36 protein-coding genes, 1 pseudogene and 1 other annotated feature are annotated in these 43,242 nt (G+C 53.8%); of the genes and pseudogenes, 33 read left to right on the top strand and 4 right to left on the bottom strand.

All coding sequences use genetic code 11. The features are described 5' to 3' along the window. From SBI19_RS25585 to SBI19_RS25500, 18 genes are all read left to right on the top strand, one after another. On the top strand, positions 1–1,208 hold a 1,208-nt coding region (locus SBI19_RS25585), incomplete at its 5' end, for a DUF2515 domain-containing protein (RefSeq protein WP_317972360.1). 38 nt (positions 1,209–1,246) lie between these two features. Next, positions 1,247–1,475, top strand: a binding site (T-box leader). 257 nt (positions 1,476–1,732) lie between these two features. Beyond that, a complete protein-coding gene (tyrS, locus tag SBI19_RS25580) occupies positions 1,733–3,022 on the top strand; it encodes a tyrosine--tRNA ligase (RefSeq protein WP_317972359.1) in 1,290 nt (429 codons plus the stop codon). Positions 3,023–3,650: 628 nt separating this feature from the next. Beyond that, positions 3,651–4,916, top strand: coding sequence for a DNA polymerase IV (locus tag SBI19_RS25575; RefSeq protein ID WP_317972358.1), 1,266 nt, complete (start codon positions 3,651–3,653; stop codon positions 4,914–4,916). Continuing rightward, positions 4,913–5,251, top strand: coding sequence for a YolD-like family protein (locus tag SBI19_RS25570; protein WP_317972357.1), 339 nt, complete (start codon positions 4,913–4,915; stop codon positions 5,249–5,251). Before SBI19_RS25575 ends, SBI19_RS25570 begins: the two co-directional genes overlap by 4 nt. Positions 5,252–5,518: 267 nt before the next feature. Continuing rightward, positions 5,519–7,084, top strand: a complete 1,566-nt coding sequence (locus SBI19_RS25565; RefSeq protein ID WP_317972356.1) for a spore germination protein — start codon at positions 5,519–5,521, stop codon at positions 7,082–7,084. 33 nt (positions 7,085–7,117) lie between these two features. Beyond that, positions 7,118–8,350: a Ger(x)C family spore germination protein gene (locus SBI19_RS25560; RefSeq protein ID WP_317972355.1), complete on the top strand. Its 1,233-nt coding sequence runs from the start codon at positions 7,118–7,120 to the stop codon at positions 8,348–8,350. Between the two features lie 75 nt (positions 8,351–8,425). Continuing rightward, positions 8,426–9,544 (top strand): GerAB/ArcD/ProY family transporter, encoded by a 1,119-nt coding sequence (locus SBI19_RS25555; RefSeq protein ID WP_317972354.1) that lies wholly within the window; start codon positions 8,426–8,428, stop codon positions 9,542–9,544. A 2-nt stretch (positions 9,545–9,546) separates the two neighbouring features. Beyond that, the gene (locus tag SBI19_RS25550; protein WP_317972353.1) at positions 9,547–10,650 is read left to right on the top strand and encodes a GerAB/ArcD/ProY family transporter; all 1,104 of its coding nucleotides are present in this window, start codon (positions 9,547–9,549) and stop codon (positions 10,648–10,650) included. Positions 10,651–10,735: 85 nt separating this feature from the next. Further along, the gene (locus SBI19_RS25545) at positions 10,736–11,161 is read left to right on the top strand and encodes a hypothetical protein (RefSeq protein ID WP_317972352.1); all 426 of its coding nucleotides are present in this window, start codon (positions 10,736–10,738) and stop codon (positions 11,159–11,161) included. Between the two features lie 146 nt (positions 11,162–11,307). Next, a complete protein-coding gene (locus tag SBI19_RS25540; RefSeq protein WP_317972351.1) occupies positions 11,308–12,480 on the top strand; it encodes a glycosyltransferase in 1,173 nt (390 codons plus the stop codon). Next, on the top strand, positions 12,474–14,798 hold the full coding sequence (locus SBI19_RS25535; RefSeq protein ID WP_317972350.1) for a methyltransferase domain-containing protein: 2,325 nt from the start codon (positions 12,474–12,476) through the stop codon (positions 14,796–14,798). Before SBI19_RS25540 ends, SBI19_RS25535 begins: the two co-directional genes overlap by 7 nt. Further along, positions 14,795–15,580 (top strand): glucose-1-phosphate cytidylyltransferase, encoded by a 786-nt coding sequence (rfbF, locus tag SBI19_RS25530; protein WP_317972349.1) that lies wholly within the window; start codon positions 14,795–14,797, stop codon positions 15,578–15,580. Before SBI19_RS25535 ends, rfbF begins: the two co-directional genes overlap by 4 nt. A 57-nt stretch (positions 15,581–15,637) precedes the next feature. Continuing rightward, positions 15,638–16,750 carry a CDP-glucose 4,6-dehydratase gene (rfbG, locus tag SBI19_RS25525; RefSeq protein WP_317972348.1) on the top strand — a complete coding sequence of 371 codons (1,113 nt, stop codon included), beginning with the start codon at positions 15,638–15,640 and terminating at the stop codon, positions 16,748–16,750. Continuing rightward, positions 16,740–18,038 carry a class I SAM-dependent methyltransferase gene (locus SBI19_RS25520; RefSeq protein ID WP_317972347.1) on the top strand — a complete coding sequence of 433 codons (1,299 nt, stop codon included), beginning with the start codon at positions 16,740–16,742 and terminating at the stop codon, positions 18,036–18,038. The genes rfbG and SBI19_RS25520 overlap by 11 nt, the downstream gene beginning before the upstream one ends. Before the next feature lie 10 nt (positions 18,039–18,048). Next, positions 18,049–19,998, top strand: a complete 1,950-nt coding sequence (locus tag SBI19_RS25515; RefSeq protein ID WP_317972346.1) for an NAD-dependent epimerase/dehydratase family protein — start codon at positions 18,049–18,051, stop codon at positions 19,996–19,998. Further along, positions 19,995–20,921 carry a transketolase family protein gene (locus SBI19_RS25510; RefSeq protein ID WP_317972345.1) on the top strand — a complete coding sequence of 309 codons (927 nt, stop codon included), beginning with the start codon at positions 19,995–19,997 and terminating at the stop codon, positions 20,919–20,921. The genes SBI19_RS25515 and SBI19_RS25510 overlap by 4 nt, the downstream gene beginning before the upstream one ends. Then, positions 20,918–21,679, top strand: a complete 762-nt coding sequence (locus SBI19_RS25505; RefSeq protein ID WP_317972344.1) for a TylF/MycF/NovP-related O-methyltransferase — start codon at positions 20,918–20,920, stop codon at positions 21,677–21,679. Before SBI19_RS25510 ends, SBI19_RS25505 begins: the two co-directional genes overlap by 4 nt. Positions 21,680–21,697: 18 nt before the next feature. Then, the gene (locus SBI19_RS25500; protein ID WP_317972343.1) at positions 21,698–23,272 is read left to right on the top strand and encodes a glycosyltransferase; all 1,575 of its coding nucleotides are present in this window, start codon (positions 21,698–21,700) and stop codon (positions 23,270–23,272) included. A gap of 12 nt (positions 23,273–23,284) precedes the next feature. Here SBI19_RS25500 and SBI19_RS25495 read toward each other — a convergent pair whose 3' ends face one another. The 4 genes from SBI19_RS25495 to SBI19_RS25480 all read right to left on the bottom strand — a co-directional run bounded on the left by SBI19_RS25495 (position 23,285) and on the right by SBI19_RS25480 (position 27,459). After that, on the bottom strand, positions 23,285–24,328 hold the full coding sequence (locus tag SBI19_RS25495; protein ID WP_317972342.1) for a bifunctional glycosyltransferase family 2/GtrA family protein: 1,044 nt from the start codon (positions 24,326–24,328) through the stop codon (positions 23,285–23,287). A 74-nt stretch (positions 24,329–24,402) separates the two neighbouring features. After that, complete coding sequence (locus tag SBI19_RS25490) at positions 24,403–25,323, bottom strand: phosphodiester glycosidase family protein (RefSeq protein ID WP_317972341.1); 921 nt, start codon at positions 25,321–25,323, stop codon at positions 24,403–24,405. A 263-nt stretch (positions 25,324–25,586) separates the two neighbouring features. Next, entirely contained in the window at positions 25,587–26,819 is a 1,233-nt protein-coding gene (locus SBI19_RS25485; protein ID WP_317972340.1) for an aminopeptidase, read from the bottom strand. A gap of 76 nt (positions 26,820–26,895) precedes the next feature. After that, a complete protein-coding gene (locus tag SBI19_RS25480; RefSeq protein WP_317972339.1) occupies positions 26,896–27,459 on the bottom strand; it encodes a ribonuclease FAU-1 family protein in 564 nt (187 codons plus the stop codon). A 544-nt stretch (positions 27,460–28,003) separates the two neighbouring features. Here SBI19_RS25480 and SBI19_RS25475 point away from each other — a divergent pair. The 15 genes and pseudogenes from SBI19_RS25475 to SBI19_RS25405 form a co-directional block, all read left to right on the top strand. Beyond that, positions 28,004–28,885 (top strand): annotated as a pseudogene (locus SBI19_RS25475) (serine/threonine protein kinase); the annotation flags it as partial. 252 nt (positions 28,886–29,137) lie between these two features. After that, entirely contained in the window at positions 29,138–29,812 is a 675-nt protein-coding gene (locus SBI19_RS25470; protein WP_317972361.1) for a vWA domain-containing protein, read from the top strand. Between the two features lie 5 nt (positions 29,813–29,817). Continuing rightward, positions 29,818–30,696: a hypothetical protein gene (locus SBI19_RS25465; RefSeq protein WP_317972338.1), complete on the top strand. Its 879-nt coding sequence runs from the start codon at positions 29,818–29,820 to the stop codon at positions 30,694–30,696. 14 nt (positions 30,697–30,710) lie between these two features. Then, entirely contained in the window at positions 30,711–32,585 is a 1,875-nt protein-coding gene (locus SBI19_RS25460) for a hypothetical protein (RefSeq protein WP_317972337.1), read from the top strand. A 35-nt stretch (positions 32,586–32,620) separates the two neighbouring features. Beyond that, positions 32,621–33,388 (top strand): hypothetical protein, encoded by a 768-nt coding sequence (locus SBI19_RS25455; protein ID WP_317972336.1) that lies wholly within the window; start codon positions 32,621–32,623, stop codon positions 33,386–33,388. 14 nt (positions 33,389–33,402) lie between these two features. Beyond that, positions 33,403–37,998, top strand: coding sequence for a type VII secretion protein EssC (gene essC, locus SBI19_RS25450; RefSeq protein ID WP_317972335.1), 4,596 nt, complete (start codon positions 33,403–33,405; stop codon positions 37,996–37,998). Beyond that, complete coding sequence (locus tag SBI19_RS25445; RefSeq protein WP_317972334.1) at positions 37,988–38,242, top strand: EsaB/YukD family protein; 255 nt, start codon at positions 37,988–37,990, stop codon at positions 38,240–38,242. Before essC ends, SBI19_RS25445 begins: the two co-directional genes overlap by 11 nt. Before the next feature lie 32 nt (positions 38,243–38,274). Continuing rightward, entirely contained in the window at positions 38,275–38,577 is a 303-nt protein-coding gene (locus tag SBI19_RS25440) for a WXG100 family type VII secretion target (protein WP_317972333.1), read from the top strand. Positions 38,578–38,599: 22 nt separating this feature from the next. Further along, positions 38,600–38,905 carry a WXG100 family type VII secretion target gene (locus tag SBI19_RS25435; RefSeq protein WP_317972332.1) on the top strand — a complete coding sequence of 102 codons (306 nt, stop codon included), beginning with the start codon at positions 38,600–38,602 and terminating at the stop codon, positions 38,903–38,905. A gap of 147 nt (positions 38,906–39,052) precedes the next feature. Next, positions 39,053–39,763: a hypothetical protein gene (locus SBI19_RS25430; RefSeq protein WP_317972331.1), complete on the top strand. Its 711-nt coding sequence runs from the start codon at positions 39,053–39,055 to the stop codon at positions 39,761–39,763. 3 nt (positions 39,764–39,766) lie between these two features. Next, positions 39,767–41,446, top strand: coding sequence for an Mbeg1-like protein (locus SBI19_RS25425; protein WP_317972330.1), 1,680 nt, complete (start codon positions 39,767–39,769; stop codon positions 41,444–41,446). Positions 41,447–41,471: 25 nt separating this feature from the next. Next, entirely contained in the window at positions 41,472–41,699 is a 228-nt protein-coding gene (locus SBI19_RS25420; RefSeq protein ID WP_317972329.1) for a hypothetical protein, read from the top strand. A 19-nt stretch (positions 41,700–41,718) separates the two neighbouring features. Then, on the top strand, positions 41,719–42,024 hold the full coding sequence (locus SBI19_RS25415) for a hypothetical protein (protein ID WP_317972328.1): 306 nt from the start codon (positions 41,719–41,721) through the stop codon (positions 42,022–42,024). A gap of 11 nt (positions 42,025–42,035) precedes the next feature. After that, entirely contained in the window at positions 42,036–42,341 is a 306-nt protein-coding gene (locus SBI19_RS25410; protein ID WP_317972327.1) for a WXG100 family type VII secretion target, read from the top strand. Between the two features lie 150 nt (positions 42,342–42,491). Continuing rightward, the gene (locus SBI19_RS25405) at positions 42,492–43,088 is read left to right on the top strand and encodes a beta-class carbonic anhydrase (RefSeq protein WP_317972326.1); all 597 of its coding nucleotides are present in this window, start codon (positions 42,492–42,494) and stop codon (positions 43,086–43,088) included. Positions 43,089–43,242 lie beyond the last annotated feature (154 nt).

Here is a 43,242-nt window from a genome sequence, read left to right as displayed (position 1 = left end):
GACCATATGCGCGAGCAGCGCCGCTGCCGCTGGATCGGACATTGGCTGCTTCGCTGGCGGCGTCTTGGCGTAAGCTGGAGCGAGAGAAGCCGATCGCTGCCGAAGGCGGGCTGAGCGTCGCGGAGCGCGCGCTGCTCGCACATATCCGCGGGGAGACGGCTAGGCTCAATCGGAACAATGTAACGCGCACGATGGCTTACTTGGCCGTCTACGATCGGCTTCCCGAGCTGCACTGGGCGCTGCTCGCGCATATGGTCTCTCGCAATGGCGGATGGAATATGACCGACCTGCACGGGGAATGGCTGCCCCGGCTGCTCAGCGCTCGAAGGCGACAAGATATCTTTCGCTTCTTGGAGAGGGCGAATTTGCTTATTTTCGGCGATGCCTATCCTCAGCTGCTGCTGTATGAACATAGTGTGCGCGCGGGTCATCCGTTATTCCATCTGCTCCCGATGCTTGGAGTCTCACGGTTTATGCAGCCGGTGTGGGAGCAGTTCTGGACTTCGCGAAACAGCGCCGTGCTTACTGTCGCTCTGATCGTCAATGAACAGCATTACATCGAGCGCCGCGTTGTGCAGCATCCATACTATCGCAAACGTGTAGTGGATACCCTGTTCTTCGGCGTGCAATCGCTGCTGCAGCTCAATGCCGTGCTGTTTCCTTACGCACATGGCACGGAGCCGGATCAGATGCGGCTGGCCGGTCTCATTATCGAGCGCTTCGGCGATGTGAAGGAACGGATCGAATTCGGCAAGCGGCTGTACGCGCTTCTATTCGCTGTGCCTCGCATTGGAGAAGGGGCGCTGGATTTCGCTAGGCGGGTGCGCCATACCGGCACGCGTGCCGACTATGCGCCGCACCTGTTCGAGCGGGTTAGGCAGCAACCTCCTCAGACTCCTTATCAAGAGCGGCTGCTTGGCGGCAAGCTGAAGCCTGGAGCGGAACGTCCGTTCAGTCCAACGCTTGCGGATGCTTGGCCGGATCAAATGATGGAACCGGCCGAGGCTGGGGATTGGTTCACGCAAGCGGGAGACGTGACCCCGTATTTCGAGCGGCTGCCGCTGCCGAATACGTTCGAGATGACCAATGAGTACGGCTTTCTGCTTGATAAGCTGGAGCTTGCGGCTGCGGCGTCCTTCCGCCCGGAAGCGGAAGTGGAGGAGGATGCTGATCGTGCTGCTCCCGTATTCCCGCAGCCGACTGATTGACAGAGTGGCGTAATCAATGGTATAAAAGGGACTAATACGAACAAGCAACGAAGGGAATTCAGTAGCTTAAGCTGTCGATGCAGCAGAGAGCCGGCGGGTGGTGCGAGCCGGTGCATGCGCTTAATGCGAATTACGTCCTGGAGCTTCTTCTGTCCGAACCCGCGTGATGCGGAAGGTCAAGACGGTCGTCGACCGTTATCCGACAAGAGTGGAATATGCCCCGCGCATGTTCAACATAGGGTGGTACCGCGATGACTCGTCCCTGTCTATTCGACAGGACGGGTCTTTTTTGTGCGCTATACGCCAATATTTAGTTCGTGTTCAAAAAGTACGGTTTTCAGCACCGAGAAGGTTGGATCAAGCGGGGAATGAGGATCGGAGCGTAGTGGTTTGCTACGTGAGAACCGGAAGTCACAGCTTCATCCAAGATTCGATGCCGGATATACATCTTGTGATGCTTCGTGATCAAAAGCGTGCTTTTTGAACTACCTCTATTAAGATGAAATGAAGGAGAGATTATGACCATGACTCAACCGACAGTTACAGGTATTGCAGCTGACTTCCTAGAGGAACTCGAATACCGCGGCCTCATTCACCAGACGACGAACCGCGAAGCATTGCTGGAGAAAATGACGAATGACCGCGTCGTCTTATACTGCGGCTTTGACCCAACGGCAGACAGCCTGCATATCGGCAGCCTGCTCCCGATTCTGATGCTTCGCCGCTTCCAGCAAGCGGGCCATAACCCGATCGCGCTGGTCGGCGGCGGTACGGGTCTGATCGGCGACCCAAGCGGCCGTTCGACGGAGCGCTCGCTCAATTCCGACGATACGGTAGCGCAGTGGACGGACAGCCTGAAGCGTCAGCTGTCCCGCTTCCTTGATTTCAATGCGCAGGACAACCCTGCGAAGCTCGTGAGCAACTACGACTGGCTCGCGCCGCTCGACATCATTACGTTCCTGCGTGACATCGGCAAGAACTTCACCGTTAACTACATGCTGGCGAAGGATTCGGTTGATTCGCGTCTGGCGAACGGCATTTCGTTCACGGAATTCAGCTACATGATTCTGCAGGCTTACGACTTCTATCGTCTGCGGACGGAGCACAACTGCGCGCTTCAAATCGGCGGCAGCGACCAATGGGGCAACATTACGGCTGGTCTTGATCTGATCGGCAAAATGGGCGGCGGCGACGCATACGGCATTACGATGCCGCTCGTCACGAAGAGCGACGGCAAGAAATTCGGCAAATCCGAATCCGGCGCCGTATGGCTCGATTCGACCAAAACATCCGTGTACACGTTCTATCAGTTCTGGATCAACACGGATGACAGCGACGTCATTAAGTTCTTGAAATATTTCACGTTCTTGGATCGTGCGCAGATCGCAGCGCTTGAGACGGAGCTTAACGAACGTCCAGAGAAGCGCGCGGCGCAGCGCGAGCTCGCTCGCGAAGTGACGCGTCTCGTGCATGGCGACGCGGCAGTGGAAAGCGCAGAGCGCATTACGGAGGCGCTGTTCTCCGGCGACGTAACGAAGCTGAATGAGGCTGAGCTTGTCGAAGCGCTGGCTGGCATGCCAACGGCTGAGCATGCAGCTGGCGAAGAGCCGCTGCTGATCGACCTGCTCATCGCTGCGAAGGCGGCTCCGTCGAAGCGCCAAGCGCGCCAAGACATCGAGAGCGGCGCTGTGTACGTCAACGGCGAGAAGACGACGAGCATCGAAGCTGTCGTCAGCGCATCGCAGCGTCTGCACGGTCAATACGTCGTGCTGCGCCGCGGCAAGAAGAACTACTACCTGGTGCGTTTCGTTTAATCGCTTGTTTAAGCGTCGGGGGCGGATAGGGAACAATTAGTATCCAATCTTCGCTCGAACGCTGGTATGAGGCGGATAGGGAACAATTAAGTATCCAATCTTCGCTCGAACGCTGGTATGGGGCGGATAGGGAACAATTAAGTATCCAATCTTTGCTCGAACGCTGGTATGGGGCGCATAGGGAACAATGAAGTATCCTATCTTCGCTCGAGGACTGGTGTGGGGCGCATAGGGAACAATTAAGTATCCTATCTTCGCTCAAGGCTGGCGTAGGGGTGGATTGGGTACATTTAAGTATCCCATTTGCCTCCCTAAGCGCTCTGCCATTCGAGCAAGCTCGAGCAAGCGAAAGCTCTGCCATATCCTTCGAGGCTGCGCGCTGTATTTAGCGCATCAGCCTGCCCAAGCCGCCTGTAAAGGCGGCTTTTTTGCTGTGTCTGCCCGTGTTCTTGTCAGATTTTGTGAGAAAAAATAGGCTGGTATAGGAACGTTTGTTCTGTATATAATAAAGAGCGATAGGAGAACATACGTTTCTATTCAGGAGGGGTTGGAATGCCGGTTGCACAGGAAGTGGCCGATGGCGGTGCGCCCTGCGTCCTTGGGAGGACGTTCTGTCCGGTGAAACGCGATGGCTGTTAAACGTACGGTAATGCTCGCGGACTGTCAGTCATTCTATGCCAGCGTCGAGAAATCGCAAAATCCCGATTACGCAGGCAAGCCTATCGTCGTGGCTGGCGACCCGGAGCGTCGCTCGGGCATTGTGCTTGCCGCCTGCCCGCTGGCTAAGGAGAAAGGTGTGACGACGGCCGAGCGGGTAGGGGAAGCGGTGGCGAAGTGTCCGGACCTCATCATTGTGCGCCCTCGGATGGCGGAATATATTCGAGTGTCGCTGCAAATTTCGGACATTTACCGCTCCTACACGGATCTGGTAGAGCCCTACAGCATCGATGAGCAGTTTATCGACGCAACAGGCTCGCTGCATCTATTCGGCGGCAATGTAGAAGAGATGGCGCGGCACATTCAGCAGCAGGTGCTGTCGGAGACGGGCATCTACTGCCGGTTCGGCATCGCCGAGAACAAAATATTAGCGAAAACCGCATGCGACAATTACGCGAAGAAGAATGCGTCGGGTATTTATATTCTGGAGAAGGATCGGCTCTCGGAGTCGCTCTGGAAGCTGCCGATCAGCAAATTGTTCATGGCGGGCAATCGGGTGACGTATCATTTTCATGCGATGGGCATTGAGACGATCGGGGATCTGGCTGCCACGCCGCTGGAACGGCTGAAGCAGCTGATGCGGCGCAAGTTCGGCAAGAACTCGGACATTAACGCCGAGCTGTACTGGCGAATCGCGAACGGTGTGGACGACAGCCCCGTGACGCCGGGCACGCATGAATCGCCGCCGCAGTCGATCGGACATCAGATGACGCTGCCTCGGGATTACGGCACGCTCGAGGAAATTAAGGTCGTCGTGCTGGAGCTGACGGAGCTCGTGTGCCAGCGCTGCCGCAGCAAAGGCTTCATGGGCCAGGTGATCGCGGTCGGCTGTCAGGGAGCGGACTTCGATCGGCCGACGGGCTTCTTCCGTCAGTTCAAGATGGCGGATCCGACGAATGTGACCAATCACGTCTACAAGGAGGCGGTCCGTCTGCTGGAGCGGCATTGGGACGGCAATCCGGTCCGCAAAGTAGGCGTTACGCTCGGGCAGTTCAGCAACAGCGAGCAGTATCAGCTGTCGTTGTTCGATGATCGGGAGCGCTTCATGGCATTGGAGCGGGCAACGGATGCGCTGAAGGAGAAGTATGGGGATACGGTCATTATGCGCGCGGTTTCGATGACTCAGGCAGGTCAGGCGCGGGATCGTTCCGGCAAAATCGGAGGTCATTACAAATGAGCAAAAAACTTCAAGGCAACGGCCTATGGGAATCGAGCCGGATGATGCTGCCCGAGCATAAGCTCGAGCTGATCAACAGCGCCAAGGAATTGAAGCGCCGCGCGCCGATCGAGCTTGATGAACATGAGTGGGAGCAGATCGAGCGGCTGATGACGGAGTCGCACCAGCTGCGGCAGCCGATCGAGCTGCGGATGTACCACCCGTACGAGGAGACGAAGGTGATCGGCACGGTCGACCGGATCGACAGCTATCGCGCGCGGTTTATGGTGGACGGCGAGTGGTTTGAGATGAAAGAAATTGAGGGTGTTGAACGTGGCAGCGAGGAAGCCGAGTAGCTCTCGTGCACGTTTGTATAAATGAGAGGTTGGCCGCCAAGCGGCAACGTAGGTGCAGAAATACACCTACACCGCGCGGTATCGCCGCCGAGCGGAAACGTAGGCGCACAATTGCACCTGCTGCGCCAAGCGCAAGCGCCGCTGCTAAGGAAAGAGGACAGCTGACATCGGCTGTCCTCTTTTTCATTGTAACGTTGTACATAATTGTCGGACGCGCTATCCAAAATAAGAATTAGCTGGAAATCCATTCGATGGGAGGGGTTGCGCTTGTTCGGCTTTAACCGAAATAACCGAAACGGCAAACAATCGCAGCCACAGGCGCAGCAGGGCGGCAGCAAGTCCGAATCGCTCAGTGCGAATCTGACCTTAAATCTACAGACGCTTCGCGCTAAGCTAGGCGACAGCGGGGATCTCATGATTCGGGCACTGCGCAGTGATGCGATGCCTGGGATCGAGATGGCAGTCACCTATATTCGTGCAATCGTCGAAGAGGATACCATTCATCAGAATGTAATTGAACCGATTATGGGATGGTCGGCTCCGCTGGAGAAGCCGACATGGATGGAGACGCTTAGGCAGCGAGTCATCTCGACGGGTACAACCAAACTCATTCAAACGGTTGACGATGCCATATACGCCATGTTGGATGGTCAAAGCCTCGTGCTGACCAACGGCTTCAGTCAGGCGGTGGCCGCCGATACGAGCGGAGGCGAGATGCGGTCAGTCGCCGAGCCGAATACACAGACGGTTATTCGCGGGCCGCAGTATAGCTTCACCGAGAACATCGCGACGAATGTCGGCCTGCTGCGCCGCATTATCCGCTCTGCCGATTTTCGAATGAAAACAGTGATCGTTGGCCGCAAGACGCGGACAACGATTGGCATTGTCTATATGGATCAGATCGCCGATCCGAAGGTCGCAGCCGAGATCGAACGTCGCATTCAAGAGATCGATATCGACGGTGTATTGGAGAGCAATTACATCGAGGAATTTATTTCCGATCAGACCTATACGCCATTTCCTACGATGATGAACAGTGAGCGGCCAGATACGGTAGCTTCGGCAATGCTGGATGGTCAAATCGCGGTGCTCGTCGATGGCACGCCTTTCGCGTTGATTGGACCGGCAACGTTTTTTCATTTCTTTCGTTCCGCGGAGGACAATTATCAGCGGTTTGACATTTCCACCTTTCTGAGGCTGCTTCGATATGTGGCATTTCTCGCCTCTATGCTGCTTCCGTCGCTCTTCATCGCCATTACGACATTTCATCAGGAAATGCTGCCGACACCGCTGCTCATCAGCCTAGCCGCGCAGCGGGAGGGCATCCCGTTCCCGGCTCTGGTCGAGGCGCTGCTCATGGAATTTACATTCGAGATATTGCGCGAAGCGGGCGTCCGAATGCCGAGAGCGATCGGCCCGGCGATATCGATTGTCGGCGCACTCGTACTCGGACAGTCTGCCGTGCAGGCGGGGCTCGTGTCGCCAGCGATGGTCATTGTCGTCTCGTTCACGGCGATCTCGAACTTCGTGACGCCGCAGATTACGATGGCGAGCGCATCGCGTCTCATTCGGTTCACGCTTATGCTGCTGGCGGGCATGCTTGGCATATTCGGCATTATGGCCGGCATGTTGTTCCTCATTATTCATATGACGGGGCTGCGTTCCTTCGGTGTGCCTTATATGGCCCCGTTCGCGCCGGTCTATCCCCAGACTTGGCCGGATATGGTTGTACGTCTGCCGTGGTGGGCGCGTGTCTATCGGCTGATCGCGGTGAGCAAAGTTAACCCGCATCGCCAGCGGGGCGGCAGACCGAGCCATCAGAAGCGGAGATAGCCGAACAATTACATGACGAGGAGGGCGAGCTGTATGTGGAATCGATTGAAACGAACCGTCTGCTGCATACTGCTGCTCAGCCTGCTGTGTATGGTTGTAACCGGCTGCGGGAATCGAACAGAGCTTAATGAGATCAGTATCGTGTCGGCCTCGGGAATTGACTGGAAGGATGGCAAATGGATCGTCACCTATCAGCTCGTGCTGCCGCAAGCGATTGCGAGCCACGGAAGCGGAACATCGTCTGGCGCTGCACCGATCAATGTGTTCTCGACGTCGGGCGATACGATACGCGGAGCCATCAGCAAGGCGAGCTACGAAATGTCGCGGCGGCTTTATTTCTCGCAGAACCAAATTGTTGTCATTAGCGATCAAGCGGCGGAGCATGGACTGACGAGCTTATTCGACGCCTACCTTCGCAATCCTGATTCACGCGAAACGGTGAGCGTGTTCTTAACGAAGCGTCGCAGCGCACGGGAAGTGTTGGAGCATCTGATCCCGCTTGAAGAGATTCCGGGAGCGGCCATCGAGCGAATGAGCCGCAATGAGGAGAAGAATGGCTCTACACTGCCGAATATGTCGATGTATCGCGTACTGCTCGATCTGCTGGGACCGACCAAAGCAACAGGAATAACGAGTATCGACATCTCCGGCAGCGACCCGCTCAATTCGATGCAGAAGATGGGCAAAACCTATTCCAGTTCCAAGATAAAGCTCGGGCAGCTCGGCATTCTGCATGAGGATAAGCTCGCGGGCTGGATTGGCCATACGGATAGCTACGGTGTGATGTGGATGCGCAACCAGATTCGCAACAGTACATTGTGGTTTCCATGCAGCGGCGAGCAGAAGGCAGAGCAGGCCGTGATGCGTGTGAATCGGACGAAGACGAAGCTGAGCGCCAAGAAGGACGGAGACAGCTGGAAGCTGCACGTTCAAATTCATGCCAAAGGAACGCTGATGGAATATCCGTGCGACAGCGATCTAACCAAACCCGCGAACGTGGAGGAGCTGGAGAAGAGAGCGGCGGACAAGCTCACAGAGCTCGTGCAAGACTCCTTCAAGGCGGTGCAAGAAGTGAAGGTAGATATTCTGGGGTTCGGCGAAGCGGTCCGATTGAAGGATCCGAAGGGGTGGAATAAGATGGCTTCGCGGTGGAATGAACAAGTGTTTCCGCAGACGACAGTGGAGCCGGATGTGCACGTGACGATTGAACGGACAGGCATGAGTACAGACTCATTCCGCAAAATGCAAAGCAAAGCCGGCTCGTAAAGCTATCCTGAGCCAATCACCTAGGCGTCTGACCGTTACTATCCAGCATGCCAAGAGACAAGAGGGAGCGCGGGAATGAATCGAATCGGAACCTATCAGCTGTTCGTGATGGTTATCATGTTTCATATCGGCAGCACTCCCCTGTTCCAGCTCGGGAGCAAGGCGAAGCAGGATTCTTGGCTTGCAGTACTGTTGGGAGCTGCTGCAGGACTGCTCGTTATGGCCTTATTCATTACGCTGCAGCAGCGAAAGCCTGACGCGAGTCTAGTCGGACTGCTGCAGCTGGCTGCGGGGCGATGGACGGCGGTCGTATTCGGGCTGCTGTATGCTGTATATTTTGCCTACCAATCGATGCGCAACGTGCGCGATTTCGGGGAATTGACGACGCTGTCGCTGCTTCCGAACAATCCAAAATGGATAATAATGGCTGTTATATTGCTCATTGCCTGGTATACGGTCGTCAATGGGAACGAGTCATTCTTCCGCACCACGCAGTTGTTGTTCATCGTCATGTTCGGCAGCTACAGCCTGCTGGCTGTACTCATCATGAGCAACGGACTCTCGCAGTTCCGGATGCTGCGGCCTGTCATGGAGGATGGCCTGATGCCGGTTGTTCACGCGGCGATGCCGGATATTTTCTCCTTCCCGTTTACGCAAGGCGTCATCTTTCTCGTCTTCTGGAAATATGCAGCCAATTGGAAGGCGGCACGCCGTGCCTCTTACTGGGGGTACATTGGCGGCGCGTTATTCATCGTGTTTATGAATGCGATGAGTATGACGGTGCTGGGTCCGCTCGCGTCGACTTCTTCTTTGCCTTTCTTGGAAGTCGTGCAGCTGGTGCAGATTGCCAATTTCATTGAACGACTGGATGTTGTGGTTACGCTGCTGTTGTTCATAGGGCTGTATGTCAAAATGACGGCGTTTTATCTGGCTGCCGTGCTCGTGCTGCGTGAAATATTCCGCTTACGAGTACAATGGTTAGCGGCCATTATCGGAGTTATTATCTACGTCACATCCTTCATAGAACGCAACAATACGATTCATCTATGGGTGGGACTCGGCATTAGCCTGAAGCTGAGCCTTGTCATGCAGGTTGTCATTCCTTTCATTATTCTGCTGCTTGCCCTGATACGGGTTCATGGAGCGGATACACAGACAGGAGCACCGGCATCGGCGGAAAGGAGCGGTGGCTGATCATGGAGCGTATCGGTTCGCATCAGCTGTATGTTGGCACCATCATGTTTATCCTTGGCAGCACACCGCTCTATGAGCTTGGCGTGGAGGCCAAGCAGAATGCGACGCTTGCCATGCTTGTGGGAGCTATAGCTGGTCTTGTGCTCGCTGGCATGTATTTATACTTGTACCATCGCGTACCGGAGGCGGGACTTACCGAGCTGTACCGCCTTCATTTTGGACTATGGCTGGGCAGTGGCATCGCATTCATTCATGGTTCGGAACTCGCTTTCGAAGCGACTTACCTGCTGCGGGAATATAGCTACTTAACGACACTTACGCTGCTGGATACGGCACCTGGGTGGCTCATGATGCTCGTTTCATGCTTCCTTGCCGGCTACACCGTCATGAAAGGAATAGAAGTGTTGTTTCGCGTAATTGAAATATTGTTCCCGCTCGTGTTAACAAGCTATGTTCTGCTGTCGGTCATGCTCTTCTTGAACAAGCTGCCGGATTGGCATCGGCTGCTGCCCTTCGTCGGCTTCGAGACGATATTTCGGGCAGCCATACCGACCATCATGGTGTTTCCATACGGACAGATCATCGTGTTTCTTGCGATCTGGAAGCATGTTCAAGAGACGAAGGCGGTAACCCGAATGACGCTGGCCGGTTATTTGACCGCGACCATTATGATCATGTACGGGAATGCGATGATTATGGCTGTGATTGGGCCTCAGCTCGCAGCAGGTTCGTCCATTCCGCTGTTGCAGGTCGTTCAGTTGATCAGGCTGGGAGGGTTCATTGAGCGGCTGGATATTATCGTAACGCTGCTGTTGTTCTTCGGGTTGTACGTCAAGCTGGCGATTGGATTTATGGCCGTCGTGCTTATCGTTCAGCCGTTGTTCAAGTGCAGCCATACGATTTGCACGCTGGCGGTCGGCACGATTCTGTTTGGCGTCGCGCTTATTGACCACAACTATACGAAGCATCTGTGGCTTGGACAATATTTTGTAAGAAACTATATGTTAATCTTTCAGTTCGGCATTCCGGCGGTTATGCTGCTGATTGGCCTTCGTCACAAGAAGGGACAGACCCCGTCGCTCGAGTCGGAAGGAATTACAAAATAAACCAATCACCTATGTAAGTTGTCCAATCGCATTCGCTTGTTTCGCCATACTGTATAGTAACTTGAATTACAGGAGGTGAATCGCTATGGGTACTTTTTTGGATATGAGAAGTTCCATGAATGCGAATGCATCTGGCTCAATCGGTGTTAGCTTGACGACTGTTCCTCAGTTGTTCGGTATCATCGGTCTGCAAACGAAAAACGTTGCTAACCCAATCGTTACTCTTGCGGGAACGGTTGGCATTAGCGGCGGCGCGCTTGGCAATACGTTTACGATCGATATTGTTCGCGGCGTAACGGGCGGCACAACGATCTACTCGTTGCAATCGGCTATCGCTCTGAACGTATTGAATGGATCCGACAGCTACAGCTTCAACGTGCAAGACTTGCTTGCACCTGCAGCGGCTGAAACGGTGTATACTGCGTTTATTTCGGGCGGCCCGCTGGCTGTACTGACGGGCGCACGCAACGGCCCAGAAACTTTCTACGGCATCGCTTCGAGCTCCGAGTAAGCGTAAGGCACCTCCACCATCTCTACAAAAATATGCGTCCCTCGGGGCGCATATTTTTTTTTGTGCAATTGGGCACATGCGTCCATACAGATGATAGATGTACCGCATACGATAGGGAACAGTCTAGGTGTGCAAGGAGGTCTCCCGTGATAACGATAAGCTTGTGCATGATCGTGAAGAACGAGGAGGAGGTGCTGGCGAGGTGCCTCGATTCGGTGGCCGATCTAGTGGACGAAATCAACATCATCGACACGGGTTCGACCGACGGAACCAAAGAGATTGCGGCGAGGTATACGAACCGCATCTTCGATTTTGAATGGATTGACGATTTTGCGGCGGCACGCAATTTTGCATTCGAACAGGCTACTTGCTCGCACATGATGTGGCTGGATGCCGACGACATCATTCTGGAGAAGGATCGTGAGGCGTTCAAGAAGCTGATTCCGGAAATGCCTGACGATATAGATTCGATTATTATGGAGTACCACTTGGCTTTTGATAAAGCGGGTAATCCGGCAGCGGGTTCTCGCCGCAATCGAATCGTACGACGCGAGAAAGGCTATCGCTGGCACAATCCCATTCATGAATATTTGGAAGTGACGGAAGGCAAGGTGTACGTGTCTGAAGTAGCGGTTTCCCATGAGCGGATGGGGGATCACTCCGCACGGAACATGGAGATTTTCAAGAAGAAGCTGCTTCAAGATGGCGCGAAGCTTGAGGGCCGCAACCAGCTGTACTATGCGAATGAGCTCGTCGACCAGCAGATGTTTGCAGAAGCAGTGGAGCAGTATGAGCAGTTTGTTCAAGGCGAGAAAGAAACGCCGGAAGACTGCATGTACGCTTACAGCAAGCTGGCGGAATGCTATCACCATCTCGGGCAGAGGAAGCAGAAGATGCAGTCGCTGCTGCTTGCCCTTCAATTCCATGTGCCGAGAGCGGATCACTGCTGTTCCATCGGCTACAGCTTCGAGGAACGAGGGCAGTATGATGCAGCGATCCATTGGTACGAAATGGCGCTGACACTGCCGAAGCCCAAATATCATATGGGTCTGCTTAATCTTGTGTGCTGGACGTGGATGCCGCATGTTCAGCTATGTATATGCTATGCCAAGCTGGGGGAAATCGAGCAAGCATATAAGCACAACGAGAAGGCGCTCGCATACTTGCCTGATGACATTAATCTGCTAGATAACAAGCTTAGGCTGGAACAAGCGCTTGGGATTACGCCATCGTCAACGGAAGATAACAAGCAGGCGCCGATCGAAGAGCCATTGCTTCAGTCCGATGATACGGACGGCGGAACGGAGTCGCCATGCTGACGAGCATCATTCTAGTTACGTACAACAAGCTGGAATATACAAAGCAGTGCATCGAGAGCATTAGGCGGCATACCGAGCAGGGAAGCTACGAGATCATAGTTGTCGATAATGGCTCCAGCGACGGCACGCAGGAATGGCTCGCAGGGCAGGATGACGTGCGATTCATTGCCAACGAAGACAATGCAGGGTTTCCGCGAGCGTGCAATCAGGGACTGGGGCTGGCGAGAGGCGAGCTCCTGCTGCTGCTTAATAATGACACGCTCGTCACCATGCGCTGGCTAGATGGATTGAAGACAGCGCTGCTCAGCGCTCCGGAGATCGGGGCCGTTGGTCCAGTAACGAATGCGGCCTCTTACTTGACGAGTATTCCGGTCCCTTATAAGGATGGGGAAGGAATGGAGTCGTTCGCACAATCGTATAACCATTCCGATCCCGCCAAGTGGGAAGAACGGCTGAAGCTCATTGGTTATTGTCTGCTGATGAAGCGGGAGGCCTATGAGAAGGCCGGCCCGCTGGATGAGCGATTCGGCATTGGCAATTACGAGGATGACGATCTAAGTCTGCGTATTTGGCTTGCCGGCTACAAGCTGCTGCTCTGCCATGATACGTTCATTCATCATTATGGGAGCGTCTCATTCAGCGAGAATATGCAGCAGTTTCAAGAGCTGATGAACGGCAATTCGGAACAGTTTATGAGCAAGTGGGGTTTTCGGCCCGAGCTCTCACTCCATATCCGTGTCGATCTGCTAGGCATGATAGAAGGGGAATTCAAGAAGAAAGAGCCGCTTCGCGTATTGGAGATAGGCTGCGGCTGTGGCGGTACGCTGCTCGCGGTCAAGTACCGGTTTCCAGGCTCAGAGCTGTTCGGCGCAGAGCGGAACGAAGCGGCTGCCCGAATTGCCAGCGCGGTCGGCATTACCGTATTCCACTCGGGGCGGCCGGATGACTGGACGATTCCCGATGGGTCGCTCGACATGGTGTTGATCGGCGATGCCCATGCTTACGCTGCGCTGCCGCAGCTGATGGCAGCTGTTGCACGGAAGCTGCGCCATGGGGGCTGGATGGCAGCGGGCTACGCGAATCGCCGGTTTTACCGATTCAGCAACAAGATAGCAGAAGGGGAGACCATCGACTCTTCGAAGCTGTACACCGTGAAAGACGCAGCGGCTGTCATGGCGACAGCGGGCATCGGCGGCTTGCGGCCTGCGCTTGCGCTTGAGCCGGAAGGTGAACGGGATCAAGATGGGATCTTGCTCGCCAGCCTGCGGGATACCGAAATATCAGACAGCGAGCGCATGGCTTCTTACTTCCTGCTGCTGGGGCGGCGGAACGCTCAGCAGCTGAAGGCAGACGGGGCGGCTACCGTGTCGAAACCTAAGCCGCAGGCTAAGGCGGCGCAGGAGACAGAGAAGCGGGGACAACCGAAGCCTGGACCGAAGCTTGAGCAGAAGTCTGAGCCTATGCCCGAGCCGCAGATGCAACAGACTCCATTGTCCGCTGCATCGATAGAGAATAGCGGGAAAGAGCGCCAAGAGGATGGGACCGCTGCAGCTGTCAGGGAGCAAAATGATATTGCATTTACGGGCGAACGTCTAGTTGTGAACGCAGAAGTGAAATCACAGTTCCGCGATGTGTACGACGAGCATATGGTGCGTTATACAGCTGCGGAGGGGTATGTGCCCGGCCTGCATGTACTGGATGCGGCCTGCGGCGCCGGGTACGGTTCGCGCATGCTGCTCGAAGCTGGCGCTGCTTCCGTTATCGGTGTCGATATCGACGCGGCATCGATTCAGATGGCGCAGCGCGATTATGGCAAGGCGGGCATCGTCTTCATGCAAGGAGACGTGCTGTCGCTTCCGTTCGCAGACGGCACGTTCGATGCGGTCGTATCGTTCGAGACGATCGAGCATGTCAAGGACGGTTATGCATGGGTGCGCGAATCGGCGCGTGTGCTGCGTCCAGGCGGGCTGTTTATCGTCTCGACGCCTAACCGAGAGGTGACGAATGCGTCGAACTACTGGGAAGAACCGCCGTTTAATCCGCATCATCAATTCGAGTACAATATCGGCGAACTGTTAGGCGATTTGCTGCGAGAATATACGGTTGAGGCCCTTTATGGGCAAAATTGGATCGACGATTCGCAGTTCGCCGCCTTTCGCTGGCTGCGGGATACGAACGAGATGACGGTGGATCGGGAGGAGCGGTACCGGATTGCTGCCACTGGCAGCGAGCTGCTGCCATTCCATCAGTTCCGCAGCGGCAAGCCGATGTACATCGTTGCGATATGCCGCAAACGGCAAGGAGGCGAAAGCGGATGAAGGTCGTCATTCTAGCAGGCGGACTCGGTACGCGGATCAGCGAGGAGTCGCATCTTAAGCCGAAACCGATGATCGAGATCGGCGGCAAGCCGATTCTGTGGCATATTATGAAAATTTACGCGCATCAAGGGTTTACGGACTTCGTCATCTGTCTTGGCTATAAAGGTTTCGTCGTGAAAGAGTACTTCGAGCACTACTTCCTGCATGAATCGGATGTCACGTTCGACTTTCGCGGCGGCGAGCGGTCGGTAACGAAGATTCATCGGCATAAGGCTGAGCCATGGCGAGTCACGCTGGTGGATACGGGACTCGATACGATGACAGGCGGGCGGCTGAAGCGAGCGGTGCCCTATCTCGATGACGAGACTTTCATGCTCACCTATGGTGACGGAGTAGCGGATATCGACCTACGCCAGCTGCTTGCGCATCATCGCTCGCACGGCAAGCTGGCGACAGTGACTGCCGTTCAGCCTGTCGGCCGATTCGGCTCGCTTGTGCTTGGTTCCGATCAGTCCGTCTCGACGTTCGCGGAGAAGCCGCGCGGCGATGGCCATTGGGTGAGCGGCGGATTTTTCGTATTCGAGCCTGGTGCACTGGAACGGATAGACGGGGACGAGATAATGCTGGAGAAGGAGCCGCTTGAACGTCTTGCCGGCGAAGGGCAGTTGATGGCTTACCGGCATGCGGGTTATTGGCAGTCGATGGATACGATGCGGGATAAGGCGCTGCTGGAAGAGCAGTGGCGCTCAGGCAGCGCGCCGTGGAGAGTGTGGGGAAATTAGACAGCCTTGAAGGTCATGCAATAAGCAAGCGTTAAGGGAGACTGGGAGGACAGCAAGGTGAGCGGAGAGCAGCAGTTTTGGCAGGGGAAGCGGGTGTTTATAACCGGTCATACCGGTTTCAAGGGAACTTGGCTCGGACTATGGCTGCGTATGCTTGGCGCTGAAGTTGTCGGCTATAGCGATGAGATGCCATCGGCGCCAGCCATGTATCGGCTATGCGGTTTCGAGCATGACATGCCGTGGGTGCGCGGAGACGTACGCGATGGAGGCAGATTGCAGCAAGCTGTGCGCGATGCAAAGCCTGATATTGTGTTTCATCTGGCAGCGCAGCCGCTCGTGCGGCGCTCCTATGCAGAGCCCGCGGCGACTTATGCAATCAACGTGAACGGAACAGCCAACGTCCTTGACAGCGTTAGACTGCAGCCCTCCGTTCGCGCAGCCGTCATCGTCACGTCTGACAAATGTTATGCAGGTACAGCATCGGCAAGCGGTTATGTCGAGACGGATCCGCTCGGCGGTGCCGATCCCTATTCATCCAGCAAGGCATGCGCAGAACTGACGGTGGACGCCTATCGTCGTTCCTACTTCAGCAGCGGCGCAAACGCATCAATCGCTACTGCCCGGGCGGGCAATGTGATCGGCGGGGGAGATTTTGCCGAAGACCGCATCGTGCCGGATATGGTGAGGGCATTGCAATCCGGACAGCCGATCAAGCTGCGTCGGCCGGAAGCGATACGTCCTTGGCAGCATGTGCTGGAGTCGCTGTCCGGCTATATGAGGCTGGCAGAGAAGCTGTATTCGAACGGATCCGCCTATGCGGAGGCGTGGAACTTCGGGCCGTCTGCCGATCAGGAAATGACCGTGCACGAGTTGGCGAAACGGATGGCTGCGAAGCTGGGGGCGCCGCCGCCATGGATTCCGAATGCGGATGCGACGCTTGAAGGTCCCTACGAAGCCGCCGTACTGCGTCTAGACAGTACGAAGGCGCGCATGCGGCTTGATTGGCAGCCCGTTTGGGAAACAGAAGCGGCGATCGATCACACGGCCGCGTGGTATGAGCGATGGTTCAGAGGTGCGCCAATGCGCGAAATCGCCATGCATCAGATTAGGCAATATGAAGCGGCAGCGGCCACAGCTAGGGAAAGCGGGGAACAAGGCGATGGACAGTAAACCAGCGGAAGCGGATCAATCGGGTGAGCAGCAGACGGATGGTCAACCGCTGAAGGCTGCGATTGCAAGGACGGATGCGCACGGAGCGGGCTATAGCTGCCGCGTCTGCGGTGCTGGGCCGCTCACTCGCTGGGTGCATATGCCTGCCATGCCGCTGACGGAAGAGCTTCGTCCGCCGGATTATGCCGGCTTGCCGTTTCTTGCCGACATCGATGTCTACCGCTGCGAAGCCTGCGGCGTATCCCAAACCGCAGGCGAACGCGACCTTTCCCCTTATTATGTCGATTACGGCTACACGGTTGGCCAATCGCCGTTCGCTGCAAGGTTCATGCAGCGGCTTGCGGATACAGTACGGGATCGTTTCGGCTTGCAGGAGGGCTTCAAGGTTATCGAGATCGGTTCTGGTGATGGAGCGCAATTGGCATGCTTCCAGCGTGCCGGCGCCGAAGTGTACGGCATCGAGCCCTCCGCCGTACTGTGCCGCGAGAGCCGTGCCCGCGGCGTGCCGGTGATGGAGTCGTTGTTCATGCCGCAGACGGCAGCGCTTCTGCCGGAGGCATTCCAGCCTGCGGACGTACTGCTCATGACTTACACGTTCGATCATTTGCCTGACCCCTCAGGAACGCTTGAGGCGGCGCGCAGAACGCTGCATCCCGGGCGAGGGCTGCTGGTGCTTGAGGTGCATGATCTAACGCGCATTGTGGAACGTCGGGAATATTGTTTGTTCGAGCATGAGCACTACACGTATTGGACAGCGGAGACGCTGCGGTGTACGTTGGCAAGCTGCGGCTTCAGGCTGCTGACGACAGAACTGCTGCCGGAGAGCGAGAGGCGCGGCAACTCGCTGCTCATTGCAGCAGCCGTAATGGACGCTGCACATTCGCCGGAATCGGAAGTCGTCCTTGCAGAAGAAGCGGCGATTGATTATGACGGCTTCCAGCAAGAGCTGGATCGAGGGATTGCAGCGCTGGATGCTTTCGTCGAGCAAGAGGCCTTGCAAGGACGTAAGATTGCCGGCTACGGCGGCGGCGGAAGAGGCGTCATGACGATGGCGGCCATGTCATCCGCTTCGAGAATTGCCTACGTGTGCGATGCGAATACAGGGCTGCATGGTCTGCTCGCACCGAAATCCCGCGTACCCATCGTTTCGATCGATCGACTGTCGGAAGAGCCGGTCGATACGCTGATCGTGTTCAGCTATGGCTACATGGCAGAAATTCGCGAAGCGGTCGAGAAACTGCCAGGCGCGCCGCAGCGGATCATATCGATGCTTGAGATATTGAAGTGAGGGATCGCGTATGGAACAGCAACAGACGCGAGAGTTGAATGTGAGCTATGAGCGTCGTACTGCGGTGGTGACAGGCGCTGCTGGCTTTATCGGCGCTGCCGTATGTCTTGAACTGCTGCGCAGAGGTTGGCGCGTGTATGCGGTTGTGCGCCCGGGCTCAGCAGCGCTGCGTCTGCCTCGCGGCGCAGAGGCGCTGCAGTTAATGGAAGGCGATTTGCTGCAACCGTCAGAGTGGCAGGGGCGGCTTGAAGCGGCGGCGGCTGCAGGCGAACGATTCGACAGCTGGCTGCAGCTAGGCTGGTCGGGCGTTGCCGGTTCTGCGCGCAATGATGCTTCGCAGGCTGCAAATGTGGAGGCGACGATTGAATCCGTAAGGTTGGCTGCGCGATTAGGCTGCAGCAGCTGGATCGGAGCGGGCTCGCAGGCGGAGTATGGGCAGATGGAAGGACGCGCAGATGAAGGGGCGGCAGAAGCGCCGACGACAGCCTATGGTCGTGCGAAGCTTTCAGCAGGCAGGGGAGCGCTGAAGGAAGCAGCGCATCATGGGCTGAGCGGCTATTGGGTTCGCATCTTCAGCGTGTATGGCCCAGGCGATAATGACAATTGGCTTATTCCTGGATTGATCCGGCAGCTGCTTGCAGGTGAGAGTCCGACGATGACGCTTGGTGAGCAGCGCTGGGACTATTTATACCTGGATGATGCTGCGGCAGCATTCACCGAGCTGGCAGTGCAATCGGCAGCCGCAAGACGCAAACATCTGGCATCGGCTGTATCGGATGGGAAGCAGCTGCAGCTTAGAGATCGCAAGCTTGGACGGAGACTGGACCCGGCGCCAGGTATATATAATCTCGGCTCCGGCGAAAGCAGAGCGATCCGTGATATCGCGGAGCTTGTACGTAAGTCGGTATCGGAGCGATTGCCGCGCAGTCTGCCGCCGTACGAGGAGGAAGCATTGCCTGCGCAAGTCGAGTACACGTCTGATGGCAGACGGGTGCCGATTATCCGGTACGGTGCAGTCCCCTATCGTGAAGATCAAGTCATGATGATGGAAGCGGACACCGCCAAGCTGCAGCGCGAGACGGGGTGGCGCCCTCGAACGGCGCTCGCTGAAGGGATACAGCGGACGGTCGCCTCGTATGCGGATGCCGAGGAACGCAGCCACAGTATCGCGGTCAGGCGTGCCATCGTTACGATGGCCTATCGTTCCGGTTCATCTCATGTCGGTGCCGCGCTATCGGCTGCAGATATGCTGCTTGCTCTATACTTCCATATTGTTCGCGTAGATCCGAATCGGCCCGATGCTCCCGAACGAGATAAGCTGGTGTTCTCCAAAGCGCATGCGAGCACTGCGCTCTATGCCGTTCTTGCAGAACGAGGCTTTTTCCCGCGAAGCGTCCTTGACAGCTATTCAATAGACGGAGGCCAGCTGCCAGGCCACTTGGACCGCCGATCGGCCCCAGGCATTGATGTATCGGCTGGTTCGCTGGGGCACGGACTTTCCATCGGCGCGGGGCTAGCGCTTGCCGATCGGCAGGCTGGACGCAGCGGCCGCACCTATGTCGTACTTGGCGACGGCGAATGCAATGAAGGATCGATCTGGGAGGCGGCGCTGGTTGCTGCATCGCTTAAGCTGGATCATTTGGCAGCGGTGGTCGATTGTAACGGGTGGCAGGGCTTCGATCGGACGGAGCCGTTGTCGCCGTACGACTCTCTTGCGGACAAATGGCGCTCATTCGGCTGGGAAGCGGAAGAGGTTGATGGGCACGATGCGAAGGCGCTGGTGCAAGCGTTGGATCGGCGGGGTCAGGAGGGACGCCCAAGAGTTGTACTCGCACGGACCGTGAAAGGGTACGGCGTTGACTTTATGGCGGATACGCTTGAATGGCATTACAAATCGCCGAACACCGCGCAGTGGCAAGAAGCGGTCGAGCAGCTTGGCAGCGGGGAGGGGCCGGGATGAGAAATGCATTCGTACGCGAGCTGCTGAAGCGGGCAGAGACGGATGAGCGCATATTCGTTATAACACCCGACCTTGGCTTCTCCGTCTGGGAGCCATTCCGCGAGCGATATCCTTCAAGATTTCTCAACGCGGGCATCGCGGAACAAAATGCGGTCGGAATCGCTGCGGGTCTCGCGCTCGCCGGCCATACCGTCTACGTGTACAGCATCATTCCGTTCGTGACGATGCGCGCCTATGAACAGGTTCGTGTGGACGCGGCGTACATGAACACGAACGTCCGCGTCGTGGGTGTCGGTGCCGGCTTCGCTTATGGCGGGCAAGGTCCGACGCATCACGGACTGGAGGATGTCGCGCTCATGCGCGCGCTGCCGAACATGACGGTCTGCTGTCCGGGCGATGACATCGAGGCGCGAGAGCTGACGGCGGCAAGCTTCGATCATCAAGGTCCGATGTACATTCGACTGGGCAAGTCAGGTGAAGCGCGTGTGCATGAGCCGGAAACGCGGATTGCGATTGGCGAACCGATCGAATTAATCGCAGGGTCGCAGATTGCGGTTCTCGCTTCGGGCACCGCACTCGGTCGAGCAAAGGAATGGGTGCTTCGAATGCGTGCGGAAGCGGATCCGGTAGAGGCGGCGCTCGTGAGCGTGCCGACCGTAAAGCCGTTCCCATCCGAAATCATCACCAAATACGCGGGGCAAGGCATCCCGATCGTTACGGTCGAGGAGCATAGCGTGATCGGCGGTCTAGGTTCGGCTGCAGCCGAGGTGCTGGCGGAGCTTGGAGGAGGCGTACCGCTGCGGCGGTTCGGCTTGCCGGATGCATTTTGCCGAGAAGTAGGCAGTCATTCGTATTTGCTTGAGCGGTCGGGGTTTCATTATGAACGATTTCAGGACATCGTGAGAGGAGCATGCGGGCAATGACAGATTCGTTCAAGCCGATGGGAATGATCGGCAAGCATCATCGGCAATCCGATTTCGAGGCCTATCGTTTAACGGAGGAGACATTCGAGGAGTCGCAGCTGTCGGTGTTCAATAAGCTGGAGGCCTTTCCGCGTTTTGCGACGAAACGCAGTCTTGCTAAGTTTCTATGCCGCCACGAAATATTCAAGCATGTGCTCGGCGTAACAGGGAGCATCGTCGAATGCGGCGTGTTCAATGGCGGCGGGCTGTTCACATGGGCGCAGCTGTCCAACATCTATGAGCCGTCCAACCATACGCGCAAAATCATCGGCTTCGACACGTTCGCAGGCTTCCCGTCCGTATCCGAAGAAGATCAAGAGCCGGACGATGAATTCAAAGCCGGCGATTTGAAAGGCGAGACGATTGACCAGCTGCAGCGTTCCATCGAGAAATATACGGCGGAGCGCTACTTGTCGCATATCCCGAATGTGGAGCTCGTGCAAGGTGATTTCATGTTGACAGCCGATGACTACGTGCAGCGGAACAAACACCTGCTCGTGTCTCTGCTGTATCTTGATTTCGATCTGTATGAGCCGACGAAGAAAGCGCTGGAAGTGTTCCTGCCAAGGATGGGCAAAGGATCCGTTGTCTGCTTCGATGAGATCAACTGCGCTTCTTTCCCAGGAGAAACGAGTGCCCTCTTGGAGATGCTGCCGATTCGCGATACGGCGATTCGCCGGTTCCCGACGGACCCATGGGTGTCCTATGTTATTCTGTAAGGAAATGGGGAAGATCGGATGAGCGAGGGGGAACGGGAGGAACAAGCGAAGTCTGGGGCAGAAGAACAGTCAGAAGCAACCGATGCCACCGACGTCACCGATGATACTAACAGTCGCTTCCAAGGATTTTATTATCTCGGCGAGAACACGCTTATCGAGAAAGACTGCGACATGTTCGGCCGCAAGGAAATAGCTATCGGCAGCAGTGTGTTTATACGGACTGGTGCATGGTTCAACATCTGTACGGAAGTCACAGGAGAGCGGCCCAAAATTATTATTGGTGATTACTGTCAGTTCAATAAGAACGTGTACTTGTCAGCTGCGAACCGGATTCGAATCGAGCGGTTCTCCGGAATTGGCCCTATGACCTTCATCATGGATACGCAGCATGAATATCGGAATATCGGAGTTCCGTTTCTGTATCAGGGAATTACGGAGACGAATGGCGAGACGATTATCGGCGAGTCCACATGGGTCGGCGCGAACTGCTTAATAAGCGGTCCGCTTACGATCGGCAGAGGCTCTGTTATCGGCGGGAACAGCGTTGTGACGCGCGATATTCCGGATTACTGCGTCGCAGTGGGATCGCCTGCCCGCGTAGTCAAAATGTTCGATACACACGCAAACGACTGGATATCGGTAAAAACGAAGGATGACGTCGATACGGTCATGCGCAGAAGACGCGAACGTCCGGTGCTGTCGATTTGCATTCCCACCTACAATCGCGCCGCGGATTTGAATCGATGCCTTCAGACGATCGTTCATCAGATCGGGGATTGCTCGTTATTCGAAGTCGTCGTATCGGATAATGCTTCGCCGGACGGGACCCAACAGGTGCTTGCTGCGTTCGCCAAAGCGTATCCGAATTTGAATTTGCGTTACTGGCGCAATGACGATAACATCGGGGCGGAGCGGAACATTATCAAGCTGTTGGACGATGCGCGAGGCGACTATGTGCTGCTGCATGGGGATGATGATTTCTTCAATGATCTGACGATTATGCCGATGCTGCATCTCATTCAGACGAACCGCGATTGCTCGGTATTTTTCTTAAATGTACTGGGCGATGATGGCCTGGTTCACCGGTTGGAAGGGCTTGAGACATTCATTGAGACAGCTTCCCTTCATTCGGGCTTCATTTCCTCGGTTATGCTTCAAAGCGAAGCGTATCGTCAGATTGAGGATAAGACGAAGTTTATCGGCTCCGGCTTTAATCATATTTATTTGCAGCTCGAGGCGCTGCGTTCGAACCCTCGTTTCGCCATCGTGAACAAGGCGCTGTTCGGGTATGCGGGCAATAAGCCGACCGGCTACAACTATGGAAAGTTTTTCATTGAAGGCTATCTGAGCATATTGGAACATTACCGTTCTAATGGACTATCGGATGAGGCGCTGCTGAAGGAGAAACGGTCGATGCTCGCGACAACGGTTCTGCCTTGGTATAAGAGGATTATCGAAGAGCAGCTCGGTATTGACATCAGCGGGTTTGAAGAAATCTATACCGCGCACTACAAAGATGAACCTTATTACGTAGCGATCCTCGAATGGATTCGGAACATTAAACCACCATCCTCCGAAACCGCGAATGAGTAGAAGCCTGCAGACTTAACAGTCGGCAGGCTTCTTGCTTGCTGCATGATGATAGACGAACTTGCGCTGCGACCAATAGCTGAGCAGGAACAATACGCCTTCTGTGAGCAGCTTGGAGATAAGAAGCGGTATGTGCGCGAGCTCGTTCAGACCGTACATCAGTCCATAATTGAGCGTGAGAATGAGCAGAACAAGCGCAAAATATTTGGGCATCGAGCGCCGGACCTCCGACGGTCCATTGTCCGTGAATACGAATTGGCGGTTCATCGCGTAGTTCACGAGCGAGCTGCACGCTCTGGCGCCAACGACTGCGAGCAGCAGGTTGGCCATCAGCATATGGATGAGCAGCAGCAGCCCGTAATCGAGCAGCGCGCAGATCAAGGAGGCGCCGCTGAACTTGATAATAGGGAGATAGACAGCGATCGAATCGGCGAGCGGACGGAAATGCGACGATTTATTTTCCTCGAGATAAACCGTTTCAATCGGAATTTCGGTCAAATGATAACCAGCAGCTCGCGCCTTCAGCAGCATGTTCATCTCGTATTCGAATCGCTCTCCGGGAATCGAGCAGAGCCAATCCAGCATATCGTTCGAAAATCCGCGAAGTCCCGTCTGCGTATCTTGAATGGCGGAGCCGGTTGTGAACTTATAAATCTGGCGTGTCGCCGTATTGCCGAAGCGGCTTCGCAGCGGCACTTCGCCCGTAAATTGGCGGCTGCCCAGCACGATATGTTGAGGCAGCCTGTCCACGGCATCCGCGATACGCATAATGTCCGAGGGCAGATGCTGGCCATCGCTGTCTGCACAGATGACGCCATCTTTGCGGCGCAGCATCTTTATATATTGAAAGCCGGTTTTGAGCGAACGGCCTTTGCCCATATTGCGTTCGTGGGTTAGGATCGTGCAGCCAAGCTGCTCCGCGGCAGTGAAGATCGACTTGTAGTTGTCGCCGCTGCCGTCATCTACGATGACGATGTCACGGGTATTGACGTCAATGAGCTGGCGAACGAGCCCAAGCAGCCGCACGTCCGGCTCATAAGATGGAATAAGTACGGTCATGCTTTCTCCTCCTTATAGATGTTGTTCAAAAAGTCCGTAATTGATCACGAAGGAAGTCAGGAAGCACGCTCGGCTTAGGCGCCTACATAGATAATGTCGCTGACGCCGCGTTCCTGCTGCTTGCCTTGCGGGTTATTGATGACGTTGCCCATGAAATACATCGTGGACGAGCCGCCGCCGTCGAGGTTGTAAGCTTCTGCAGCGCCGAGCTTCTGGAACAACGAAGCGAATTCATCGAGCGTCATCCCGCGGCTGTAGTTGCGGGACCGGCCATCCACAACGACGAGCACATAATGGTTAGGCGCAATAATGCCGATACCGGTGCGGGGATTAGCGCTCTGGATTGATCGGTTGCCGAAGTTTTTGTCGATCGAGACATGTTCGAAGTCGTCCGCAATCTGACCGTCTTTCACCAGAATCGGTCCGAAGGAGAACGTGTTCGCGACGCCCTGTGCGATTAAATCAGCGGAAGAAACAGCGGTTTCGTCATAGCTCTTCATCGTGCCGTCTTGGAATATGGCTAAGCCGTCGCGTGCCGGCTCATCGCGGTAGAGCGTACCGTTGCGAATAATGACGCCGTCGCTGCGGAAGCCGTAATAATCGCCGTTTATAGCAAGCACCGCATTGTTGTTCTCGGCAATGGCGGATGTATTCTCGATAATGTTCGTTCCGAACTTGTTGTCAGCCAGTGCGGTTTGCAAAGTTGCGCCATTCTTCAGCGTGACATCCGCGACGAAATAAGTAATCATGTCGCTGCCGGAGCCTGTCTGCACTTTCTTAATGCTGATCGTCTCGTTATCGCTGCTGTAATTCATGTCATCGTAAGTAGCGTGAGCGGATTCGATCGTCGTGCCTGAGCCTGTCTTCGTGACGACTGCCTCCACATGTTCGATCAAATATCGGTCGGCAAGCTTATAAGCGACGGTACCTATCGTGAGGACGAGCACCAGCGAGGTGCCAACCCATACTTTTCGAGCGCGGCTCCAGTTCTTCAATGTGAGTTCCTTCTTTCATTAGCGAATTGTAAAGGCTGATTAAGGTACCGCTATTGTCGCATCGTCTTCTGAATTGGTTATGAGCCTAGGCTGAACATGCGCTGAAAGAAAACAGGGGAGAAAATGAAAAAAGCTCATCTGACTAATGGAGGCATTCTCCAATTAGCAGAAGAGCTTTGTTTGTTATCGATCATCGCTTTGAAAAGTTGTGCCGGTCTGCACCAGCGAATCCGTATGGCGGTTCGTCAGGCGTCGATTCTAGATTAAAAAGCCCAGTTGCCGTTCAACAAAATCGGCTCTCGGGTTCCGTCATTCGCAACGCCGTAGATGTTCAGCTCCGCCGATCCGACCATGAAGTCGGTATGCGCCATGCTTCGGTTCAGACCGCGCTCGAGCAGTTGCTCTTGCGATAGATCTGCACCGCCCTTGACGCAGGAGGCGTAGGCGCTGCCAACCGCTAGATGGCAGGATGCGTTCTCGTCGAACAACGTTTTGTAGAACAAAATATTCGACTCCGATATCGGCGAACGATGCGGAACGAGCGCCACTTCGCCGAGGTACTTGGCGCCTTCATCGGTATCCAACAGCCCTTGCAGCGCTTCTTCGCCTTGCTCGGCAGCTGCCCTTACGACCCGTCCGTTCTCGAATGTGAACGAGAATCGGTCGATAATGTTGCCGTTGTAGCTGAGCGGCTTCGTGCTGGAGACCGTGCCGTTAACGCCGGTGCGGAGCGGGGCGGAGTAGACCTCCTCCGTCGGCAGGTTCGGCACGAACCATACGCCTTGGCCGTTCGCTTTGCTGCCGCCGAGCCACACATGATCCGCAGGCAACTCGATCGTTAGATCAGTGCCTGGCGCTGTGTAGTGAAGCAGTTTATATTGCTTCTCGGTTAAGTATTTGGCTTTCGAGCGCAGCTGCTGAATGTGCGCTTCCCAAGCGGCGAGCGGATCAGGCTGATCCGCGCGCACCATTTTGAATATAGCGTCCCATAATGCTGGCACCTGCTTATCCTCAGGCAGGTTCGGGAACACTTTGGCTGCCCATGCAGCGGATGGCACCGTAGCCAGCGACCAGCTGAACTTGAACGCCTGCGACAGCTGGCGGTATTTCTCGTTGGCCTGACGAAGCACGCGGTCAGCGGTGCGAATGCGCTCCTGCGGCACGCCTTTGAGCAGATCAGGGTCGGCGGAGCTGATCGTGACGGCTGCGGCTCCCTTTTCCGCCATCTCAAGCTTCTCGCCAGCCGACCAAGTCGGCACTTCCAAGAACGACTGCTCGGGAGCCAGCTCATACCGGATTCGCGATACGACGTCATCCATCCATACAACCTTCACTTGATAGGCGCCTGCTTCATAAGCCTTCTTCACCACAAGCCGCGCCAGCTCGGGCGATTCAATACTCGCGTTCAGCATGAGCGATTGCCCTCGCTGAATGTTCGCACCGATTTGGACAATGATGTCTGCATAGTTGTTAAGCTTCTGTTCGAATGTCAGCATTGGAATCATCCTTTCTTGCTGTGCGGATTGGTATTGGATCTGTACAGATCTATTGTAGGGATTCGGCTGATGAGATTCAAATATCGGGCCACGGCCGGAGTTTCTTTATTAGAAAATCCTTATGCTCATCTGCAAGCGCCAACAGGTCGAAGCTGTCGGCTTCAATAAGGGAAGTAAGCTTAGCTGACTCTTGCTTAGCGAGATCATAGAGCCGCTCGTCGATTGACCCATTGTTCAAAGCTTCATCAAGTTCATCCAAATCTTTATGAATGAGCTCCCCAGACGGTAACACGACAATGTCCAAGAACAAATCATCCACCCAGGGTACGCCGTTCTCGCCCACGCCATTGAGATAAATGATGTCGATATACCGTTGTACAATGCGGCCCTTGTCATCATACATAGTGGTTACGGCATAATGCTCGTTAGACGGGATTTGTTGGAGCCATAAGTAGCCTTCGTCGGCAATGCAAATTTTGTTCTCGCCATAAGTGGCGTGCAAAGGTTCTCTTACTTTATTGATTTTCAGTAGACATATGCAGCCTTGAAAAGCATCCGTTTCCAAATAGAACTGTGCATATTCACGTTCTAGCACGCGCTGCCAATCGGCGCGATCTCCGGTTCTTCTTTTTAACTTCAAACTATGCAACTCCTTAGTTGTATTCAGATAGGTTAGGATCATCTCTTATATATAAACTATGCTCGGATTAGTAAAAACAGGAAGAAGGGAGAGGGCGAATCTTCAAACGAAGTCATGCTTTTGCAGGACTCTCGGATCAGGGTCTAGTCTGCATTGCATGTGCCTATAGTCTTTCTGTCATGCGGCAAACCGTTCGTTGCATTAGTAATTGAGACCTGATTTCCTGAAGCGAGACCTAATTAACATCGTTGCCCCCTAATAATTTCCTCATACACGCGAAGGTTATGTTTGGCGGAATTCTCATGATAAAAGGGATAATAAGAACTATTTACCAGTCGGAATTCATCATCTATGTTTAGGTAAAAGAGTGCGATATTTCTGTTTTGTATCGTTATGATTATCAATAGAATGATGCTTGAGTTAGCGGTTATTTCTTGATAATGATATATGCATGTTTATTTTTAAACATATGCAAATTTATTAACATTAATTGGTATACATAATAGATTATTATATACTCAAGGTGCAATAGGGAGAGAGATCAATGCTGGATGTGAATGACGCCAAGCGAAAGACGTTATGGGGGAACTGGGAGCTCGGTGACATGATAGGCAAAGGCTCTTATGGCAATGTATACAAAGCGTATAAAAATGTGTTTGGCACGACCTATGTTTCAGCTGTGAAGCATTTGACTTTTCCAACAAGCGAGCAAATACGAACCTATCAAATGTCGACCGGCGGAAGCGAGCAGGACGTCTCTGAGCTCGCGGAAGATCTGCTGCGGACCTTTCAGAAGGAGATCGATATTCTCTATTCGATGAAGGGCAATTCGAATATTGTCAGCCACGAGGATCACGAGATTGAGAAGCGGTCCGATAACGCGGGTTACGACATTTACATTCGAATGGAATATTTGACGTCCTTCCGTCAGTGGCAGCTGGAGAATGACCTGCTGCTCGAGGATATCGTTGCGCTCGGGATTGATATATGCGCGGCATTGGAGCTTAGTCATGCTCGAGGGATACTGCATCGCGACATCAAAGAAGAGAACATCTTCATCACGCGTGATAAACGTTTCAAGCTGGGTGATTTCGGGGTTGCGACGATGCTTGGGGAAGGGCAGCATGCCTCGACGCGCGTAGGCACGCCAATGTTAATGGCGCCGGAGGTATACGCGGGTAAAGCGTACGGCGAAGCGTCGGACATCTATTTAATTGGCTTCGTCATGTACAGGCTGCTTAATGAAGGCCGGCTGCCGTTTCTGCCGCCGATTCCGATCAAGGTGCGGATGAGCGATGTAGAGAAGGCGCAGGCACGAAGACATGCAGGAGAAGAGCTGCCTCCGCCGCGCTATGCGCAAGACCGGCTTGGCGCGGTCGTGCTGAAGGCATGCGCCTTCGAGCCGCAGTCGCGTTATGAAACGGTATCTCTAATGAAGCGTGAGCTCGAACAGTATTTGGCGCAGCTATCGCCAGAGGACGCCAGTCGGAAAGTGATGAGCAGCGGACAACAGAAGCCATTGTTAGACGCTGCAGAAGAGGCAACCTTGAAGCTGTATGGCGCATCCTCTGGGTCGACCGACTTGCCGAGTGCCAATGATCATCGGCATTCGTATACGGTGCAGGCGACGAAGGCGAAACCAGCAACCATCATCTATTTGTTAGATACAAGCTATTCAATGACGCTGCCGCTTGGAGAGAAGCAGCGTATAGAGGTCGTAACGGCTGCATTAACTGCAGCGATCCGGCAGATGGTTTTCCGTTCGACCAAAGGAAGCAGGCTATCGCCTCGCTATCGCATTGGCATCATCGCCTATAACGATGAAGTAACCGATTTGCTCGGCGGCGTTATTGGCATCGACGAACTGGCACAGCGAGGCATTCCAGAGCTAACGCCGGCCGGATTCTCGGACGCAGCCAAGGCATTCGCTTATGTGGAGGAGCTGCTGAAGGCGGAGCTGCCGAATATGGAGGGGTGTCCGGCTCCGCTCATTTGTCATATGACGGATGGCGCATCGACAGATGACCCGGAGCCGATCGTTCGCCGCATTATGGAGATGGGGGTGCCGGACGGGCAAGTGCTTATTGAGAATATTTTTATATCCGACTCATTGGTAGATGGAACGCTATCGGACTCGAAACAGTGGAAGGGGATTACCGCTTCGTCTGTGATGCTTGACCCTTATGCTCGGAAGCTTCAGCGCATGTCCTCTCCACTTCCGTTCAGCTATCGGGCGATGATGAATGAAGCTGCCTATTCAATCGTTCCTGATGCGCTTATGATGCTGCCGGGCCACAGCTCTGAGCTTGTATCGCTTGGCTTCCAGATGTCAGCGTCGACACCGATCAGATGAGCAGAATGGCGGGGAAGCGGATACAGATCGATCAGCGTGTGGAGACGTTCGACAGCATGCAATGCGGAATGTTCCATGTTCAATACGCTTATGCGCGATCTGCGGAATCGAGAGCGGCAGACGAGAGTGGACAAGACTATGTTGCCTTTATCGAGCGGGGGGATTCCCTCAGCTTCTGTATCTGCGATGGAGTGGGACAGTCTTACTACGGAGATCTGGCAGCAAGGCTGGCTGGTGACGAGCTTGCACGTTGGCTGTCCCAACTGAAGACCAGTGATGAGCTGGTTAGTTCAGAGCTTAGCAGACGGTTGATGACATTCATGTCGGAGCTGTGCGCTCCTGCCTCCAAAGCGGTCGAGCAGCATGCGATACCCGTACAGGCGCCGGCTCTGCTGCGAGATGTGCTGACGGAGAAGCGGATACGAGGCAGCGAGACGATGTTTATCGGAGGCCGATTCGATGCACCCAGCAGGGAGCTGCCGCATGGCCGAATGCTGCTCGCATGGATGGGTGATATGCGCTTGCGGCTTTGGAGAGACGATGAGGAGTGTACCTCCGAGCTTGGGCATCAACTGTCAATGGATGAGCGCTGGTCGACCAAACGCGGCTTGCTCGGGGGTGAGCCGCATGTGTTTGTCAGCGGATTGGCTGGCAAACCGTATACCCGAATAACGGCGTATTCCGATGGTCTGGCTGTCATCGATGATTGCAAGGTTCCTCCGAGCGCCATAGAAGTGCAGAATGCGATCAACCGTTCAGCGGCACAGCCGACCAGCGATGATGTGGCGTATTTCGATGTGTGCTGGGATGCGGCGGTTTTATATTCGGGAGAGCAGTCGAGTGAACGCGGATTGCTGAGCCGGCTGTTTCGCAAGAAAGGGTAAGGGAGGATCGCTTCATGCCATTTGAACCCAAAGTTCAAGATGAGATTGTTATCAAAGGCAAGGTGTACCGCTTCGCGGCGCATCCTTCCTTCGCTGCCATGCCCTACGGACAAGAGGGAAGGCAAGGAATCGTCTATAAGATCGTTGCGATACAGGATGGGTATGCCAAAGGGTTAAAGGTGTTCAGACCGATGTTCCATCATCCGGACTCGGTTTATCAATCGGAGCAGCTGTCCGCGCTGTCGCAAATAACGGGTCTTGCGGTTTGCGATCGCAGCATTCTCACGCCTCATGACGATATCGAGCTGCTATCGCAGCATAATGAGCTGCTCTATGCCGCCGTTATGCCATGGGTGGAGGGCCCGACTTGGATGGATGTGCTGCTCGATAAACGAGAGTTGACGCAAGCAATAGCGCTGCATACTGCGCAGTCGTTAGCTGAGGTGCTGTCGTATATGGAGCAGCGGGGTTTGGCGCATTGCGACTTGTCGGCGCCTAACGTGATGATTCCCGGCTTGCTGCATGACATCAAGCCTAATGTGAAGTCTTGGATTCAATTAGTGGACGTGGAGCAGATGTACGCGGCGAAGCTGGATAAGCCGGAGCATGTGCCGCAAGGATCGCCAGGTTATGCCTCCATGCGGATGAAGAGCCGCCAAGGGTGGAGCAAATATGCGGACCGCTTCGCCGGCAGTATGCTGCTGGCAGAGATGTTGTCTTGGTTCGATCCTGCAATTCGAGAGGCGGCGTGGGGGGAGAGCTATTGTGATCCTGAGCTGATGCAGAAGGATACCGATCGATATGAGCTGCTCCGCGAGGTATTGGCGTCTAGCTACGGGGAGGATGCAGCGAACCTGTTCACGCGGGCATGGGAAGCCGAGGCCGAGCATCTATGCCCAACCTTCGGGGAGTGGTATATGGCCATCTCTTCGAAGAGCCTGACTACGGCAAGCAAGGATCTCTTACATAAAGAGAGCAGCGGCATCATCGGACTCTTGTCTGAAGAGGAATTGCCAGGAAGCGTTACGTTAACGCCTGATAGCGAGCCCGTACAGGATGATTCGTACAACAAGCGATGGTCCGAGGAGGAGCTGGCACAAGCGAGAGCCTTGGAGAAGCAGGATAGACTGGTTGAAGCTCTAGCGGCATATAAGCGACTGCTCGGGCAAATGGAGGAGGGCTCTTCGATTCGGCATGAGGTCGAAGCTGCGGCAGGGAATGTTCAGCGCAAGCTGGAGACGCAGCAGACGAGAACCGAGTCAAGGAAGCAAGCAAAGCGTATGTCGAGAATAGGCTGGGTGGTCGCGGCAGCGATTGCAGCCGTCATGATTGGCGGTGGTGCAGCAGCCTATTGGGGGCTGCAGGATGACAAGCCAGTCAGCGGTCTAGAGGCAGGTCCGGTTGCTGAAGCGCAGCATGATGCAGAAGAACCGTTGGTCATTGGTGCTGACACGAAGCAGGAGGACGATTCGCCCTTGAAGGAATCGACTGGCACTCAAGAGGCCTCGGCTCCAGAGGTTGAACCTTCACAGAAGCTAACTGCGGTGAAGCAGACTACGAGCAGCGGGGCGACCGATGAAACGGCCAATCAGACGAGCACTAAGCCGAATGCAAGCGCGAGTACGAATAACACAATGAGCACGAGCACTAAGGGTACAGCAACAACTCAGTCCCAGACCAAATCCTCTAGCGCAACAACGAAGAGCACGAGCTCGGCGAAGAAACCGTCCGCAACCGACAAGAAGGGCAGGATCGCACAGCTGCAGAATCAGATTGAACAGGCTTACTACGTTGATAATGATCGCAATAAGGCATACGAGCTATGCGAGAAACTGCTCGCGATCGATCCGGGCAACACATTGGCGTCCGATGTTATGAGCAGTTTGTAACGCCCACTATATAAATTTACGGAGGAGATCACACAATGAAAAAATTCGTTCTCGGTTTTCTGGCAGGAGGATTGATTTTCGGTACAGCATCGGCATATGCCGCAGTTAAGGTCAGCGTCGATTATGATCGTGTGAAGAATGTATACGTCAATGGCGTGAAGATCGGCACTACAACGACTAACAAACCGATCTACATCGATAATACGAACGATTACAAGGACAACGGCGTCACGTACTTCCCAAGTACAATTCTAACGGAGCTTGGCTATAAGCCTAGCCGCAGCGGAGATACCGTTTCGTTGAATGCGGCAGGTGTTGCATACTATCCGATTGGATTCAATCAACCGACCTCGAACACGAATGTGATTGCAGTAAATTCGGTTTCTAATTCCGGTGCCAATACGGATGTGGTGTTTGACGGCGCGGTGCTGGTCAATAGTCAATCGGGCAAGACTTATCGGAATTACATGATTACAAAGCTCGGTACGCAGCCTGAAGAAAAGAAATCGCAAAGCGAAATCACTGTGAAGCTAGATGAGAAATATCGCAGCTTCCAAGGTACGCTCTACTTGGGCAAAGACAAGGATGGCCATATCTCGTCTAAGCCTGTCATGCTTGATGTTACGCTGACCGAAGACTCGGGCAAGGTATACAAATATAAAACCTATACCGTCAGCAAATCGGTTCGTACGCAGAATATTATCATTCCGCTCCGCTATATTAAATCGATTGCTTTCAAAATTTATAATGATGGCAGCAACACGGCAGAAGCTGCAATCCTTGAACCTGTGTTCATCAAGTAAGCAATCGATCATCGATGATCGTTACGATTGCAATTGAGGATTCGATAAGCTCGATCACACTGCCGGAGAAAGTGAATGGACAATACTGGTTATATGATTCCAGTGCGAATAACCTCGACAGGCTTATTAGCATTGAAGGTATCAATGGGGATTGGATTCTCAAATCAAATAAAGAAGCTGCTATTGTTGATCAAAATGGTACAGTGATTCGATCCGCTGTTCTTGGCAAGCTGAATATTTATCATATCCGGATGAAAAGGCGTCGAAACGACGCGACAATCTACACGGAATCGAATACAGACGATCGCCAACTCTACACCAAATATTCCGTAGACGGCGATATCGATTTATCGATTGGGAGGAACGAGCAGAACAGCATTCTGCTCGATAATCCTTTCGTTTCCGGCATGCATGCGCGGCTCATCTTTAAGAATGAGCGTTGGAGCATCGTCGATAACAATAGCTCGAACGGCACGTTCGTGAATGGTGTACGCGTGTCTAGCAGAGGCTTGGCGGTCGGCGACCAGATCTTTATTATGGGGCTCAAAATCATCGTCGGCAGCCGTTTCCTCGCGATGAACAACCCCGATGGGTCCACGCTCATTCAGACCAATCGACTGAAACGGATGCTGCCTCAGCAGGTGCAGCAGATCGACGACGAGGAGGAGCTTGAAGCGGCGGAGCTCGATTACTTCTATCGATCTCCACGATTCAAGCGAGATGTGGAGACAGCGGTATTCCGAATCGACTCGCCACCGCCTAATGCGATAGGGGAAGAGATGCCGCTGATGTTGTCCATCGGTCCTTCCGTGACGATGGGCATGGCATCCATGGCGACGGCGCTGTTCGCGATTAACAACGCGATGGCAAGCGGAGATATTTCACGCGCGATGCCCTCCATCGTCATGTCCGCCAGCATGCTTCTTGGTTCGATTATGTGGCCGGTCATTAGCAAGAAATACGATCAGCGGCGAAGGCGCAAGAAAGAAAAGCTGCGTCAGCACAAATACAAGGAATATTTGAACAAATTCAAGCTGCAGTTCGAGGCGGAGGCTGCGAAGCAGGAAGACGTTTTGCGAGAGAATCATGTGACCGTAGCGGAATGCATCGCCCGAATCGAGAATGTGCAGCGGAATCTGTGGGAGCGCGGCTTCGGTCAGAACGATTTCTTGCAGCTCAAGGCCGGTACCGGTTCTGGGGTAATGGCATCAGAGATTACCTATTCGGAGAAACGATTTACGATTGACGACGACAATCTGCAGGAGGAGCTCTATGCGTTAGCGGAATCGCCAACGCCGCTGCGGAACATTCCGATTACATTGTCGTTGTATGAGGATCACATTACCGGTGTCATCGGCGATCGCCAGCAGGCAGTCGAATTTGCGAAAGGGCTGATTTTTCAGCTGGCGGCTCTGTACAGCTATGACGAAGTGAAGCTCGTATTCATCTATGACCAGGATGAGGAGCATGTGTTCAACTTCGTGAAATGGCTGCCTCATGTGTGGGACAACGCCCATCAATTCCGATTCATTGCAACGAGCAGCAGCGAAGTCAAAGCGGTTTCCTCCTACTTGGAGCAGGAGATAGAGGCACGCACTCGGATGAGCGAGAGCACGTTGGAGGATGCCAAGCCTTACTACATCCTATTTGCATTAAGTAAGCAGCTGGCCGTACGAGCTGAGATGCTGAAAGAAATCTATGCGAAGAAGAAAAATTTGCATACGAGCATCGTCTGCTTCTACGATGAGCTCCGTAATTTACCCAAGGAATGTACGATGGTGGTTGAGCTCGAGGAAAACAGCGGCAAGCTGTACGATAAGAATGATCTGACGGGCCGATTCGTATCGTTCGTTCCGGATATTCAGGTGAAGACGGATCCGCGTGCGCTTAGCGTGAAGCTTGCGAATGTTCCGCTCGATACGCAGGCAAATTCGTTCAAGCTGCCGCAGATGGTTACGTTTCTAGAGATGTATGGGGTAGGCAAGGTCGAGCACTTGAATGCGCTGACCCGCTGGCGCGATAATGACCCGACGACGTCGCTTGAGGCGGCTATTGGTGTAGATGCGCTTGGCGAGCTGTTCAAGCTGGATCTGCACGAACGGTTTCACGGTCCTCACGGGCTGATCGCAGGCATGACGGGTTCGGGCAAGAGCGAGCTGATTATTGCTTTCATTCTATCGCTTGCCGTTAACTATCATCCGCGCGAGGTTGCGTTCATTCTCATCGACTACAAAGGCGGCGGGATGGCGAAGTCATTCGAGAAGCTTCCGCATACGGCTGGCATCATTACGAACCTCGATGGCGCGGCGATCAAGCGGTCGCTTGTCTCGATCGAGAGCGAATTGAAGCGCCGACAGGCGATATTCGCTGAAGTCAGCAAACGAATAGGCGAGAGCAACATTGACATCTACAAGTACCAGAAGATGTATCGCGAAGGCGTTGTGCAGGAGCCGCTTCAGCATCTGTTCATCGTCTCGGATGAGTTCGCGGAGCTTAAGACACAGCAGCCGGCATTCATGGCGAAGCTGATCAGCGCGGCGCGAATCGGGCGGAGCTTAGGGATTCATTTGATTCTGGCGACGCAGAAGCCGAGCGGCATCGTCGATGACCAGATATGGAGCAATAGTAAATTCCGCATATCGCTGAAGGTGCAGGAACGTTCGGATAGCATGGATATGCTCAAACGTCCGGATGCAGCAGAACTGAAGGAAACGGGACGGTTTTACTTGCAGGTCGGCTACAACGAGCTGTTCGAAATGGGGCAGTCCGCATGGGCGGGAGCTCCGTATTATCCTTCCGACAAGGTCGTTGTGGAGAAGGACAGCAGCGTCGTTGTCATTGATCGTAACGGCATTCCATTGAAGCAGGCGAAGCTGGATCGGCGGAGCAATCCGTTATTCAATCCGAAGAAGCAGATGGACGTCGTCATCGATTACTTGTGCGGCATCGCAGCCGAGGAGCAAATCTTCATTCGTCCTTTATGGCTGGAGGCGATTCCGGCGATGATTCTGCTGGACGAGACGCGACGCAAATACGGCGTTGCGGATCAACGCTCCATGGTGCTTAATCCGGTGATTGGCGAATATGACGACCCAACGAATCAGCAGCAGTGCCTGCTCCGGCTTCCGATTACTGCGGAAGGCAATGCCGTTATATATGGCGCTGCGGGCACAGGTAAAACGACTTTTCTGAATACGATGATTTACTCCCTTCTTCACGAGCATTCGCCGGAGGAGGTCAACCTGTATCTGTTGGACTTCGCGTCTGAGACGCTGCGCGCCTTCGCGAAGGCGCCGCATGTCGGAGATGTCTTATTGGCTCACGAGAGCGAGAAGGTCAGCAATCTGTTCCGTATGCTGAGAAGCGAGCTCGACAGCCGCAAGAAGCGATTTGCGGACTTCGGGGGCGATCATGCCTCCTACACAGCTGCATCGAGTGAGAAGCTGCCGTCTATCGTTGTCGTCGTGAACAACTTTGCTGCCTTCGCCGAACTGTATGAGGAGAAAGAGGAAGCGGTATCGTTCCTATCGCGGGAAGGAACGCGGTATGGCATTTACTTCGTATTGACGTCGTTGGGCACGAACGGCATTCGATTCCGCCTGCTGCAGAACTTCAAGCAGCTGCTCGTTCTCCAGCTTAATGATGAGAACGATTATTCGACCGTTGTCGGCAAGACAGACGGTTTATATCCAAGTCACTTCAAAGGCCGGGGACTTGTAAAGAAGCAGGCGGTATTTGAATTCCAGACTGCGCATATTACCGACGATCCAGTGCCGTTCTCCTACATCCAACAGGCGTGTCTGAAGCTGAGAGAATCATGGAAGGGATACAGCGCTCGCAAAATTCCGATTTTGCCAAACCAAGTGGATGCGGCTTTTCTGAACGAGTATGTAAATGAGAAAGACCGACTCCGCCTCCCGGTTGGGGTGGAGAGCAGCTCGCTTAACGTGCATTACTATCCGCTTGATCAGGCTTACATCCATATGGTGCTGTCAACTGACGACCAATATAAGGGGTTTGTTCAGGAGCTCACGATGCTGATGGCGCAGGTAAGATTGGATGTTACTGTGATCGATGCAGAGCAGGGACTGCGTGAATTGGATCATGCAGATGGTGTTGTCTATCGTTCGAGCGGCAAGGACTTGGAGGATCTGGTATCTGACATGTTCGATTTGGTGGTATACCGTCACAATGCGTTCAAGGATGCATTGGAACGGGGCGAAGCTGTCGAAGCGTTCGAGCAGAAGGTGTTTGTTATTAACTCACTCGCAGCCCTGAAGAATGCGTTGTCCGCACAAGGCGCAGAGAAGCTTGGACTTATTCTTGAGAAGGGCGAAGCCAAATACAAGGTTACGGTCATTCTTGCTGAGCAGTCCAGAAATCTGTCTGCCATGACCTTCGACAAATGGTATAAACGCCATATCCATACCGGCGACGGGATCTGGGTCGGCAGCGGCATTACGGAGCAATATCAGCTCAAGCCATCCAAGACGACATCGGATATGCGGGATGAATTGACGAACCAATTCGGCTTCTCCCTGCAGAAGGGGCGGGCCGTGAAGCTTAAGCTATTAAACTCGCAGAGGGAGGACGAGGACGATGCTGAATAAGGCGCTTGTAGAAATCGTTCTCCCCGCAGCGGGCACGACCTACGATGTTTTCCTGCCGCTGGACAGCAGAATGAGCGAGGTTGTTATGCTGGTTGCCGCGCTGCTCAGCGATTTGTCAGATGGCAAATTTAAGGCGAGACCGGATGCGATGCTGTGCGATGCGCATTCCGGCACTATCTTGGATATTAACAGGTCTGTCGCAGAACTTGGCATTAAGAACGGTTCCCGACTCTTGCTAATATAAAATCATTGTCGATAAGGAGAGGAGCAACGATTATGGGTAAGAAAATAAGAGTAACGCCTCAGGAGCTGGAGCTGGCATCATCGAAGCTCGGCACATTAGCAGAATCATACAAAAGCATATATACGAATCTGATGCAGGCTGCCAGCACAATGGGTGAAGCTTGGGAAGGTCAGGACAATCTTGACTTCGTGAATCAGATTACAGGCTTTACGAAAGAGTTGGACGCAATGGCTGCGAAGCTCGAAACGGCAAGCCGGGCTCTTAAGCAGCAGAAGGATAACTACGTCACGGTGCAAGACGCCAACAGCATGAACGTGAAGAAACTGAAAAACTAATGATAGAGAGGGGAAAATGAATATGGCAGGGCCAATTAAAGTTAATACAGCGCAAGTGCTGGATATTGCGCAGAAGATTGAAGGCTTGAATACGAACCTGCTGGATCAGCTGAAGGAAGGCCAGACGACGGTCAAGAACCTTGCTAACTATTGGGAGGGCGAAGCTGCGCAGGCGACGATCGAAGCCTACGAATCGTTCGCGGCCAAATATTTTCAAACCTATCACGATATTCTCGACCAATATGTGAAGTTTCTTAAAATGAACGTTGCGCAAGGCTATTTCGAGGTTGAAACGACGAACACTTCGTTATCTGACGCGTTCAAATAAGAGCAGGTTCACGATGAAAGACGATGGACATCGATGACTATCGTCTTTCGTCATTTCAACATAAGGCCATTGATGTAGAGACGTTATAGGTAAAGGGCGGGATCCTACTTGATTAATCATTTTGTTCAAAAAGTGAGTGTGGTAGCGATGATGATGGTTTCAGTTGCGAGCTTGATCGGGTGCAGCGCTTCGAATCAAGAGCGGGCCGAGGACGCGCTTGCGCTGCTGAAGAGCAAATATTCGCAGGAATTTATCGTGTCGCCATCCGGCAGTCATAACGTGACGAGCAGCAAAGGTATGCTGTCCGTTGTCGCGCAGCCTGCAGATAACGATCGGATTGTGTTCAAGGCGGTATTGGATAAGGACGGCACGCTGAAGTCGGATACCTACATCTCGCGTATTATAAGCGGCCATATGAACGAGCTGCTTAAGCAAGAGCTCGGAGCAATCGGGATCGAAAGCGAGACCTATACGTATTTCGCTGATACGAACGGGAAGAGCGGTGCGGAGACGAATCCAAGCATAACGCTGGCGCAATACGTGCAAGCCTATCAGCCCAGTTACTTCTCTGGCTTCATGATTGTGAAGGACACATCCGATCTATCGCCGGATCAGTTCGAGAAGGCATTGACGGCTGTCTATAAGGCAGCATCCGATCGTCCTTATCAGGTTGAGGTCAGTGTCATCGCCTCTGATCAATACGAACAAGCAGCCGACAGCTTCGCTCGTCAGCCGGATATAACAAGCGGATGGTTCTCCGACTATAAGGTGCTGCAGAAGTTCGATGCTGTTGCAGACGAGAAGGGCTACCATTACCAGATTACGAAGGCTGCGCAGGCCGCTGGGGATGGTGAATAACCATTGTCGGACAATTCGACGTTAACCGATGAGCAAGCTCGTTATGCGACCGAGCTCAGCTATTTGGACTTAGAGGTGCTGAAGAGCTTGGAGCGCAAGGCGATTCCTGGTTCCAGCTTCGAGGGAGCCGATCAGACGCCTACGATCGGAGAACTTCTGAACATTGACCCGAATGCAAGAGAAGCGGAGTATCCGCAGCAATATTTCGATGATCTTGCGGCTAGAGCGGAGCACGCTGGCGATATGGACATTAGTTTGGATGCGCCAAGAATTAATGGACTTTCGAATGAAGTTCTCGGATGGCAGGTTGTCAAAACCTACAACGACAATAATCCCGATGGAAGCGGGTTCTATGGAACGGTAATCGATACAGGCGAGCCGGGACTGGTCGTTACGTTTCGAGGCAGTGAAGCGCCATCGGAATATCAGAATATACAGCAGGACTGGATCCAATCGGACGCGGGACTCATTGCCGGCATTACGCCGCAGCAGAAGGAAGTTGCCCATTTTCTCGACGAGCTCAAAGCGGAAGGTTATTTCGATACGAACGAGAGCATAACCTTCGCGGGACACTCGCTTGGCGGCAATCTGGCAGAGTTCGCGACGATATATGCTGCGGCGATCGGGGTCAGCGCGAAGATCGATCATACGTACAGCTATGATGGGCCTGGCTTCTCGCAAGAATTTATCGATGCGAATAGAGGACTCATCGAGCAGGCGTCGACCGATGTGACGATGGACCATTTTATACAATCCGCAGTGGGCAGCTTGCTTCAGCAGCTGGATGGCGTCCATTATTCCTATGTGGAATTGAAGGGCGAAGGATTGATGCAGCACGGGACGGAAAATGTCAAATTCGACGAAGACGGCAACGTGTTCAAGCATGATGAGCCGACAGCCGGCTCCAATCTACTTGCCAAATATATAACAGGACCTTTCACAGAGGGGTTGGATCGTCTTCTCGGTCCTGTAACCTCTGAAGTAGTCGTGCATTCGCTAGTCGGAATAGCTGCGCTCGGCAAGGGCTCGATCGAGCAGCTCTATCGGGATGGAGAGCTTACCGATCTTGGCAAGATCGTCATCACAACAGCCGTAGTGGGGATCGCGATAACGGCAATTGCAGCGCCTGGCGTCCTATTGGCCGGTGCCGGAATAGCGGTCATTGCCGCAGCCGATATCGTATTATCCATGCTCGCGTTCGTTGCAGCCGTTATCGTGTATGAAACGATTAGCGATGCGCTGGAACAGGTGGCTCGAACCGTGCAGAAGATTGCTGTTCAGGTGATTGACGCGATAGCTGACGGAATCGCTCGAGCTGCTGATTGGACGGTGGATCAGGTTATTCAGTTCAAGGACTCCGTTGTAACAGGCGTAAAGTCATTCTTCAATGGTTTGCAGAAGCTGTTTCAAGGAGGCTCTCCTATCGCGGCTGCGCCTCGTATTCGGCTCGATACGTATTATCTGCACAACTACGCAGACCAGCTTGGATCGATTAAATCGCGATTGTCCGGCATCGAGTCGCGTCTGAGCGCTTTATATTTCTCGGAAGGACTGCTAGATATCATTCACCTAATGATTGCTCAGAAGCTGCCATCCGGCGGGCAAATCACCAAGGTCATTGAATATCTAAGAGATACAGCGACAGATTTCGAACGGGTTGAGCAGCAGTTGTCGGGCGGATAATTAAGCAGAATAGGAGGGGATTGCGATGTCGAGTGGCATTAGCAGTATATCGTCGGAGATGAGCAGCATTATTCGAGAGCTGGAAAGCATTGAGGCGGGTCTTCGGTCCAACTTCGAAGGGATCGGCAGCGAGGTCGTCTCGCAGCGCATTCGCCAATTTATCGAAGATGTCCAGCGGGCGCAGAGCAGTCTGAATCGCGTTAATCCTTCGCATCTATCAGAAGCGTTCTTAAGCCGGACAGCGAAGAAGTAGAATAGAGGAGGAGAAGCAGTTGTCGGATGAAATCTTCGTTCAGACGGATAAGGTTGCGGAAGCGGCGGCGCATATCACACATGCGAATCAAGTGATCGATACCGCGTTCGATGAGATGGAACGAGCGATTCAGCGCTTGAATCAGAGCTGGACCAGTCAGTCGTCGGACACGATCATCGGTTATTTCTCTAGCATTAGCAGCCATTTTAAAGCGAATCGCTTTGCCGTGATGAAGGATTATAGTCAATTTTTGTTGGGACCAGTGGGTGAAGGATATACAGCGGCAGAGAACGAGAATGTTCGACTTGCAGATGCCTTCAAGTAAGGAGGAGCACGATGAGCGTATATATTGAGGTTGATGTGACGGAGTTTGAGCGTGCGGCAACTGCCGTCGAGCATTATATCGATCGTCAGAAGGCGATGCTTCGCAGCGCCAATCAGACGGTTGCCGGGCTGGTAGCCGGCTGGCGGGGCGAGGACTATCGGCAATTCCAGTCCAAGTGGCAGGAGCTGGAGGAACGAGATTCCACGCATAGCCAATTGCAGCAGTCGCTGGAGGATTATGCGCGTACCTTACGATCAACCGCAGAATTGTATAAGAAAGCACAGCAGAACGCGTTGAATTGCGCGGGCAGCTTGTAGAATGACGATTGAACATACATTTACTTACATAAGGGGCGGTCCATACGGACGGTCCCTCTTCTGCGTTTCGTTGTTGACAGTTCCATTTATTTCTATTATTATAATTCACAGTAATATGATTGGAATAATATAATTAGGAGGATGATAAGTGTGAGCGATGTATTGAAAGAGGTATTGGCTGCTAACGAAGCATACGCCCTATCTTTTGGCGAGAAGTCTGATTTAACGATTCCGCCAGCACGTCGATTCGCTGTTCTGACCTGCATGGATGCGAGATTGGACCCCGCTAAGTTTGCAGGTTTAGCCGAAGGTGACGCGCACGTGATCCGCAATGCAGGTGGACGTGCCAGTGACGATGCGATCCGCTCCCTTGTTATCTCTTATAAATTGCTTGGAACGAAAGAATGGTTCGTCATCCATCATACCGACTGCGGCATGGAAACGTTCACGAACGACACGATTCGCGGATTGTTGGAGAACAGTCTGGAGACTGCGCAATTGACGGAGAACGGCTGGAAGGACGTTGGTCATGGGCCAGGTTCTAAGGCCGCTCGATATATCGAGTTTCTGGCATTTAATGATTTGGAACAGAGCGTTGTAGACGACGTAGAGCGTATTCGTAATCACCCTTTGGTTCCGCAAGAGATTCCGATTTACGGTTATATCTATGACGTGAGGAGCGGTCGTTTGATCGAAGTTCAGGAGGCAACAAGAGTTGGAAGCGCAGCGGCGACTGCGACGGTATAAACGATGGAACGAGGGAACCATTGCGTGAGTCGCTCGATGTTCGTCTTATAAATAAGGACAAGCATTATAATGAAGAAGCCCTGTCGGCGTTTGGTCAAGACCCCATTTTTCGGACATTGAAAAAAGCCCTAGGCTGCAAGCTGGCGTCGGTACT

It is taken from the genome of Paenibacillus sp. CCS19 (assembly GCF_033239625.1).
GTDB lineage: Bacteria > Bacillota > Bacilli > Paenibacillales > Paenibacillaceae > Paenibacillus_T.
Note: the sequence above shows the minus strand (reverse complement) of the source record. Positions and strands in the feature narration are given on the sequence as shown.

What these genes read in the sequence shown, in the direction of transcription:
- SBI19_RS25430 (WP_317972331.1), top strand. Translation starts at nt 39,053, where the DNA reads ATGATGATGGTTTCAGTTGCGAGCTTGATCGGGTGCAGCGCTTCGAAT.
- SBI19_RS25495 (WP_317972342.1), bottom strand. Translation starts at nt 24,328, where the DNA reads ATGACCGTACTTATTCCATCTTATGAGCCGGACGTGCGGCTGCTTGGG.
- SBI19_RS25455 (WP_317972336.1), top strand. Translation starts at nt 32,621, where the DNA reads ATGAAAAAATTCGTTCTCGGTTTTCTGGCAGGAGGATTGATTTTCGGT.
- SBI19_RS25435 (WP_317972332.1), top strand. Translation starts at nt 38,600, where the DNA reads ATGGCAGGGCCAATTAAAGTTAATACAGCGCAAGTGCTGGATATTGCG.
- SBI19_RS25505 (WP_317972344.1), top strand. Translation starts at nt 20,918, where the DNA reads ATGACAGATTCGTTCAAGCCGATGGGAATGATCGGCAAGCATCATCGG.
- SBI19_RS25515 (WP_317972346.1), top strand. Translation starts at nt 18,049, where the DNA reads ATGGAACAGCAACAGACGCGAGAGTTGAATGTGAGCTATGAGCGTCGT.
- SBI19_RS25555 (WP_317972354.1), top strand. Translation starts at nt 8,426, where the DNA reads ATGAATCGAATCGGAACCTATCAGCTGTTCGTGATGGTTATCATGTTT.
- rfbF (WP_317972349.1), top strand. Translation starts at nt 14,795, where the DNA reads ATGAAGGTCGTCATTCTAGCAGGCGGACTCGGTACGCGGATCAGCGAG.
- SBI19_RS25550 (WP_317972353.1), top strand. Translation starts at nt 9,547, where the DNA reads ATGGAGCGTATCGGTTCGCATCAGCTGTATGTTGGCACCATCATGTTT.
- SBI19_RS25410 (WP_317972327.1), top strand. Translation starts at nt 42,036, where the DNA reads ATGAGCGTATATATTGAGGTTGATGTGACGGAGTTTGAGCGTGCGGCA.
- tyrS (WP_317972359.1), top strand. Translation starts at nt 1,733, where the DNA reads ATGACTCAACCGACAGTTACAGGTATTGCAGCTGACTTCCTAGAGGAA.
- SBI19_RS25535 (WP_317972350.1), top strand. Translation starts at nt 12,474, where the DNA reads ATGCTGACGAGCATCATTCTAGTTACGTACAACAAGCTGGAATATACA.
- SBI19_RS25520 (WP_317972347.1), top strand. Translation starts at nt 16,740, where the DNA reads ATGGACAGTAAACCAGCGGAAGCGGATCAATCGGGTGAGCAGCAGACG.
- SBI19_RS25485 (WP_317972340.1), bottom strand. Translation starts at nt 26,819, where the DNA reads ATGCTGACATTCGAACAGAAGCTTAACAACTATGCAGACATCATTGTC.
- SBI19_RS25465 (WP_317972338.1), top strand. Translation starts at nt 29,818, where the DNA reads ATGGCGGGGAAGCGGATACAGATCGATCAGCGTGTGGAGACGTTCGAC.
- SBI19_RS25500 (WP_317972343.1), top strand. Translation starts at nt 21,698, where the DNA reads ATGAGCGAGGGGGAACGGGAGGAACAAGCGAAGTCTGGGGCAGAAGAA.
- SBI19_RS25470 (WP_317972361.1), top strand. Translation starts at nt 29,138, where the DNA reads ATGACGCTGCCGCTTGGAGAGAAGCAGCGTATAGAGGTCGTAACGGCT.
- SBI19_RS25575 (WP_317972358.1), top strand. Translation starts at nt 3,651, where the DNA reads ATGGCTGTTAAACGTACGGTAATGCTCGCGGACTGTCAGTCATTCTAT.
- SBI19_RS25545 (WP_317972352.1), top strand. Translation starts at nt 10,736, where the DNA reads ATGGGTACTTTTTTGGATATGAGAAGTTCCATGAATGCGAATGCATCT.
- SBI19_RS25460 (WP_317972337.1), top strand. Translation starts at nt 30,711, where the DNA reads ATGCCATTTGAACCCAAAGTTCAAGATGAGATTGTTATCAAAGGCAAG.
- essC (WP_317972335.1), top strand. Translation starts at nt 33,403, where the DNA reads ATGATCGTTACGATTGCAATTGAGGATTCGATAAGCTCGATCACACTG.
- SBI19_RS25560 (WP_317972355.1), top strand. Translation starts at nt 7,118, where the DNA reads ATGTGGAATCGATTGAAACGAACCGTCTGCTGCATACTGCTGCTCAGC.
- SBI19_RS25510 (WP_317972345.1), top strand. Translation starts at nt 19,995, where the DNA reads ATGAGAAATGCATTCGTACGCGAGCTGCTGAAGCGGGCAGAGACGGAT.
- SBI19_RS25420 (WP_317972329.1), top strand. Translation starts at nt 41,472, where the DNA reads ATGTCGAGTGGCATTAGCAGTATATCGTCGGAGATGAGCAGCATTATT.
- SBI19_RS25440 (WP_317972333.1), top strand. Translation starts at nt 38,275, where the DNA reads ATGGGTAAGAAAATAAGAGTAACGCCTCAGGAGCTGGAGCTGGCATCA.
- SBI19_RS25445 (WP_317972334.1), top strand. Translation starts at nt 37,988, where the DNA reads ATGCTGAATAAGGCGCTTGTAGAAATCGTTCTCCCCGCAGCGGGCACG.
- SBI19_RS25570 (WP_317972357.1), top strand. Translation starts at nt 4,913, where the DNA reads ATGAGCAAAAAACTTCAAGGCAACGGCCTATGGGAATCGAGCCGGATG.